Origin of the sequence: Pseudomonas sp. AO-1 (assembly GCF_019775695.1) — a bacterium.
Lineage (GTDB): Bacteria > Pseudomonadota > Gammaproteobacteria > Pseudomonadales > Pseudomonadaceae > Aquipseudomonas > Aquipseudomonas parakoreensis.
Genome location: NZ_CP079947.1, coordinates 1480155 through 1537825, shown reverse-complemented (window position 1 = coordinate 1537825; position 57671 = coordinate 1480155). Strand labels below are relative to the sequence as shown.

Genomic DNA, 57671 nt, shown 5'->3' with positions numbered 1-57671 from the left:
GACCGTCCACTCAATGTTCTCCAGACGCGTCTGGTAGGTGAGCGCCATCGCGGGAAGGCTGGCAAACACACTGAGCAAGGCTAAATATCGCTGGCGCACGGGAGGCTCCATTGGCTTCTGTAACACAAAGACCGATTCACACTATGTTTACGGCATACCTACGGGATATCGGAAGGTTCTCGCAAAACTTGATAGCGAGTGCCTGCAAGAGTCTTTTCCGGTAGCATTCCCCTCAGTTTGACCCGCCTGGAATCCCCTCATGTCCGACCGCCTGACCCTGCTGCGTCCCGACGACTGGCACATTCATCTTCGCGATGGTGCCGTGTTGACCAATACCGTTGCCGATGTGGCGCGCACCTTTGGCCGCGCCATCATCATGCCCAACCTGGTACCACCGGTGCGCAACGCCGCTGAAGCCGATGGCTATCGCCAGCGGATTCTCGCTGCCCGCCCGGCCGGCAGTCGTTTCGAACCGCTGATGGTGCTGTACCTCACCGACCGCACCCAGCCCGAAGAAATTCGTGAGGCCAAGGCCAGCGGTTTCGTGCACGCCGCCAAGCTGTACCCGGCTGGCGCCACCACCAACTCCGACTCTGGTGTGACCAGCATCGACAAGATCTTCCCGGCGCTGGAAGCCATGGCCGAAGTCGGCATGCCGCTGCTGATCCACGGCGAAGTCACCCGTGGCGATGTCGACGTCTTCGATCGCGAAAAGATTTTCATCGATGAGCACATGCGCCGTGTCGTCGAGCGTTTCCCGACGCTCAAAGTGGTGTTCGAACACATCACCACCGGCGACGCCGTGCAGTTTGTCAACGAAGCCTCGGCCAACGTTGGCGCGACCATCACCGCGCATCACCTGCTGTACAACCGCAACCACATGCTGGTGGGCGGGATCCGGCCGCACTTCTACTGCCTGCCGATCCTCAAGCGCAATACCCATCAGGAAGCCCTGCTCGACGCGGCCACCAGCGGCAGCGCGAAGTTCTTCCTCGGCACCGACTCGGCGCCGCACGCCCAGCACGCCAAGGAAGCCGCCTGCGGCTGCGCCGGCTGCTACACCGCGTACGCCGCCATCGAGCTGTATGCCGAAGCGTTCGAACAGCGTAATGCGCTGGACAAGCTTGAAGCGTTTGCCAGCCTGAACGGCCCGCGCTTCTACGGTCTGCCGGCCAACACCGATCGCATCACCCTGGTTCGCGAAGAATGGACCGCCCCGACCAGCCTGCCATTCGGCGAGCTGAACGTTATCCCGCTGCGCGCCGGTGAAAAACTGCGCTGGCGCCTGCTGGAGGAACACGCGTGAGTGAAGACCATTTCGACGACGAACTGGACGGTCAAGGTGGCGGCGGCGGTTCCCGTCATCCAATGGCAGCGCGTTTTCGCGGCTACCTGCCGGTTGTCGTCGACGTAGAGACCGGTGGCTTCAACTCGGCCACCGACGCTCTGCTGGAGATTGCTGCGACCACCATCGCCATGGACGAAAAGGGTTTCGTTTACCCGGACCACACCTACTTCTTCCGCGTCGAGCCGTTCGAAGGCGCGAACATTGAAGCAGCCGCGCTGGAGTTCACCGGGATCAAGCTCGATCACCCGTTGCGCATGGCGGTCAGCGAAGAAACCGCGCTGACCGACATCTTCCGTGGCGTGCGCAAGGCGCTGAAGGCCAATGGCTGCAAACGGGCGATTCTGGTCGGGCATAACAGCAGCTTCGACCTCGGCTTCCTGAATGCCGCGGTTGCGCGTCTGGACATGAAGCGCAATCCGTTCCATCCGTTCTCCAGCTTCGATACCGCGACGCTGGCCGGTCTGGCTTACGGTCAAACCGTGCTGGCGAAAGCCTGTCAGGCAGCGGACATCGACTTCGACGGCCGTGAAGCGCATTCGGCGCGTTACGACACCGAGAAGACCGCCGAGCTGTTCTGCGGCATCGTCAACCGCTGGAAACAGATGGGCGGCTGGGAAGACTTCGACGACTGATCCTCGTCGGGTATTTCCCGTGCATGAAAAAACCGGCCACTTGGGCCGGTTTTTTTGTACCTCGACGTTGCGCCTTACAGGGCAGCAGCGTTCTCGGTCAGGTAAGCCGCGACGCCTTCTGGCGAAGCGTTCATGCCTTTGTCGCCTTTCTTCCAGTTGGCAGGGCAAACTTCGCCGTGCTCTTCGTGGAATTGCAGAGCGTCGACCAGACGGATCAGCTCTTCCATGTTACGACCCAGCGGCAGGTCGTTGATGATCTGCGAACGGACGACGCCCTTGTCGTCGATCAGGAACGCGCCACGGAAAGCCACGCCGCCTTCGGATTCAACGTCGTAGGCCTTGGCGATTTCGTGCTTCATGTCGGCAGCCATGGTGTATTTCACCTGGCCGATGCCGCCATTGTTGACCGGGGTGTTGCGCCAGGCGTTGTGGGTGAAGTGCGAGTCGATCGACACGGCGACCACTTCCACGTTGCGCGCCTTGAAGTCAGCCATGCGGTTGTCCAGAGCGATCAGCTCGGACGGGCAGACGAAGGTGAAGTCCAGCGGGTAGAAGAACACCAGGCCGTATTTGCCTTTGATGGCCGAGGACAGGGTGAAGCTGTCAACGATCTCGCCATTGCCGAGTACGGCCGGGACGGTGAAGTCAGGGGCTTGTTTGCCTACGAGTACGCTCATGGATATCTCCTGGTGAATAACTTTGAAGTTCAGGGTCCGGGCCAGCCTGCCACCCTCAGGCGACAGCCCTGTGACACGAACCCTCTTCGCAAGGGCCGACCATCATACACTGCGTTTTTCGCCTGTCCTTAACGGTTTTTTGCCCAAGGCGGATAACGGACCAGCATTTTCGGGGCCAGGCCATTCGCCATTAATCACCGTTCGTCAGTGACCGGCCTTTCGATCGAAAACCATTCAGAAAGCACTTTGACAATCATTCTCGTTAACATTAAGATCCATCGCAATTGAGTCACAACCAGCGACGGTTCTCACTTATGTATGTTTGCCTCTGCACTGGCGTCACCGACGGACAGATCCGCGAAGCGATCTATGAAGGTTGCTGCAGCTACAAAGAAGTCCGCCAGGCCACTGGCGTCGCCAGCCAATGCGGCAAATGTGCCTGCCTGGCCAAGGAAGTGGTTCGCGAAACCCTGACCAAGCTGCAAACCGCTCAGGCCGCGATCCCCTATCCGGTAGAATTTACGGCTGCGTAATTACCCAGATTTCGAAGAACCGGACTTATGTCCGGTTTTTTTATGTCCGCAAATCAAGTGCTTAGGTGCCAGACGCGGAACACAAACATTCTTATTCAGATTTAATTTCATTTATTATTCAATAACTTAGGTTTGACACTTATAAGTACCCGGCTCAAACTCCGCCTTATATACGGCTATTACAGGGCAGGACTCCCATCATGAAAGGCGACATTACAGTCATCCAGCATCTCAACAAGATCCTTGCCAATGAGCTGGTCGCGATCAATCAGTACTTCCTGCATGCCCGCATGTATGAAGATTGGGGCCTGAACAAGCTGGGCAAGCACGAGTACCACGAATCCATCGACGAGATGAAACACGCGGACAAGCTGATCAAGCGCATCCTGTTCCTGGAAGGCCTGCCGAACGTGCAGGATCTGGGCAAGCTGCACATCGGCGAGCACACCCGGGAAATGCTGGAGTGTGACCTGCGCATCGAGAAGACCGGCCACGCCGACCTGAAAGCCGCCATCGCCCATTGCGAATCGGTTGGCGACTTCGGCAGCCGTGAATTGCTTGAAGACATTCTCGAATCCGAAGAAGAGCATATCGACTGGCTGGAAACCCAACTGGGCCTGATCGATAAAGTCGGTCTCGAGAACTATCTGCAATCGCAGATGGGCGAGGAGTAGGCGCTGCCGCAGGCTGCGATCTTTTCAGATTGCACCGGCAACTCGCGTTAACTTTTCCAGCGCACTAAAAAGCCCCGCCCTCTTCCGAGGTGCGGGGCTTTTTATTGACTGAAGATCAAAAGATCGCAGTCTCGTTTCACTCGACAGCTCCTACAGCAGAAGCATGTGCCGAGTGAAAGCCGGATCAGGCTTCGGACTTGGCCGCAGCCGCCTTGGCCGATGCTTCCTTGACCAGAGTCTGCAGCTCACCGTTGGCGAACATTTCAGCCATGATGTCGCTGCCGCCGACCAGTTCACCACCAACCCACAGTTGCGGGAAAGTCGGCCAGTTGGCGTACTTTGGCAGGTTGGCGCGGATTTCCGGGTTCTGCAGGATGTCGACGTAGGCGAACTTCTCGCCACAGCCCATTACAGCCTGCGCAGCTTTCGCGGAAAAGCCACACTGTGGGGCATTCGGCGAGCCTTTCATGTAAAGCAGAATGGTGTTGTTGGCAATCTGCTCTTTAATCGTTTCGATGATATCCATGGAGCACCTCGGCTGAACTTTCCGACTCATGGGTCGGCACGGTGACGCATTGTAACGGAATCCCGAGCGCGCTGCTCGGTCTCCCCGACAGGCATATTCAAGCCGCCACCACCGTCACCGGCACGCCATTGAGCGCCGCGTTGCCCGACAGCTCGTCGAGCTGGCATTCATCGGTCAGGTCGTTGGCGCTAGACCCCGGCTGACCACTGGCAATCGCCATTTGCACGCCCGGGCGCGCATGCCCCCAGCCATGGGGCAGGCTGACCACGCCTTTCATCATGTCCAGGCTGCCGAGCACCTCCACTTCGATCTGTCCGACCCGCGAACTGACGCGCACCCATTGCCCGTCGTCGAGCCCGCGACTGGCCAGATCGTCCGGGTGCATCAGCAGTTGATGACGCGGTTTGCCCTTCACTAGCCGATGGTAATTGTGCATCCACGAATTGTTGCTGCGCACATGGCGCCGGCCGATCATCAACAACTCATCGGCTGCCGGCGCCTGCAAGGCCGCAAAGCGTGCGAGATCAGCGAGGATCTCCGGCGGCGCAGCCTGCACCCGTTGATTTGGCGTCTTGAGGCGAGCGGCAAGATTCGGTTTCAACGCCCCAAGATCAATCCCGTGCGGATGATCGAACAATGTCGCCAACGACAGCTTCCGATCGGACGCATCGCCATACAGCCCCATGCGCAGGCCCATATCGATCATCTGCGCCGGCGGCAAGGTCGGTTTCAGTTCCTTGCCGGTCTTTTCGGCGAAAGCCTTGGCCAGGCCGACGAAAATTTCCCAATCGTGCAGCGCACCCTCTGGTTTGGCGAGAATCGCCCGGTTGAAGCGAGTGACGTTGCGCACCGCGAACAGGTTGAACGTAGTGTCGTAGTGATCGTTCTCCAGCGCCGAGGTCGACGGCAGGATCAAATCGGCGTAACGCGTGGTTTCGTTGATGTACAGGTCGATGCTGAGCATGAACTCCAGACCGTCCAGCGCCTGCTCCAGTTGCCGGCCGTTGGGCGTCGACAACACCGGATTGCCGGCCACTGTGATCAGCGCGCGAATCTGCCCTTCGCCTTCAGTGAGCATCTCTTCGGCCAGCGCCGAGACCGGCAGCTCGCCGCCGTACTCGGGCCGTCCGGATACCCGGCTCTGCCACTTGTTGAAATGCCCGCCCGAGGTCGACGCCACCAGATCCACCGCCGGCTCGGTGCACAACGCGCCGCCCACCCGGTCAAGGTTGCCGGTGACCAGATTGATCAACTGCACCACCCAGTGACACAAGGTGCCGAACGCCTGAGTCGAAACGCCCATGCGCCCGTAGCACACGGCACTCGGCGCCGCAGCGAAATCCCGCGCCAGTTGGCGGATCTGCTCGGCCGGCACCGCACACAGCGGGCTCATGGCTTCGGCAGTGAACGTGGCGACGGCTGCGCGCACTTCATCAAGGCCATCAACCGGCAAGAGGCTGTCACGGGTCAGGTCTTCGCTGAACAAGGTGTTGAGCACCCCGAACAAAAGCGCCGCGTCGCCACCAGGCCGCACGAACAGGTGCTGATCGGCGATGGCCGCCGTTTCGCTGCGCCGGGGATCGACCACCACCACTTTGCCGCCGCGCGCCTGAATCGCCTTCAGGCGTTTCTCTACATCCGGCACGGTCATGATGCTGCCGTTGGACGCCAGCGGGTTGCCGCCGAGGATCAGCATGAAATCGGTGTGATCGATGTCCGGGATTGGCAGCAGCAAGCCATGGCCGTACATCAGGTAACTGCTCAGGTGATGCGGCAACTGATCGACCGAAGTCGCCGAGAAGCGATTGCGCGTCTTCAGCAGGCCGAGAAAGTAGTTGCTGTGGGTCATCAGCCCATAGTTGTGCACGCTCGGGTTGCCCTGGTAGACCGCCACCGCGTTTTGCCCGTGACGCTCCTGAATCGCCGCCAGACGCTCGGCCACCAGTGCAAAGGCCTGGTCCCACTCGATCGGCAGCCATTCGCTGCCGACCCGGCGCATCGGCTGACGCAGGCGATCGGGGTCATTCTGGATGTCTTGCAAGGCCACGGCCTTGGGGCAGATATGCCCGCGACTGAAGGTGTCGAGGGCATCGCCCTTGATCGAGGTGATCGCAACGTTGCCATCGGATTCGGTGGTCTCGATGGTCAGGCCGCAGATGGCTTCGCACAGGTGGCAGGCGCGGTGATGGAGAGTCTTGGTCATGGCCAGTCTCTGTCTTGTTCTGGGCAGGCAACGGGCATGCCTGCGGGAACAAAACTATGGCCCGTGCAAGGGAGCGATGCCAGCGATGTTCGTCTTGTGAATCGACGGCTATCAGGCGAGCCGATAGCCTGTCAGGTTCAGTTGGACGGCAGCTGCGGCGGCGCCTGCAACTGGATTTCCTGAATGGTCTCGATCTGCTCGTGAGCGATGTGCACACCGGTGAGTTCGCCGATCAGCCGCCAGTGCTCGTCGAGCCCGGCACTGATGGTCGCCATGCGATCGATCATGTGACGGCCGGCGGTCTTGACCACTTCGTCGTCGCTGCGCAGCAGTTCGAAGGACATTGAGGTCACCGACGCGGTGAGATGGGTCAAAGAGCGAGCCGTGTGACCCAGCAGTTCCATTAACAGTTTTTCTTTCGATTCCATGCGGAGGCTTCCTGCGTCGCTCGAAACTTATTTATAACCCAGCACTTTGCTTTAGCAAATGTTTCAGTCCGAGCATCCGACCAAGTGATGGCATGGCGCCACGGTCGTAAACCGACCCAGGCGACTCGATCCCCGCCATGCTGAATTGCCAAGCCCTGCAAGGCCAGTGTACAAAGAGGCTCGTGGCGGCTCTGAACCCGGCTTCATCAAATGTGCGACAGCAACATCCGACGCCCCACCGAATCCCGCAAAATCCGTAGCCTATTGGCGTAACGCGACATTTAGTGTCAATATCGCGCCTTCCCCTATTTCGTCGCCCCGTGCGGCTTACGCCGCAGGTCTCGCCCGTTGTTCCGTTAAACAAGGCTTTGAGCATCTGCGGTTTGTAACAAAAAGGTAGTCAATGATGAGCGCAAGGCACTTTCTCTCCCTGATGGATTGCACGCCCGAAGAGCTGGTCAGCGTGATCCGTCGAGGCGTTGAGCTCAAGGACCTGCGTAACCGCGGCGTACTGTTCGAGCCGCTGAAAAACCGCGTCCTGGGGATGATTTTCGAGAAATCCTCGACCCGTACCCGGATCTCCTTCGAGGCCGGCATGATCCAGCTCGGTGGCCAGGCGATCTTCCTCTCGCCACGCGACACCCAGCTGGGCCGTGGCGAGCCGATTGGCGACTGCGCCATCGTCATGTCGAGCATGCTCGACGCGGTGATGATCCGTACCTTTGCCCACAGCACCCTGACCGAATTCGCCGCCAACTCGCGCGTGCCAGTGATCAACGGCCTGTCCGATGACTTGCACCCGTGCCAGTTGCTGGCCGACATGCAGACCTTCCTCGAACACCGTGGCTCGATTCAGGGCAAGACCGTGGCGTGGATCGGCGACGGCAACAACATGTGCAACAGCTATATAGAAGCGGCGATCCAGTTCGACTTCCAGTTGCGCGTTGCCTGCCCGCAAGGCTACGAGCCCAATCCTGAGTTCGTCGCCCGCGCCGGCGATCGCGTGACCATCGTCCGCGATCCGCAAGACGCCGTGCGCGGTGCGCACCTGGTGAGCACTGACGTCTGGACTTCGATGGGTCAGGAAGAGGAAACTGCCAAGCGCCTGAAGCTGTTTGCACCGTTCCAGGTGACCCGCGCCCTGCTCGATCTGGCGGCTGAAGATGTGCTGTTCATGCACTGCCTGCCGGCGCACCGCGGTGAAGAAATCAGCCTCGACCTGCTCGATGACCCGCGCTCCGTTGCCTGGGATCAGGCAGAAAACCGTCTCCACGCACAGAAGGCCCTGCTTGAGTTCCTCGTCGAACCGGCATATCACCACGCATGAGTCATGAATTACTGCTGAACCTGCGCAACCTCGCTTGCGGCTACCAAGATCAACGCGTGGTGCAGAACCTCAATCTGCACCTCAACGCTGGCGACATCGGCTGCCTGCTCGGCTCGTCCGGCTGCGGCAAGACCACCACCCTGCGCGCGATTGCCGGTTTTGAACCGGTGCACGAAGGGGAAATCACTTTGGGCGGCGAAACCATTTCCAGCGCCGGTTTCACTCTGGCCCCGGAGAAACGCCGGATCGGCATGGTGTTCCAGGACTACGCACTGTTCCCGCACCTCAGCGTCGCGGACAACATCGCCTTCGGGATCCGCAAGCACCCGAACAAGGCGCGCGTCACCGAAGAGCTGCTGGAACTGGTCAACCTGAAGAACCTCGGCAAACGCTTCCCGCACGAGCTCTCCGGCGGCCAGCAACAACGCGTCGCCCTCGCCCGCGCCCTGGCGCCAGAACCGCAACTGCTGCTGCTCGACGAACCGTTCTCCAACCTCGATGGCGAACTGCGCCGCAAGCTCAGCCACGAAGTGCGCGACATCCTCAAGGCCCGTGGCACCAGTGCGATTCTGGTGACCCACGACCAGGAAGAAGCCTTCGCCGTGAGCGATCACGTTGGCGTATTCAAGGAAGGCCGGCTGGAACAGTGGGACACACCCTACAATCTCTACCACGAGCCGGCGACGCCGTTTGTGGCCAGTTTCATTGGTCAGGGTTATTTCATTCGCGGTCAGCTCGGCAGCCCGGAATCGGTGCAGACCGAACTCGGCGAACTGCGCGGCAACCGGGCCTATACCTGGCCGGTGGGCGGCGCGGTGGATGTGTTGCTGCGTCCGGATGACATCGTTTATGCGCCGGACAGCGCGTTGAAAGCACGCATCGTCGGCAAGACCTTCCTCGGTGCCTCGACCCTGTATCGCCTGCAACTGCCGACCGGCGCGCAGCTGGAATCGATCTTCCCCAGCCATGCGGACCATCAGGTGGGTACGGATGTCGGGATTCGGGTTGCTGCAGAACACCTGGTCCTGTTCCAGGCATCGGGCAGCACCGCCGCACAAATCCCGGCAGTGGAAAACGGCGTCCGCCGCTACAGCACCGCCCTCTGATCAAACAGAACATCGGAGTGTGGAGGTTTTTTGTGGTGAGGGGATTTATCCCCGATGGGGCGCGAAGCGGCCCTTTAACCTGCACCGCGGAGTGCCTGGCACTGTGCAAGTAATGGTTTGGGGCTGCTGCTCAGCCCATCGGGGATAAATCCCCTCACTACAAAGGCTCACTCCAACAAAGTTTTGCGTTAACCGAGGATCAGTGTACCGCTGGCCACCAGCGTCGCATTCCCGCCGATCTTCACCCGCTCCCCCTCCAGCCGACAGAACAACTCCCCGCCCCGCGCCGAACGCTGGCACGCGGTCAGGCTCGACTTGCCCAGACGTTTCGACCAGTAGGGAATCAAGCTGCAATGCGTCGAACCGGTGACCGGGTCTTCGTTGATACCGATGGCCGGCGCAAAATAACGCGAGACAAAATCATGCTGATTGCCGCGCGCCGTCACGATGGCGCCGAGCCACGGCAGTTTCGCCAGCGCGACCATGTCCGGTGTGCAGTCGAGCACTGCCTGCTCCGACTCCAGCACCACGAACAACTCGTTGGAACCGAGCACATCCACCGCCTCGACACCCAGCGCACGCTCGACATCCAGCGTCACGCCAATCGCCGATGGCACGATCGACGGAAAGTCCAGCCACAGGCGATCACCTTCGCGGCTGACGCTCAACGGCCCGGACTTGCAGGTGAAGTCCAGACGCTCGACGTTTTCCTTGTAGACCTCGAACAACACGTGGGCACTGGCCAGCGTCGCATGCCCGCACAACGGCACTTCGGTGGTCGGAGTGAACCAGCGGATGTGCCACGCGGCGCCTTCGCGCACCACGAACGCGGTTTCCGCCAGATTGTGTTCGGCGGCGATCTTCTGCATCAACTCATCCGCAAGCCATGCGTCGAGCCGATACACCATCGCCGGATTGCCACTGAACGGTCGGTCGCTGAACGCGTCGACCTGATGAAACTCAAGCTGCATAACCTTCTCCCTAAGTCCGTGGGCAGAGCATGCGGCGCGGGCCGGTTCAGCGCCAGTGACAGAACCGGCCAATTTTCTTCATACAGAATTCAGCGTTACACCCGACCGATGTCGGCAAATTTGGCCTGTGTATGCTCGGCGAGCACGGCGGGCGCCAACTCGACCTCCAGGCCGCGTCGGCCAGCACTGACATAAATAGTCGCAAAACCCTGAGCCGAGTTATCGATGAAGGTGCGCAGACGCTTCTTCTGCCCCAGCGGACTGATCCCGCCCAGCAGGTAACCGGTGGAACGCTGCGCCGCCGCCGGGTCAGCCATTTCGACTTTCTTCACGCCCGCCGCGTGTGCCAGCCCCTTGAGATCAAGGCTTCCGACGACCGGTACCACCGCCACCAGCAATTCACCTTTTTCGCTGGCAGCGAGCAGCGTCTTGAACACCTGCGCCGGCTCCAGCGCCAGTTTCTCTGCGGCCTCCAGCCCATAGGACGCGGCCTTCGGGTCATGTTCGTAACTGTGCACGCGATGTTCGGCACGAACTTTTTTCAACAAGTCCAACGCAGGGGTCATGGCAGCTCCAGGCTCGGCATCAACAGAAAAATCCTGCGCCGGATTCTAGGTCATCACAGCGCAAAAGGCTCTAGCGCAAGCCCCGTTTCCCGGGCTTTGCGCGTGAGCCGCCAGGCTATCGCCGCCGCCATCGGCAGGACCATTCAGCAGGTTGATAGTTGAATTGTGACCGACGGTTCACTTTCGACCTTTGACAGGTTTGTTTCTTGTCTATATTTTTTCGAATCTGAATAATGTAAGAATTATCGTCACCGCAGCACCCAGCAGTAAACCGGGAACAGGATGGGGATCCTGCCCCGGGGAAAATCGCGCCTTGCCCTGACGGCAAACGCGCCAGACAACAACAAAAACCGAGGTTTTCAATGACAACTGCTTTACAGCAACCATCGCTTTCCGGCCAATGCCTGGCCGAGTTTCTGGGGACTGCACTTCTGATCTTTTTCGGCACTGGCTGTGTCGCCGCGCTCAAAGTCGCGGGCGCCAGCTTCGGTCTGTGGGAAATCAGTATCATCTGGGGCGTCGGCGTGAGCATGGCGATCTACCTGACCGCCGGCGTTTCCGGCGCGCACCTGAACCCTGCCGTGAGCATTGCCCTGAGCATTTTCGCCGACTTCGAAAAGCGCAAACTGCCGTTCTATATCCTGTCGCAGATCGCTGGCGCCTTCTGCGGCGCGCTGTTGTTTTACACGCTGTACAGCAACCTGTTCTTCGATTACGAACAAACCCATCATATGGTGCGTGGCACGGCCGCCAGCCTCGAACTGGCCTCGGTGTTCTCGACGTTCCCCAATCCAGTGCTGTCCACCGCCCAGGCGTTCTTGGTCGAGATGATCATCACCGCGATCCTGATGGGCGTGATCATGGCCCTGACCGACGACAACAACGGTCTGCCGAAAGGCCCGATTGCCCCGCTGCTGATCGGTTTGCTGATTGCCGTGATCGGCAGTTCGATGGGCCCGCTGACCGGTTTTGCGATGAACCCGGCACGGGACTTCGGTCCGAAACTGATGACTTTCTTCGCCGGCTGGGGTGAAATTTCCTTCACTGGCGGCCGCGATATTCCGTACTTCCTGATACCGATTTTTGCACCGATTGTCGGTGCCTGCCTCGGCGCCGCCGGGTATCGCGGGCTCATTGCCCGTCACCTGACCGGCGCCACACCTGCTACAAAGGATGCAGAACCGGCCATTGACGGCAAACCAAGAACTTCTTGAAACAGTCGGCGCGGGCTCCTGCCCATTTAGAACCCGCGCCACGGCCCACTCTCCCTTATTTCGTCCAAGGCAATCGACATGACCGACATTCAGAATAAGAACTACATCATTGCCCTCGATCAGGGTACGACCAGCTCCCGCGCGATCATCTTCGACCGCGACGCGAACGTGGTCTGCACCGCCCAGCGCGAATTCGCCCAGCATTACCCGCAAGCCGGTTGGGTCGAGCACGATCCGATGGAAATCTTTGCCACCCAGAGCGCAGTGATGGTCGAAGCGCTGGCCCAGGCCGGTCTGCATCACGATCAGGTCGCCGCCATCGGTATCACCAACCAGCGTGAAACCACTGTGGTCTGGGACAAGACCACCGGTCGTCCGGTGTACAACGCCATCGTCTGGCAGTGCCGCCGCAGCACCGAGATCTGCCAGCAGCTCAAGCGCGATGGCCATGAAGAGTACATCCGCGACAACACCGGTCTGGTCACCGACCCGTACTTCTCCGGCACCAAGCTGAAGTGGATCCTCGACAACGTCGAAGGCAGCCGCGAACGTGCGCGCAACGGCGAACTGCTGTTCGGCACCGTCGACAGCTGGCTGATCTGGAAATTCACCGGCGGCAAGGTGCACGTCACCGACTACACCAACGCCTCGCGCACCATGCTCTTCAACATCCACTCGCTGGAGTGGGACTCGAAGATGCTGGAAATCCTCGACATCCCGCGCGAGATGCTCCCGGAAGTGAAAGCGTCTTCGGAAATCTACGGTCGCACCAAGAGCGGCATCGCCATCGGCGGTATCGCCGGTGATCAGCAAGCGGCACTGTTCGGCCAGATGTGCGTCGAGCCGGGCCAGGCAAAAAACACCTACGGCACTGGCTGCTTCCTGCTGATGAACACCGGCGACAAAGCGGTGAAATCGCAGCACGGCATGCTCACCACCATCGCTTGCGGCCCGCGTGGCGAAGTGGCTTACGCCCTGGAAGGCGCAGTCTTCAACGGTGGCTCGACCGTGCAGTGGCTGCGCGATGAACTGAAGATCGTCAACGACGCTCACGACACCGAATACTTCGCCAACAAAGTGAAGGACAGCAACGGCGTGTACCTGGTACCGGCGTTCACCGGTCTGGGCGCTCCGTACTGGGACCCGTATGCCCGTGGCGCACTGTTCGGCCTGACGCGCGGCGTGCGCGTGGATCACATCATCCGTGCCGCGCTGGAATCGATCGCCTACCAGACCCGCGACGTGCTCGACGCCATGCAACAGGACTCCGGCGAACGCCTCAAGGCCCTGCGCGTGGACGGCGGCGCGGTCGCCAACAACTTCCTCATGCAGTTCCAGGCCGACATCCTCGGCACCCAGGTCGAGCGCCCGCAAATGCGCGAAACCACGGCACTGGGCGCGGCGTATCTGGCCGGTCTGGCGTGCGGTTTCTGGGGCAGCCTGGAAGAACTGCGCGGCAAAGCGGTAATCGAGCGCGAGTTCGAACCGAGCCTGGACGAAGTCGAGAAAGAGAAACTGTACAAAGGCTGGAAAAAAGCCGTCAGCCGCACCCGTGACTGGGCGCGTGAAGACGCTGAATAAGCCAGTCTGTGGACTGACTTAAGCTGTCCAAACAGCGTGAAAGCGTAGCGAGCGAAGGCAAGACAAGGCAAAAACAGGCGAGGACGCGGAGTTTACGGGTTTGTAAATGAGCAGTCCGAGCCTGTTTTTAACGCAGGATTGCCGAGCGCAGTAGCTTTCACGTTGTTTGGAAACTGGTCGGGAGGAGATTCCTGCGTCATCATGGGCAAATTTTGCACGGCAGCCCAAAGGAAGCCCCATGAATCTGCCTCCCCGTCAGCAGCAAATCCTCGAGCTGGTCCGCGAACGCGGCTATGTGAGCATCGAGGAAATGGCCACGCTGTTCGTTGTGACCCCGCAAACCATCCGCCGCGACATCAATCAGCTCGCGGAAGCCAATCTGTTGCGTCGCTACCATGGCGGCGCGGCCTACGATTCCAGCGTCGAAAACACCGCCTATGCGATGCGCGCCGATCAGATGCGCGACGAAAAACAACGCATCGGTGAAGCCATCGCCGCGCAGATCCCCGATCACGCCTCGCTGTTCATCAACATCGGCACCACCACCGAATCGATTGCCCGCGCCCTGCTCAATCACAACCATTTGAAGATCATCACCAACAACCTGCACGTCGCCTCGATGCTCAGTGCCAAGGATGATTTCGATGTGCTGCTGACCGGCGGCAACGTGCGCCGTGACGGCGGCGTGGTGGGTCAGGCGAGTGTGGATTTCATCAATCAGTTCAAGGTCGATTTTGCGCTGGTGGGCATCAGCGGCATCGACGAAGACGGCAGCCTGCTCGACTTCGATTATCAGGAAGTACGCGTGTCGCAGGCGATCATCGCCAACGCGCGACAGGTGATTCTGGCGGCGGACTCGAGCAAATTCGGGCGTAACGCGATGATTCGCCTCGGTCCAATCAGCCTGATCGACTGCCTGGTGACCGATCAGCAACCGGTGCCGGCGCTGGCGCAATTGCTGAGCCAGCACAAGATTCGCCTGGAAGTCGTTTAATCCCGTCGACATTCCCCTGTGGCGAGGGGATTTATCCCCGATGGGCTGCGAAGCAGTCCCAAAACCACCCAATGCGGTGTGCCTGATATCCAACATTGAGGGGCCGCTACGCGGCCCATCGGGGATAAATCCCCTCGCTACAGAGAGCATCCCTGCCTCAATAATGTTCGAATATTTTCCTTTAGCCGCCCTTCGATGAGTTTTTTCAATCGAAGGCGACTGGCTGCGCGCGTCTTTATGGGCTACCATTTTCGCAAATGAACATTTATGTTCGATTTCCAAGACAGAAAATCAAAAGAGCCTGAGGCCAGCCGATGTCCACCTCTACCTTGCGTACGCCCCCGATTGCCGAGATCTATGATGTTGCCGTGATTGGCGGCGGGATCAATGGCGTGGGGATTGCAGCGGATGCCGCCGGTCGCGGTCTTTCGGTGTTCCTTTGCGAAAAGGATGACCTGGCCAGCCACACTTCGTCGGCCAGCAGCAAGCTGATCCACGGTGGCCTGCGCTACCTCGAACATTACGAATTTCGTCTGGTACGTGAAGCGCTGGCCGAGCGCGAAGTGCTGCTGGCCAAGGCGCCGCACATCGTCAAGCCGATGCGATTTGTGCTGCCGCATCGCCCGCACCTGCGTCCGGCGTGGATGATCCGCGCGGGCCTGTTCCTTTATGACAACCTCGGCAAGCGCGAAAAGCTGCCAGGTTCGAAAAGCCTGAAGTTCGGCGCCGACAGCGCACTGAAAAGCGAAATCAAGAAAGGCTTCGAATACTCCGACTGCTGGGTCGATGACGCCCGCCTCGTTGTGTTGAATGCGATGGCTGCCCGTGAACACGGCGCGCACATTCACACCCAGACCCGTTGCGTCAGCGCCCGCCGCGCCAAGGGCCTGTGGTACCTGAACCTGGAACGCGCCGATGGCAGCCTGTTTTCGATCACCGCCAAAGCGCTAGTGAACGCCGCCGGTCCATGGGTCGCCAAGTTCATCCGTGACGACCTGAAGATGGAATCGCCGTACGGCATTCGCCTGATTCAGGGCAGCCACATCATTGTGCCGAAGCTGTACGAAGGCGATCACGCGCATATCCTGCAAAACGAAGATCAGCGCATCGTTTTCACTATTCCGTACCTGAACCACTTCACTCTGATCGGCACCACCGACCGTGAGTACACCGGCGATCCGGCGAAAGTGGCAATCACCGACGGCGAAACCGATTACCTGCTGAAAGTGGTCAACGCCCACTTCAAGAAGCAGATCAGCCGCGACGACATCCAGCACAGCTACTCGGGCGTGCGCCCGCTGTGCAATGACGAATCCGACAATCCGTCGGCCGTAACCCGCGACTACACCCTGGCCCTGTCTGGCGGCGGCGAAGAGGCACCGCTGCTGTCGGTGTTCGGCGGCAAGCTGACCACCTACCGCAAGCTCGCAGAGTCGGCGATGGCCCAGTTGATGCCGTACTTCCCCCAGATGCGCCCGAGCTGGACCGCCACCGCGACCCTGCCCGGCGGCGAAGACATGACCACCCCACAAGCCTTGAGCGCACAGATCCGCGACAAGTTCGACTTCGTCCCGAGCGAAATCGCTCGCCGCTGGGCCACCACCTACGGCAGCCGCACCTGGCGCATGCTCGAAGGCGTGGAAACGCTGGCCGACATGGGCGAACACCTCGGCGGCGGGCTCTATACCCGTGAGGTTGACTACCTGTGCAGCGAAGAATGGGCGACCACGGCGCACGACATTTTGTGGCGTCGCAGCAAACTGGGCCTGTTCACCACCCCGGCCGAGCAGGAGAAACTGGCGGCCTACCTGGGCAAGGTCGAGCAGAACCGCAAGATTGAAGCGGCTTGATTTGAACATCGCTTAAAAGGAAGCCCCTGAATTGAGAAATTCAGGGGCTTTTTGCTGCGTGACTTACTTTGCCTGCCACTAACCCTGTGGCGAGGGGATTTATCCCCGATGGACTGCGAAGCGGTCCTCGCCTTTGCGCTGAAAGAAGGCCGCTTCGCGACCTATCGGGGATAAATCCCCTCGCTACAAGGTTATGCGGGTTCGAGCGATCATCAATACGAGGGCAGCGATTAAAGATCGTTCGGTTTTCCGAACGCGACCTCCCGGTCGATTCGGATAACCGGATCAATTTCAGTCAAAAACATTAACTAAAAACTTTAATTTCCTTATTAATCAATCAGTTGACCCACTACAACTGCTCTGGCACGACTCATGCTCTACACTCTCTCGACGAATGCCTGCCGTGCCAACACTTCAGGACCCGTCAGGCATTCGAAGCACAAAAGGGCCGACGAACTGGCTCCATAAAAAAAACAATTCGAGGAAAATTTGATGCGCATCGTTCCCCCTATCCTGGGCGCAGCCATTGCGGCCGCTCTGATCAGCACACCAGTTTTCGCCGCCGAACTCACCGGCACCCTGAAGAAAATCAACGATTCCGGCACCATCACCCTCGCTCACCGCGACAGCTCCATCCCGTTTTCCTACATCGCGGATGCTTCCGGCAAGCCAGTGGGCTACTCCCACGACATTCAAGTGGCCATCGTTGAAGCCCTGAAAAAAGACCTGAACAAGCCAGACCTGCAGGTCAAGTACAACCTGGTGACCTCGCAAACCCGTATCCCGCTGATCCAGAACGGCACCGCGGATATCGAGTGCGGCTCGACCACCAACAACGCCGAACGCGCCCAACAGGTCGACTTCACCGTCAACATCTTCGAAATCGGCACCCGTCTGCTGGTCAAGAAAGACAAGGATGGCAACCCGTCCTACAAAGACTTCGCCGACCTCAAGGGCAAAAACGTCGTGACCACCGCCGGCACCACGTCCGAGCGCATCATCAAAGCGATGAACGCCGACAAGCAGATGGGCATGAACATCATCTCCGCCAAGGACCACGGCGAATCCTTCAACATGCTGGAAAGCGGCCGCGCCGTTGCCTTCATGATGGACGACGCCTTGCTGGCCGGTGAAGAAGCCAAGGCCAAGAAGCCGACTGACTGGGTCATCACCGGTACGCCACAGTCCTTCGAAGCCTACGCGTGCATGGTGCGTAAAGACGACCCGGCGTTCAAGAAAGCGGTGGATGACGCCATCGTCGGCCTGTACAAGTCCGGCGAGATCAACAAGATCTACAGCAAGTGGTTCGAAAGCCCGATCCCACCGAAAGGCCTGAACCTTAACTTCCCGATGAGCGACAAGGTGAAAGAGCTGATCGCCAATCCGAGCGACAAGCCTGCGCCTGACGTAAAAATCTGATTCCTGACTAACCTGTCGTCTGAGGGAGCAACCTCCCTCAGACGTCTGTTACTACCTGCTGGCTTTACTGTGGAACACTCGACCAGGCGGTTTCCGAGCCGATCGCGTGTGCCCGACGTTCAACGTCGGACGGGAAAGGATCTTCCCCAAGCGGGTGCTTGTACATCGATCGATTTCGAGGGGAGACCCTAATGAATTACAACTGGGACTGGGGCGTGTTCTTCAAGTCCACCGGCGTGGGCAGCGAGACGTATCTCGACTGGTTCATTTCCGGTCTGGGCTGGACCATTGCCATCGCCGTCGTGGCCTGGATCATCGCTTTGCTGCTGGGCTCCATTCTGGGGGTCATGCGCACCGTGCCGAGCCGCCTCGTGTCGGGCATCGCGACGTGCTATGTCGAGCTGTTTCGCAACGTGCCGCTGCTGGTTCAGCTGTTCATCTGGTACTTCCTGGTGCCCGACCTGCTGCCGCAAAACCTGCAGGACTGGTACAAACAGGATCTGAACCCGACCACCTCGGCCTACCTGAGTGTCGTCGTGTGCCTGGGCCTGTTCACCGCCGCCCGGGTCTGCGAGCAAGTGCGCACCGGTATCCAGGCGCTGCCACGCGGCCAGGAATCCGCCGCCCGCGCCATGGGTTTCAAGCTGCCGCAGATCTACTGGAACGTGCTGCTGCCCCAGGCCTACCGCATCATCATTCCGCCGCTGACCTCGGAATTCCTCAACGTCTTCAAGAACTCCTCCGTGGCGTCCCTGATCGGCCTGATGGAACTGCTGGCGCAAACCAAACAGACCGCCGAATTCTCGGCCAACCTGTTTGAAGCGTTCACCCTGGCCACGCTGATCTACTTCACCCTGAACATGAGCCTGATGCTGCTGATGCGCATGGTCGAGAAGAAAGTCGCGGTGCCCGGCCTGATCTCCGTGGGGGGTAAATAATGGACTTCGATTTCAGCGGCATCATCCCCGCGATCCCGGGCCTGTGGAACGGCATGCTCATGACCTTGAAGCTGATGGTCATGGGCGTGGTCGGCGGCATCGTGCTCGGTACGATCCTCGCGCTGATGCGCCTGTCGTCCAGCAAACTGCTGTCCCGCGTGGCCGGCGCCTATGTGAACTATTTCCGCTCGATCCCGCTGCTGCTGGTGATCACCTGGTTCTACCTCGCGGTACCGTTCGTGCTGCGCTGGATCACCGGCGAAGACACCCCGATCGGCGCGTTCACGTCCTGCGTCGTGGCCTTCATGATGTTCGAAGCCGCGTACTTCTGTGAAATCGTCCGTGCCGGCGTGCAGTCGATCCCCAAAGGCCAGATGGCCGCCGCGCAGGCGATGGGCATGACCTATGGCCAGACCATGCGTCTGATCATCCTGCCCCAGGCGTTCCGCAAGATGACCCCGTTGCTGCTGCAACAGTCGATCATCCTGTTCCAGGACACCTCGCTGGTCTATACCGTGGGCCTGGTGGACTTCCTCAACTCCGCCCGCTCCAGCGGCGACATCATCGGTCGTTCCAACGAGTTCCTGATCTTTGCCGGTGTCGTTTACTTCATCATCAGCTTTTCCGCCTCGCTGCTGGTCAAGCGTCTGCAAAAAAGGTTTGCCGTATGATCTCCATCAAGAACATCAACAAGTGGTATGGCGACTTCCAGGTGCTGACTGATTGCAGCACCGAGGTCAAGAAAGGCGAAGTGATCGTGGTCTGCGGCCCGTCGGGCTCGGGCAAGTCGACCCTGATCAAATGCGTCAACGCGCTGGAGCCGTTCCAGAAAGGCGACATCGTCGTCGATGGCACCTCGATTGCCGACCCGAAGACCAACCTGCCGAAACTGCGCTCGCGCGTCGGCATGGTGTTCCAGCATTTCGAGCTGTTCCCGCACCTGACCATTACCGAAAACCTGACCATTGCGCAGATCAAGGTATTGGGCCGCAGCAAGGAAGAAGCGACCAAAAAAGGTCTGCAACTGCTGGAACGCGTTGGCCTGTCGGCGCATGCCCACAAGCACCCGGGGCAACTGTCCGGCGGTCAGCAGCAGCGTGTGGCGATTGCCCGTGCGCTGGCGATGGACCCGATCGTCATGCTGTTCGACGAACCGACCTCGGCGCTCGACCCGGAAATGGTCAACGAAGTGCTCGACGTGATGGTGCAACTGGCCCAGGAAGGCATGACCATGATGTGCGTAACCCACGAAATGGGCTTCGCCCGCAAAGTGGCTGACCGCGTGATTTTCATGGATGCCGGCAAGATCATCGAAGACTGCAAGAAAGAAGAGTTCTTTGGCGACATCAGCCAACGCTCCGAACGCGCGCAGCATTTCCTCGAGAAAATCCTGCAGCACTAAAAGCAACACACTGAACGCTGTGGCGAGGGAGCTTTGTGGCGAGGGGATTTATCCCCGATGGGCCGCGAAGCGACCCCAGCATTTCAAAATCAAACCGCATCTGCCGGTTTGACGACTGCTTTGCAGCCGATCGGGGATAAATCCCCTCGCCACAGGTTCCGCGCTCGAACAAACCAGGATGCTGTTAGCCATGCTGGTTGACCCAAGGCAACTGTGATGAAATGCGACCCCAATCTCTATCGCGCAGCGCCGCCATCACTTGCCGTGAAGCCTCGTCTGATTCGCCATCTGTTTCTGCCGCCGCTGATCATCGTGCTGATGATCGGACTGGGTTACGCCGGTTTCTGGACCAGTGAACATTTCGGCATCCGCAGCCTCAGCGAAAACGGCCAGCGTCAGCTTGAACTGCACGCGCGCACCGTCGAAAGCGAGATCAGCAAATACACCTACCTGCCCAGCCTGCTGGAACTGGAAACCAGCGTCCCGCAATTGCTGGCCGATCCAACCCCGGAACACCGGCAAACGGTCAATGCTTACCTTGAAGGCCTGAACCGGCGCAGCCGCAGTCGGGCCATCTATGTCATGGACACCACCGGCCGCGTGATGGCCACCAGCAACTGGCGCGACGTCGACAGTTACCTCGGCGAAGACCTGTCCTTTCGCGCCTATTTCCAGAACGCCGTGCGCGGCGAGCCCGGACGTTTCTACGGGATCGGCAGCACCAGCGGCGAACCCGGTTATTACCTCGCCCACGGTCTGGAAGAACACGGCAAGATCATCGGCGTCGCCGTGGTCAAAGTGCGTCTCGAAGCCCTGGAAGAGCGCTGGCAACGCGCCCGCCTGGAAGCCTTCGTCAGCGACGAGAACGGCATCATCATTCTTTCCAGCGATCCGGCGCGGCGCCTGAAATCGGTGGTTCCGCTGAGCGATGAAACCAAAGAGAAGCTCGCCCGCAGCCTGCAGTATTACTGGTTTCCGCTCAACGAACTGCAACCACTGGCCCGCGAAACCCTGGCCGAAGGCGTGGAGAAACTGACCTTCCCCGCCAACAGCGAAGTGAGCGCCGATGACGACAGCATCAGCTATCTGGCTCAGACCCGGCCACTGAGCGACACACCGTGGAATTTCACCTTGCTCACGCCGTTGCAGGACCTGCGCCGTGAAGCGATCAACCAAGGCATTCTGGTGGCGGTGGCGTTCGCTCTGGTGGCGTTTTTGCTGATTGCCTGGAACGAGCGGCGCAAGGTCATCGCCACCCGCCTCGCCGCTCGCGAAGCCTTGCAGGAGGCCAACAGTCAACTCGAGCGACGGATCACCGAACGCACCGGCGACCTGCGCGCCAGCAACGAACGCCTCAAGAGCCAGATCCGCGAACGACGGCAGGCCGAAGAAACCCTGCGCCGCGCTCAGGACGAACTGGTGCAGGCCGGCAAACTCGCAGCCATCGGCCAGATGTCGACCAGCATTGCCCACGAATTGAACCAGCCCCTGGCGGCGATGCGCACCCTGTCCGGCAACACCATTCGGTTCCTCGAACGCGGCCAGCTCGACGTCGCCAGCACCAACCTCAAGACCATCAATGACCTGATCGACCGCATGGGCCGGATCACGGCCAGCCTGCGCTCGTTCGCCCGACGCGGGGACGACAAGGGCCAGGCCAGTCTCGGCAAAGCGGTGGACGCCGCGCTGCAGGTGCTGGGTGCCAGGGTCGAGAGCGCGTCACTGCAACTGCATCGGCAATTCATCGACGTGCAAGTGCAGATCGACCAGACCCGCCTCGAACAGATTCTGGTCAACCTGATCGGCAATGCCCTCGACGCCATGCAGGCGCAGCCGCAGCCGGAACTGTGGCTGGAGGGCGAAGAGTTCAACGGCAAATATCGTCTGCGGGTGCGCGACAACGGCCACGGCGTCGATGCCGAGGCGCGCAAGCATCTGTTCGAGCCGTTCTTCACCACCAAACCCGGCGAACAGGGCCTGGGCCTCGGCCTGACCCTCTCCGCCAGCCTCGCTGCCGCCACCGGCGGGCACCTGGGTGTCGAACATCCGGCCAGCGGTGGCACCACCTTCGTCCTCAGTTTACCGTTGGTAAGCCCTACTCCTGCCGAGCCAATATGAACCACGACCTTAGTGTGCTGATCGTCGAAGACGACCCCCATGTGCTGCTCGGCTGCCAGCAGGCACTGACCCTGGAAGACATTCCCTGCATCGGTGTCGGCAGTGCCGAAGAAGCGCTGGAGCAGGTTGGCGACAACTTCGCCGGCATCGTCATCAGCGACATCCGCCTGCCGGGCATCGATGGCCTGGAACTGCTGACCCGCCTCAAGCAACGCGACCGCAGTCTGCCGGTGGTGCTGATCACCGGTCATGGTGACATCTCAATGGCGGTCGGTGCGATGCAGAAAGGCGCCTACGATTTCATGGAGAAACCGTTCTCGCCGGAGCGTCTGGTCGACGTCGCCCGCCGCGCACTGGAGCAACGCAGCCTCGCCCGGGAAGTGTCTTCGCTGCGTCGGCAACTGGCTGAACGCGATTCCCTCGAAGGCCGGATCATCGGTCGCTCGCCAGCCATGCAGAACCTGCGTGAACTGATCGCCAACGTCGCCGACACCTCGGCCAACGTATTGATCGAAGGCGAGACCGGCACCGGTAAGGAACTGGTCGCGCGCTGCCTGCACGATTTCAGCCGCCGCCACACCAAGCAATTCGTCGCGCTGAACTGTGGCGGCCTGCCGGAGAACCTGTTCGAAAGCGAGATTTTCGGCCACGAAGCCAACGCCTTCACCGGTGCCGGCAAACGGCGTATCGGCAAGATCGAACACGCCGACGGCGGCACGCTGTTCCTCGATGAAGTGGAAAGCATGCCGCTGCCGTTGCAGATCAAACTGCTGCGCGTGTTGCAGGAACGCACCCTCGAACGCCTCGGCTCGAACCAGAGCGTGGCGGTGGATTGCCGGGTGATTGCGGCGACCAAATCCGACCTCGACGAAGCGAGCAAGGCCGGCGAGTTTCGCAGCGACCTGTACTACCGCCTCAACGTGGTGACGCTGGAACTGCCGCCGCTGCGCGAGCGCCGCGAGGACATCCTGCAACTGTTCGAACACTTCACCCAGCAGTCGGCGCTGCGTTTCGACCGCGCGTTGCCCGAGCTGGACAACCAGACCCTGTCAAACCTGATGAGCCACGACTGGCCGGGCAACGTGCGCGAACTGCGTAACGTCGCCGAGCGCTTTGCCCTCGGCCTGCCGGCGTTCAAGAAGTCCGGCGCCAGCAGCGGCGGTCAGGGGCTGGCGTTCGCCGAAGCGGTGGAAGCCTTCGAGCGCAATCTGCTCAACGATGCCTTGCAACGCAGCGGCGGCAACCTGACTCAAGCCAGTCTGGAGCTGGGCATGGCCAAGACCACGCTGTTCGACAAAGTGAAAAAGTACGGGTTGAGCCACTGATGGATCTGGTACTCAAAGCGGCACTCGGCGCGGCGGTGGTGCTGATCCTCGCCGCGCTGTCGAAGACCAAAAACTATTACATCGCCGGACTGGTGCCGCTGTTTCCGACCTTCGCCCTGATCGCCCACTACATCGTCGGCAAAGGTCGTTCGATCGACGATCTGAAGGCGACGATTGTGTTCGGCATGTGGTCGATCATTCCGTACTTCATCTATCTGGCGACGCTGTACGTGATGGTTGACCGCATGCGCCTGGAGGCTTCACTGGCCGTGGCGGTGGTCGCGTGGCTGATCGCGGCGACCGTGCTGGTCTCGGTGTGGGTACGCCTGCACAGCTGATCACAGTCCGCGCCCACAAGGGAACCGCATTGCAAACGTAGGAGCGGGCTTGCTCGCGAAGAGGCCCGAGTCAACACCGTCAAAACCTCAGCTAAAGCAGGTTGCCGCTTGCCACCGGCTCGATCTGCGCCCAGTGCGACGTGTCTTCACGATGCGCTTGCAAATACGGCAACACCGCCGCCAGCAACGGCGCCTTGAACGCCTCTTGAAAACGATGGGCCAGCCCCGGAATCAGCTTCAACTGACTGCCACGAATATGCGCCGCCAGATGCACGCCGTGCATCACCGGCAACAGCGGATCGGCCGTGCCGTGCACCACCAGGGTCGGCACCCGCAGTTGATTGAGCAACGTCACCCGGCTCGGCTCGGCGAGGATCGCCATGATCTGGCGCTTCACGCCTTCCGGGTTGAACGCCCGGTCGTAGGCCACCGCCGCCTGATGCAGCAACGCCTGCCGGTCATCCGTGACAGCCGGGCTGCCGAGCGCTGCCAGCAGATCGGCCTGCTGCTCCAGCGCCACTTCGCGATTCGGCGCGCCACGCCGCGCCAGCAGTTGCACCAGCGCCGCACTCGGTGCCGGCAAGCCTTCGGCGCCGGAACTGGTCATGATCAGTGTCAGGCTTTCCACCCGTTGTGGCGCCATCGCCGCCAAGTGCTGGGCGATCATCCCGCCCATGCTGGCACCCAGCACGTGAAACTGCTCGATGTGCAGCGCGTCCATCAACCCCAGCGCGTCATCGGCCATGTCGCTCAGCGAGTACGGTGCCGACACCGGCAATCCGAGCTTGTAACGCAGCACTTCAAAGGTCAGGTTGGCGTCGGCCGGGGCCTGACGCCAGGTCGACAGACCGACATCGCGGTTGTCATAGCGGATCACCCGAAAACCCTGCTGACAGAGCGCAACCACCACCTCGTCCGGCCAGTGAATCAACTGGCCGCCCAAACCCATGACCAGCAACAGCGCCGGATCCGAAGCACGGCCGATGCTCTGGTACGCCAGGCTCACCTGGGCCAGATCGACCCGTTCAGTCGGTACATTGACGTCGCAACGCGAAGCCGCCATCGACGGCAGGCCGAACAACAGCGCGGCCAACAGAAAAAATAAACGCATGAAGAAACACCGAAACGCAGAACCCCAGTAGAGCGCGAGTCTGATGAAGTTTGTTCAAGCGCGCTGCCACAGTTGCGTGACAGTTTGATGAAGTTTGCCGAGCGGTCATTCTCCGACAACGAATCAGGCCGGAACAGTCTGTACATCCTCTGCAACAAAACCACTCCCCCAGCGATAACCATGTACCGCATGGGCTTGTGACAGCGCGCCTCTAATAGGCATGAAAACCGGAATTACCCGGTCTGCATGCCCTCTGGAGCCCTGTCGCATGACCCATTCGCCTCCCCTTGTAACAGCCGACTTCGGCCTTGATCAGCGGCTACAGCCCAACGTCGATCAACATCTGCACCTGTTGGCCACGGCTCGTCTGAACGACTGTCACCAGCAATGGCTGGACCTCATGGCCCGGCATCCCGGGCAACCCGAAAGCGCCTGGTGGGATGCCCGCGCGCCCGGCACTGCGCTGTCACGGCGCGAGCATGCCTTGAGTCTCTATCAACTGCACTTTGAGGCCGCGCTTCAATGGGCGGCTGCCGAAGGCAAGCTCGACACCTCACAACGCCACAGGCTTGAGCAACTTCTCACCCCGTCGAGCCAGGTCGCGGCGGATCTGCGGGTCGCGCAACCGGTACTCAATCGTGTCGATAACAGCCGGGTGCGTCTGTACGGCACGTTGCTGCTTCAGTTGGAGGAAACGCTGCTGCTTTACCTGCCCGCACACCCACAACCGTTGCTCCGCTTCGAAAAACAGGCCGACCTTGAGCGCTGGCTGATGGATCAGCAACCGGAGCGACTGCAAGTCTCCTCGCTGGACTTCATCGAATTCGGTAGTGATCCGCTCAAGCGCGGCGTTGAACCGCTGCTGTCGAGTTCGCCCGTCACTGGCGACAACGGGATCGCACTCGACAAGTTTTTCCCGATCACGCCCGCTCTGCCGCAAAGTGCCGGGCCAAGCGTCGATGAGGTCGCGCCCTTCGGTTTGCTGATGGCCGACATTCCCCTGGATCTGCGCCGGCAGACGCTGGCGCTTGAACAGCGTGCGCTTGACCGCTTGTTTGGCGACGCCGAGCCGAACAGTCCGCAACGTCAACAACTGGCACAACGACTCGTCGCCTTGCGCGAGGCTCAGCAGGCCAGCCATGACGCGGCATCGGCCCTGCTCGACAGCCACACTCCGCTGACCCTGCTCGAATTACGCCGCCGCTCAAACGAGCATTACCAGGCCTTGCTGCAGGCGCGTATCGCAGGGCTGCGCGCGGAGGTCGAACTGCAACGGACGCTGGAGCAACTGTCCGTCGCGGAACATCGGCGAGTCATCGCAATGCTGGACGCACCGGGACACCACCTGCCGCCAACGGACGGGGTCATCGCCCGCATATCGTTGGCTACGGCAGACGACAACATCAGCGCCGTCGAGGAGCTGCCAGGTGTACTGATCATCGCCCCTCTTGCAGCGCTGGCCCCCGGTTCCACCGACAGCCTGCTGCTTTACTGGCCCGGCGAGTTTGGCGGCCTGCAACGTTTTGCTTCGCGTGCGGCACTGGAGCAGAACGTGTTCAAACGCTCGCCCCAGGACGGCGGGCTGACCCTGCACCTGACACCACTGACCGATGACCCGCTCGCCTGGTCACTCGATCAGCAGCTCTATCAATGCGAACAACAGGCCGCACAGATCCTACGCGACAACCCGCTGCCCGGCCGTGCCGGCGAGCGCCAGGCCGAGATGGAAAAGTTGCGCGAACAACACTTGCCACGCCTGACCGTGCCGATCGCGCAGGCCCGCGAACGGGCATTTGCCGAACGTCAGGCGCAAGACCGCAGCGCCGCGCTGGCCGGCAGCCTGCCCGAGTGGTTCGACAACCTCGACGCGGCGCACCGGAACACGCTCAAAGCGCTGATCAGCCACTACCTCGGCGCCATGCATCGCGCCCATGCGCTGCTCGAACGGGAGCTGCCGTCGCGTCAGGCCTTCGCCGAAAAACGCATCGACGCCCGCTTGCGCGCGGACTTCGCGCTCAAACAAAGCGTGAGCGTGAGCCTCGATCTGCCCGATTCGACGGTCTGGCAAAAAACCGTGATGGAAGGGGCTGCGCCTGGCACGCCGCAACGCAATGTCCTGACCGCGAGCGACAAGCGCAGCGATCTCGCCCTCGAACAACTGGCACAGCACAACATCGATCAAGCCATGTGGTGGCGACTGTCGTTCATGCAGGCCAGGATCCGTGCCGAGGACGAAACCGATCGGCAGCGCGTCGAAGCCGGACTCAACCTGGTCTACTTGCGCAAACTGGTGACCGAGCTCGATCTGCCCGGACGTTACGAAGAACAGATTCGCCAAGTGTTTTTCGGCGCGCCGGCAGAACCTGCGTTTCAGCAGGCCTGGCGCCGCGAATGCCTGAGCGAACCATGGCGGCTGATGCTCAGGTTGCAAGGTGAATTCGCCCTGCTGCAACGGCACATCGACAGTGCCGGCCATGCCGTACTGAAGGTCGCCATCGATGCGACTTCACCCCAGGCGTATGCCGTTGATGGGAAGCGCATCGCGCTGCTGCCGGTGCACCTGACGGTTGGTGGAGAGGACACCGCGCATGAGGGACCGAGCACGCTCGCCGGGCTGACGTTCATTGTCGAACAGAACAGTGGCCTGACCCTGCTCTACCTGCCCGACAGCACCGACGCCCTCTTCCTGCGGCAGTACACGACGCTGGAACAGGCGCGAATGGATCTGTTCAGGCGTTGTATGGACAGCAAAATGGTCAATTACCTGGCCGGACGCGCCGTGAGCGGCGATTTTGCCAGCCATGTCAGCCGTATCAATCAGGCGCAATTGCGCAATTTCGATGCCCTGATCGGCGTCGGAATGGCTTGGCCGGCGACCACATCGCTGGCCATTCATCTATTGAACGTGCACATGGGTCGGTTGCTGGAAGCCCATCACAGCAGTTCGCGTTCCAACGATGCGCTGTATCTGGAACGCTGTGCACTGAAATCCGGGGCATTGTTCAACTATCTGAAAATGGCCATCGGCATGGTGCCGTTCGTGGGGGCGGCAGTGGCCCTGTATGACGCCTGGAACAGCGCCAATCTGGCCGTCGCGGCGTTCTTGCGCGGCGAGCTCGGGCATGGTCTGGCGGAGGTGGAAGCGGTGCTGCTGTCACTGATCGACGCGGCAATGGATGTGCTGCCCGGAACCGTCTCGGCCCCCGCAGCAGCACGTCTGGCCACACGTCAGCGGCAAGGCGCGGCCCTGGGCGGATTCGCCACCATGTCGGCGTCCTGGCAACGGGCCCGGCAGTCGCTCGACCGCTTCAAGGGTTACGAGTACGAATTCGACATTTCCCTGGCCGGCCTGCACCCGGCCACCCACGGTGTCTATCGCAACGTCTACCGTCACGCCGATGGCGATTTCATCGTTCGTCAGGGCCGCATTTATCGGGTTCAGCTAAGCGATGCACCGCGTGGCTGGAGGCTTTACGGCACATGGATGCGCGGCTACAAACAACCGATCGCCCTCGACGACAGCGGTCAGTGGAACACCCACTATGCGGTGCACGGCACGGTAATGGACGGTGGCGGTCCTGGCGGCGGCGCAGTGCTCGGACATCTGGTCGACGGCCTGGATCCGCTTTGGCCTGCGCCGATCCGCCAGTGGCTACCGCGCTGGTGGACCGATCGGCAACTGCGCCGGCAAATGACCCTGACCAACACCGCCGACAACTACACCCGGCGCCTCGATGCTCAGACCCGCGCCACCAACCAGTTGCTGGAGAACTATCAGAACCTCGATATTGCCCAGCGCAAGCCCCTGCAGACAGCCGTTGACACAGCCTGCCTGAATGACATCGACGTCGCGATCGCCCAATACGACAACCTTGTCGAATTAATACCTTTGAGCCACGGCCGCAAACGTCTGCAGATTGAAGCCATCCAGAGCCGCTGCGCCTGGATCGTGGTCGACCGCGCCGTGCAGCGCGTCACCGTCGCCCGCGACCGCTTGCTGGAACACCTGAACCGGATCGACGCACTGGTCGCCGAGTCCGATGCCGTGCCCTTCGACCACACCAGCGTCCATATCACACTCATGGCCCGGCGCAAGCAGGCGCGCGAGGATTTCCTCAAGGAGTTCGATCAACTGCATGCGATCACCGAGCAGGCCAGACTGTGGAACAACCGCATCAGCAACCGCGCGCAGAAAGCCCGGATGGCGAAAGACATGGCCGCTATCAACCGCAATCTGGGAGACAACACGCATCACTACCTGAGAACTGCGCATCTGCTGGAAATCATTGCCCGCTACGATGCGGTCACTGACCTGTCCTGGGCGTATTTCCATACCCAGCTCAAAGACGCCCGGACCAAGGTCGGGCGCGCATTGCTGACCCAGCATCACCTGCCAGAGGTCAGCGCCAGCCTGGTTCAGCGCAATCGGATCCTTGAGGACTGCCTGCAGATCTATGCCGATTTCCGTCGTCAATTGAACGCCTGGACACTGGGTTATGCACAGCATCTGGATCTGGAACAGGTCGGGCTGTTCCTCGAGGGGCTGACTCAGGTCGAAGCGCAGGCGCGGCATGCGATCAGGCAACGTGCGCCAATCAAGCCGAAAGAGCCTGGCGGCAAGCAACTGTTCGAGACCGAGGACAACCAGTTGCTGATCGGCACGGAAAGCATCGACGCCGGCACCCGGGAAAAACGCATCACCATCGAAGGCATCGACGGATTCCGCGAAACCTGGCTGCCGCGCTCCAGTGGCAAATACCATCTGCAAGTGCGCACCGCCCCGACGGCAGCAACGTTGCCAACTGACGTTCAGCCACTGCTGGTCGAAGCGCGCAAACGTCTGGCAGCGGTTCCGGCTTACAGCAACAAGGTGCAGGGCTATGCCCGCCAGGACATGCTGCCGGTGGATCTGGAACACATGTTCAGCAGCGAAGCGACCGAACTGAGCACCCGTGCCCAGGCCATCGAGCGACTGTCGCCGACCGAACCGGTGGTGCTGCAACTGCACGACAAGGCCCGCGAACTGCGCCGTACCGGTCGTACGCTGCGCATTGATCAGTCACTGCGCAGCAAGACGCCCACTGAAGGCTATCTGGATTATCTGCTGCAACAGCAAGTGGTGGATATCCGCCGCGAAGGTCCGCTGCGGGCACTGGGCAAAAGGGCTGATGGACGCAAGGATTTCCTTCAGGAATACGCCGTGCGCGACCTCACCTCCACGCCGCCGCGCACGCTGTGGTACGCGCATTTTCACTACACCTCGGACAAGGTGCCCTTTGCTGACTTCGTCAAGGCGCACCTGAAATTGCCGGAGCAACGCAACCTCGGCCTGCAATGGCAGCAGGTTCAGGCCGCCAGCGGGGCACAGGTCGAGGCGATCTGGCGCGGCGATATCGGTAAACCGCTGGGTATCCGGCATTTCGCAGACCTCTAGGGCGAAAAGCAGCGGGGCATGGCGATGCCCCGCTTCTGCTCGAGTGGTCGACAGCACTGTCAACATGAGACAAACTCACCGCCTTCGAATTTGTCACAAGTTTTCCTCATGGGGCCAGCCGTGCTTGAAATCCGTCATTTGAAAACCCTGCATGCCCTGCGCGAGGCCGACAGTCTGGTCGATGCCGCCGACCGTCTGCACCTGACCCAATCGGCGCTGTCGCACCAGTTCAAGGAACTGGAGGAGCGCATGGGCATGCCGTTGTTCGTGCGCAAGACCAAACCGGTGCGCTTCACCAGCGCCGGCCTGCGCCTGTTGCAACTGGCCGACGCGACCCTGCCGCTGTTGCGCGCCGCCGAGCGCGACATCAGTCGTCTGGCCGGCGGTACCGCTGGACGCCTGCACATGGCGATCGAATGTCACAGCTGTTTCCAGTGGCTGATGCCGACCATCGACCAGTTCCGTGACGCCTGGCCGGAAGTCGAACTCGACCTCGCCTCGGGTTTCGCCTTTGCCCCGCTGCCGGCGCTGGCCCGCGGTGACCTGGATCTGGTGGTGACTTCCGATCCGCTGGACATCGCCGGCATCACCTACGTGCCGCTGTTCACTTACGAAGCGATGCTCGCAGTGGCGAACCAGCATCCACTGGCGAACAAACCGTACATCGTCCCCGAGGACCTGCTGACTGAAACGCTGATCACCTACCCGGTGGAGCGCGACCGGCTGGACATCTTCACCCGCTTCCTCGAACCGGCCGACATCGAACCGGCGCAGGTTCGCACCTCTGAGCTGTCGGTGATGATGATGCAACTGGTCGCCAGCGGCCGTGGCGTGTGCGGCATGCCGCACTGGGCACTGCACGAATACAGCTCGCGCGGCTATGTAAAAGCCAAGCGCCTGGGCGAAAAAGGTCTGTTTGCCACGCTGTACGCGGCGATCCGCGCCGACATGCTCGATGCGCCGTACATGCGCGATTTCCTGCTGACCGCCAAGGACACCTCGTTCTCGACACTGGATGGGGTTAGCGCGGTTCGCTGACACCAAGGTGCCTCATGACTGACGGTAAACCGAGAGCATTTGCGAGACAAAAAGATTCATTGTGGTGAGGGGATTTATCCCCGATGGGCTGCGCAGCAGCCCTGAGACCTGTGCACTCGGTGTTTCAGATAGCCCGCGTTTGTAGGATTTGGGGCTGCTTCGCCGCCCATCGGGGATAAATCCCCTCGCCACAAAAACCTCTCATTTAGGGGGACGATCAGAGTTGTCGCCACATGTGAATCTTGTCGAAGTAGTCTTCACCCACCCGCACCGCCAATGGCTCAAGGCCGAACTGGATGAAGCCGCAACGCTGGTACAGGTTGAACGCGGCGTCGTTGCCGGCGGTGACGGTGAGCTGGATGACTTTCAGTTCGGGGTGGGTTTGGGCTTCAGCGATGGCAGCCTCGACCAACTGATGGCCCAGGCCGTGCTGGCGAAAATCGGCTGAGACGTACAGGCCGAACAAGGTCGACTTGTGGCGGGCCTTCTCTCGCGGTTCGAACGCCAGGCCGACGATGCCGGCCAGTGTGCCTGCCTCGAACGCACCGAGCACCACATCCAGCTTGCTGGTCAGCCGCGCTTCCCACCAGCTCAGCGGCATCACCGCGCGCTCGCGCACGCTGGAGGTGAACGCCTGCGGATGGCGGTCGTAGGCTTCGAGCATCAGCTCGCGGTAAGCCAGCGCATGGCTGGCGTCGAGGCGTTCGATCCACATGCTCAGGCGGTCCTGCGTTGTTCAAGCATCAGGCGCACCGCCAGACCAGCGAGTACAAACCCCATGAAGTAACGCTGCAGCGCCAGCCATGTCGGGTTGCGCACGAACCAGGAAGCAATGCCTGCCGCGAACAGCGCGATCAGCAGATTGACGCTGAAACTGACGCTGATCTGAGTCAGGCCGAGGAGGATGCTCTGGGTGAATACCGAGCCGTGTTCGGGGCTGATGAATTGTGGAAACACCGAGAGGTAGAACACCGCAATCTTCGGGTTCAACGCACTGGTGAGAAAGCCCATGGTGATCAATTTGCGCGACGAGTCCGGGGGCAATTGCTGTGCCTCGAACGGTGAACGCGCACCGGGTTTGAGCGCTTGCCAGGCCAGCCACAGCAAATACAGCGCACCGGCCCACTTCAGTACCTCGTAGGCCATCGGCACCGCCAGAAACACCGCGCTCAAACCGGCAGCCGCAGCAAACATGTGCACGAAGAAACCACCCACCACACCGAGCAACGACGTAACCCCGGCCTTGCGTCCCTGACAGATCGAACGCGAGATCAGGTAAATCATGTTCGGCCCCGGCGTCAGTACCATCAACAACGCGGCGGCGGCGAAGATCAACAGGTCTTGAAGCGGGATCATGGTGGACATCCTGTGCGTGGGGGATCAGGCGATCGCGGTCAGCGAGTGGCGATAAAACGGCAGGATCAGGTCGCGTGTCAATGGCGCCAGAACGACAGCAGGATCACTGACCGGATCGATCCAGATTACTTCCTCGATTTCGGCAGCGGGCGTCACATCGGCATCGATGGTCAGTTGAAAAATCTCCGCCTGCACCACAAACCCCGGCTCGTTGGCGGCGGGCGCCGAGAACTGGCCGAGAAAAGACGCCTGCGCCGGATCGATCGTCAGCCCCAGCTCTTCTTCCAGCTCGCGGGCCAGCGCGTGCACTGGCAACTCATGCGCCTCGATCTTGCCGCCCGGTTGCATGAACGCCGTGGTGCCACGCTTGCGCACCAGCAGGGTCTGGCCTTGAGGGTTGAGCAACAGCGCAGCGGCAATACGAATGAGGTTTGGAGCGACAACGGATGCAGAGGTCATGGGTCAGCCACCGGCCTGGAAAAAGCGCAAGGATCCCATGCCCGGGCTGATCACGTCACCTCACAGGTCACTCTCCCAACGCCTTGAGCGCAGTTTCATCCGCCTCCGGCAGCTTGACGAAAATCTGGTACTTGCCGCCCTCCATGGCTTCAAAGGCAATCAGCTTTTCCACCAACAGCGCGCTGAGCACTTTGCCGGCGTTGAGCAGCAACATGCCGTTATCGGCATTGAGATTGCGCGCCAGAATCATCCCCGCCGCCAGGTCCCGGGTGGTCAGGACCTTGACCGTCGGGTCGGCCAGGGTGATGTCGCCCAGAAATGCCGCGCACACCTGAATGAAATCCTCCACCAGATCAGGATCGTACAAGCGACCGGCGTACTGCCGCAGGTACAGCAGCGCTTCGTCGCTGTTCAAATGCCGTTCGAGGATCAGGCCGCGCTGCAACTCGACGAAATCCACGGCCAGTTTCAGCAGGCGCGAACCGAACGGAATGGCCTCGCCCTTGAGCCGGTCGGGAAAGCCGCTGCCGTCCCAGCGTTCCTGGTGATGCAGGATCAGGCGGGCCGCGTCCTTCATCGGGTCCAGCGTCATCAGCAGCGATTCGCTCTGCTTCGGATAGCTGCGATAACGCTCGCGATCGGTGTGACGCAGCAGATCCGAAGGCGTGGTCATCATGCCGTCGGTCCAGCTCAGTTTGCCGATGTTGTACAGCGCGGCGGCCATGGTCAGATCGCGGCTGGTGGCCTCGTCCAGAGCATGCTGTTTGCAGTAGCTGCGCACCAGTTCGATGATCTGCCGATTGGTCTGCTTGGCAGGCGGCAGACGCAGATTGGCCAGCAGCGAAAACACTTCGGTGCCGGTGACGTAACTGTGTTTGAGTTCTTCGTACGCCAGATCGAGCATGTCGGCGGTCTGCTGCAGTTCGGCGGTACGCGCCGCGACATGCTTTTCCAGGGTGCTGTTGAGCAGTTTGAGCTGATCGTTCTGCACCTGGGTCAGGCGCTCCAGACGCTGACGCTCCTGCTCGGAATGCTGATGGTCGAGCGCTTGGCGCAGGATCAGCAGCAACTCCTCGTCATTCCACGGTTTGCTGATGTAGCGATGAATCTGCCCGTCGTTGATCGCCTTGATGATGGCCGAAGGGTCGGCATAACCGGTGAGCATGATGCGCACGGTCGCCGGATAGCGTTGGCGGACATGCGCCAGTAACGAGGCGCCATCCATGTTCGGCATGCGCGCATCGCTCATCACCAGATCCACGGGCTGCTGCTCCAGTTTCTCCAGCGCCTGGGCACCGCTGGTCGCCAACAGGACGTCATAAGGTTGCCCCCGCAACAGGCGGCGCAGGCTGTTGAGGATCGATTCCTCATCATCGACCAGCAGCACCGTGGGGCGATGCGACGGCATCGGCGCGGATTGCTCTTGCATGGCATGGCCTCACGCGAAACAGAGTTAACGACACACCGACCGACCGCCCCACTGGCCCGCGCCTGAGTCCAAGGCTAGATGATTTTTCAGTGCATTCACGTAAATCTTCGTCCGGCGCGGCCAGCGCAGTACCGAGGGGCCGACTATGCTGTACACGGCAAAGAACTCCATCGGCTTACAAAACAGGCAATGGCGAGGGAAAAGGATGCCCCGGATGATCACAGCACGCCTTCCCGAGGAGGGCGCGGCATGAACCCGCCCACCGCGCCGATCAATCGCCGCGTGCTCATTGTCGACGACAGTCCGGCGATCCATGACGACTTTGCCAAGATTCTCAGCCCCGTCGTTCCCGGCGACGATGGCCTGGGCGAAACCGAGAACCTGTTGTTCGGCACCCCGTCTATTCGGCACACCCCACACTTCGAGCTGGATTCGGCCTTTCAGGGCCAGGAAGCCCTGGAAAAACTCGAAGCCGCGCTGGCTGAAAACCGCCCCTACGCCATGGCCTTCATCGACATGCGCATGCCGCCAGGCTGGGATGGCCTGGAGACCATCGAACGGCTGTGGCAAGTCGACCCCAAACTGCAAGTCGCACTGTGCACGGCCTATTCCGACTACTCCTGGGAAGACATCGACCAACGCCTGGCACTGAACGACCGGCTCCTGATTCTGAAAAAGCCTTTCGACGCGATCGAGATTCGGCAGATGGCCAGCGCCCTCACGGTCAAATGGCAAATGACCGAAGACGCCGAGCTGAAAATGAGCCTGCTGGAGCACGCAGTGCAGGAGCGGACCCGGGAGCTGTCGGACGCCAACGTGATCGTGCAGAACAGTCCGACCATCCTTTACCGCTTGCGTGGCGAGCCCTCGTTCGCGCTGATGTACATCTCTCACAACATCACCCGCTACGGCCATGTCGCCGCCGACCTGGTGGGTTCACCCGACTGGGCGAAGGTCCTGATTCACCCGGACGATCAGGCCAGCGTCGACGCGGCAATGGCCCGGGTACTGGATCGGCATGCGTCGGGCGCGTCCATCGAATTCCGCATGCGCACCGGCCAGGGCACCTGGCGCTGGGTGGAGAACCGCTACATCCCGGTACGCGATCAGGACGGCCGTCTGCTGGAAGTCGAAGGCATCATCCTCGACATCACTGAACGTCGCCAGGCCGAGGACAAACTGGCCTTGCTCGCCCGCTCCGATGGCCTGACGGGCCTGGCCAATCGCGCCACACTGATCGAACGCCTGCACCAGGCGTTTGCCGCTGCGCGACGCGGCGCGATGCCGTTTGCGGTGTTTTACCTGGATCTGGACCACTTCAAGCGGATCAATGACACCCTCGGTCACCCGGTTGGCGATCTGCTGCTGCAGGAGGTCGCCCGGCGCATCAAGTCCGGTGTCCGCGAAAGCGACGTGGTGGCGCGTCTGGGTGGCGATGAATTCGCGATCCTGCAACTGGACGTCAGTGACCCGACCCAGTCGGCGGCGATGGCCGCCAACATCCGCGACGCGTTGCTGGCGCCGTATAACCTGGCCGGCAATGCACTGCACATTTCGGTGAGCATTGGCATCAGCAGTTACAGCGAGCTCAGTCTCGACGCCGACAGCCTGCTCGGGCAGGCCGACATGGCGCTGTACCGCGCCAAGGAAATGGGCCGCAACCAGTATCACTTCCACTCCGAGGAGATTTCTCGGGAAGTGGCCGAGCGCATGACCCTGGTCAGCGAATTGATGACCGCCCTTGAAGGCAATCAACTGCGGCTGCATTACGCGCCGGAAGTTGATCTGCACAGCGGCAGGATTCTGGGCATGGAGGCACAAGTCCTCTGGCAGCATCCCCGGCGCGGCCTGCTGCCGGCAGCGGACTTTGTGCCGATCGCGGAGAAAACCGGCGCAATCATTCCGCTCGGACGCTGGGTGCTGGATCACGCCTGCCATCAGATGCATCTGTGGCGTAATCAAGGGGTGGCGCCGCCCGTGATGGCGATCAAGATTTCCCTGGCGCAACTCAAAAGCGGCCCGGAACTGATCTACACCGTGCTGCGCACCACCGCCCGCTGGGAGCTCGCCCCTTGGGACCTGCGGTTCGACGTCACCGAGGCCACGCTGGCCCAGACCAAGTGGACGCACAACGACGCGTTGCCGCGCCTGCGTGAACTGGGCGTGACCATCGCCATCGATGATTTCGGCACCGAATATTCCTCGTTCGATTACCTGAAAACCTACCGGGTCAATCAGCTCAAACTGGCCCAGAGCGTCATCGACAATGCCGCTCACGATGTGGCCGGTGCCAACGCCTTGCGCGCCATCGTCAACTTCGCCCGGGACCTGGACATCGGCATCATCGCTGAAGGCCAGCCGTCGCCGGATCAGCCGTGCGCGCCACCTGCCGCAGCCCCGCTGCCCAGCGCGCGCGGGCTGTATTTCAGCGCGGCGGTCAGCGCCGAACAGGCCGGGCGATTGCTCAAGGACAGTGCTCACCCGGCACCGAAGGAGGACGAGTGATGAAAACGCCGTTCCCCCAGACCAACCGGCGCATCCTGATCATCGACGACACGCCGGCGATTCATGACGACTTTCGCAAGATCCTTGCCCCACAGGTTCAGGACGCCGTCGATCTGAATCAACTGGAACAGACGCTGTTCGGCACCCAGCAGACGCCGCACCTGAGCTTCCAGCTCGACTCCGCTTATCAGGGCCAGGAAGCTCTGGCTCTGGTCAAACAATCGCTGGTCAGCGGCAACCCGTATGCCCTCGCCTTCATCGACATGCGCATGCCGCCCGGCTGGGATGGCCTGGAAACCATCGAACAATTATGGCGGGTCGATCCGAACCTGCAGATTGCCTTGTGCACCGCGTACAGCGACTACAGCTGGGAGGCGATGGCCGAACGGCTGGAGTTCGGCGACCAGTTGCTGATCCTGAAAAAACCGTTCGACAGCCTGGAAATCCGCCAGATGGCCAACGCGCTGACCTGGAAATGGCAGCTGGCGCAGGACGCGGCCCTGAAAATGCTCAGCCTTGAGCAGACCATCGAGGCGCGGGTGCACGAATTGCTCAAAGTCTCGCATCTGCTGCAATACGACAGCCTCACGGAGCTGCCCAACAGCACCCTGCTGGGCGATCGCCTGAGCCAGGCCGTCGCCGTATGCCGGCGCCATGACAAGCAACTGGTGGTGATGTTCCTCGGTCTGGATCGCTTCAAGCGCATCAACAATGCACTGGGCCATCCGGCGGGCGACGAGATGCTCAAACGGGTCGCCCGGCAACTGCTGTCCTGCGTACGTGATTCCGACTCGGTGTTTCGTTATGGCTCGGACGAGTTCGTGGTGATCCTTGGCGACATCAACCATCCCCAGCAAACCCACGGCCTCGCGGAAAAACTCCTGGCCGCCATTCGCCTGCCGCAAGCGATTGCCGGGCATGACGTCAGCGTCACCGCCAGCGTTGGCATCAGCGTCTATCCCGAAGATGGCCTCGAAGCCATCGAGTTGATCAAGAAAGCCGAGACGGCGATGCGCAACGTCAAGGAGCACGGCCCTGACAGCATTGGCTTCTTCATCGAAGCCATGAACCAGCACGCCCGGGAACAGCACAGCATCGAGTCGGGCATCCGCCGCGCGCTGCATGAGCACGAATTCGTCTTGCACTACCAACCGAAAATCGACCTGCGCACGGCCACAGTGGTCGGTGCCGAAGCCCTGATACGCTGGCAGAAACCGGGACACGGCTGGGTCTATCCGTCGGACTTCATCCCGGTGGCCGAGGACAGCGGTCTGATCGTGCCGCTGAGCAAATGGGTGCTGGCTGAGGCCTGCCGTCAGACCCGCGACTGGCAAGTCGCCGGACTGCCGCCGATCCGCATGTCGGTCAACACTTCGCCGATCGATTTTCGCCAGCGTGACTTCGTCGCCGGCATCGAGCGCGTGCTTGAGCAGACGGGCCTGGCCCCGGACTGCCTGGAGCTGGAAATCACCGAAGGCGTGCTGATGCAAAACGTCGAGGCGACGATGACCGCGCTCAAGCGCCTGACAACGCTGGGCACGCGCCTGGCCATCGATGACTTCGGCACCGGCTATTCCAGCCTGAGTTACCTGCGGCGGTTTCCCATCGATGTGCTGAAGATCGACCAGTCGTTCATTCGCAACCTGTGCAACGACCCCAACGATGCCGCACTGGTGAGCGCCATCATCCATCTGGGCAAGAGTCTGGGGCTGAACGTCATTGCCGAGGGTATTGAAACCGCCGAACAACTGGCCTTTCTCAAGGCGCATCACTGCGAGGAAGGTCAGGGCTACTTTTTCAGCAAGGCCCTGCCGGCAGATGCGTTTGCGCGCTTGCTGGCCGGCACCGAAGCCATGCCGTGGACGATTTGATCAACACGCTGAAAACGGCCCTGAGTCAGGGAGACGATTGCCGATGAGTCTTTTCCACCACGCCATCGTGTTGTTGCTGTGCGGGCTCTGCGCCGGGGCCAGTGCCGAGCCGCTGGACGAGCCGCTCAAACCGTTGCCCGCGGTGCCGCAGCAGGACGTCCGCCGCGTGGAACTGGGTCGGCGCCTGTTCCATGAACCACGGTTATCGATCAACAACACGCTGTCCTGTGCCAGCTGCCACCAACTGGACAAGAACGGTGCCGACAGCCGCGCCCTGTCGCTGGGCTTCGACGGTAAACCGGTGGCGGTCAACACGCCGACCGTGTTCAACGCCGCCCTCAATTTCCGCCAGTTCTGGGACGGCCGTGTCGAAACGCTGGAGGAACAAAGCAACGTCGTCATCACCAGTCCCCATGAAATGGGCAGCGACTGGCGCACCGTTATCGAGCGGATCTCGAACGACCCCGACTACCGTCGCGATTTTGCCGCCACCTACCCGGACGGCGTGACCCAGGCCAATGTCCAGCAGGCGCTGGCCAGTTTCGAACGTACTTTGCTGACGCCCGGTTCGCGCTTCGATCAATACCTGCTGGGCAACACCGACATCCTCACCCTCGAGGAAAAGTACGGTTACCAGCGCTTCAAGGAATACGGCTGCATCGCCTGCCATCAAGGGGTGAACATCGGCGGCAACATGTTCCAGAAGTTTGGCGTGTTCGGCGATTACATTGCCGATCGCGGCAACCCGACCGTGGCTGATCAAGGCCGCTTCAACGTCACCCGGGACGAAGCGGATCGTGAATTTTTCAAAGTGCCGAGCCTGCGCAACGTCGCGCTGACCGCGCCCTACTTTCACGACGGCTCGGCGGACACCCTCGAAAAGGCGGTGGATGTGATGTTCCAGTATCAGTTGGGACGCACGCCGACCGAAGAGGACAAACGGCTGATCATTCTATTTCTCGAGACCCTGACCGGCCAAAGGGAAGGCAAGCCATGATCAACATCTCCCGTCGGCGCAGTCTGCTGTTGCTCACGCTGGTCGCTCTGGTGCTGGCGTCGATTCTGCTGTTTCTGTACTTCAAGTCCAGCTCCGACCAGACCATGACCTATACCGAGTCGCGGGATCTGATCCGGCAGATCAAACAGCAGAATTCGCTGTGGGAAAACGAGATCCTCAAGGCGCGAGTGGCGCTCACCCACAATTACGATCCGCTGGTGTCACCCATGACCGAGATGAACCGACTCTGGGCGCGCTTCGACGCGATCGAGGCCAGGCATGGCCGCAACGACTCGGCGCAATGGAACGACGCCCACGAGGGTTTTCTGCAGGCGATGCAGGAGAAGATCCGCCTGGTCGAACAGTTCAAATCGCACAACGCACTGTTGCGCAATTCCCTGGCCTTTTTGCCCACCGCCGAAGACGACATTCAGGAGCAACTCGCCAACCTGTCGGACCTGGATAAATTACAGCTGCAAAACATCACCACCGACACTTACGACCTGCTGCTCAGTGCCCTGGAGTTCGCCCAGGTCACTTCCGACGACAGGGCCGCCGACATCGAGGTCGGCCTGAACAAACTGAAGGTCAATGCGCAACGGCTGCCGCCGGCGTTTGAAACCCCGATCAAAATCATGAGCAACCACATCAGCCTGATCGCGCGCGAGCAGCCGCTGGTCAATCAGTTGCTCGAAAGCATCGAAAACATTCCCGTGGCCGAGCGCCTGGATACCCTCACCACTCTGCTCGATCGCGATCAACAGCGCGCCGATCGGGTCGACCGCCAATACCACTTCTACCTGCTACTGTTTTCGGTGTTGCTGATGCTCTCGCTGGTGTGGCTGGCGATCCGCCTGATCGGCAGTTTCGCCGAGATCAATCGGGTCAACACGGCCCTGCAAACGGCCAACGATGCCCTGGAGCAACGGGTCGAGGAACGCACCCGCGAACTCAGGGACGCCCAGAGCGAACTGCTCGACGCGGCGCGTCAGGCCGGCATGGCGGAAATCGCCACCAACGTGCTGCACAACGTCGGCAACGTGCTCAACAGCGTGAACATCTCCAGCGACCTGATCACGCGCAAGCTGCGCAACAGCAAGACCCAGGGCCTGGGCAAGGCCATGCAGTTGATCAACGAACACCCGCATGACCTCGGCGCCTTTCTGTGCGAAGACCCCAAGGGCAAATTGCTTCCCGGTTACCTCAATCAGCTGGTGGGTGCGATTGCCCAGGAACAGCAGGAAATGGTCGACGAACTGAACCAGATGAACAAAAGCGTCGATCACATCAAGGACATCGTCGCCACCCAGCAGTCCTATGCCGGCGCCAACAGCATGACTGAACCGCTGTTCATCAATGAATTGCTCGAAGACGCCTTGCGCATGAACGCCGGAGCGCTGACCCGACACCACGTCACGGTGGTCAGGGAGTACGCCGAGGTGCCGCAGGTGATGGGCGATAAACACCGTTTGCTGCTGATCCTGATCAACCTCATCAGCAACGCCAAATACGCCATGTCCGACCTCAGCAACCGCCCTCGCACCATGACGCTGGCGGTAAAAATCGTCGATGACAGCTTCCTCGAAATCAGCGTCAAGGACGATGGCGAAGGCATTGCGCCGGAAAACATGACGCGGATCTTTGCCCACGGTTTCACTACCCGCAAGGAAGGCCACGGCTTCGGCCTGCACAGCTGCGCCCTGGCGGCCATCGAGATGAACGGGCACCTCACCGCGCACAGCGACGGACCGGGCAAAGGTGCGCTGTTCACCTTGCAGATTCCCCTGATCAGCGTCACGGAGAACGCATGAGCGAGCTGTCGAACCGCCGTATTCTGCTGATCGACGACATGCCGTCGATTCATGAAGACTTCCGCAAGATTCTCGCGCCACCGGCGGCGCAGTCAGTGGAACTCGACGAGATGGAGGCGGCGTTGTTTGGTGCACAGGTGCGTGCCGAACGTCCGCCGTTCGAGCTGGACTCGGCCTACGGCGGCGAGGAAGGCCTGGGCAAACTGATGCAGGCCTTGCACGAACAACGCCCCTACGCACTGGCTTTCGTCGACATGCGCATGCCCGACGGCTGGGACGGCGCGAAAACCATCGAACACCTTTGGCAACAGGATCCGCTGTTGCAGGTGGTGGTCTGCACGGCCTACTCGGATTACTCCTGGGATGAACTGCTCGAACGGCTGCAGGCGCATGACCGATTACTGATTCTGAAAAAGCCGTTCGACAACATTGAAGTGCAACAAATGGCCAACACCCTGCTGACCAAATGGCAGATGACCGAACGCGCTTCCTTGCAGATGCATCACCTGGAACATCTGGTCGATCAGCGCACCGCCCAGTTCAAGCAGGCCAGCGAAGCTCTGCAGCGCGAAATCGATGAACGCAAGCAACTGGAAAGTCAGCTGGTGCAGTCGGAAAAGCTCGCTTCACTGGGGCAAATGGCGGCTGGTGTGGCCCATGAAATCAACAACCCGATCGGTTTCATCTCCTCCAACCTCGGCACCCTTGACGGCTACTTCAATCAGTTGCTCAGCGTACTCGATGCCTGGCAAACGCTGGGCGCCACGCCAGACAGCGAATCCGTGGCCCGGCTTGAGCAGTTGCGCAAAGACGCCGATCTGGATTTTCTGCTCGAAGACATTCCGGTACTGATCCGCGAATCCAAGGAAGGCATTGGCCGGGTCGGACAGATCGTCAAGGATCTGAAGGATTTCTCCCGGGTCGATACCCATCAGCAATGGCAGTGGGCGAATCTGCAGCAAGGCATCGAGTCGACCCTGAATATTGTCGCCAGCGAACTCAAGTACAAGGCTGACCTGATCAAGGAGTATCAGCCGCTGCCGGACATCGAGTGCCTGCCGTCACAAATCAATCAGGTGATCATGAACCTGGTGGTCAACGCGGCTCAGGCCATGGGCCCCGAGCGCGGCACCATCACCTTGCGCATCGGGCAACAGCAGGACACGGCCTGGGTGGAAGTCGAGGACACCGGCGCCGGGATTGCGCCGGACATCCTGCAGAAAATCTTCGATCCGTTTTTCACCACCAAACCGGTTGGCCAGGGCACCGGGCTGGGCCTGTCCCTGTCCTACGGCATTGTCAAAAAACACGGTGGTGACATTTCGGTCCGCAGCGAACCGGGCGTGGGCACGACCTTCCGCGTCGAGTTGCCGATGCGTCAGAGGCGGCCCGCGGCCTGAGGCGCCTCAGGTCGCTTCCTGAAAATCCATCTCCGGCGGCTGCCGCCGAAAGCCGCCAGTGAGCACCGCCAGATACACCACGCCAATCGCCAGCCAGCTCAAGCCCAGATACACCGCCAGATGATCAAGGCTGACCATCAGCCACACGTCCGCCAGCAGCCCGATGAACGGGAAGACCAGAAACAGCACCAGCTCACGCGGGCCTTTTTTCTCGCCTCCGATCCAGTAATGAAAAATCACCGACAGGTTGACCAGGCTGAACGCCAGGAACGCACCGAAGTTGATGAACGAGGTTGAGGTGGTCACATCGAGTTTCAGCGCCAGCAATGCCACGACCGCACACAGCAGGATGCTGTTGACCGGCGTGCCGAAGCGCGCATGCAAGGTACCGAAAAACGACTTGGGCAACACGCCATCGCGCCCCATGGCAAACAGCAAGCGCGAACCGCTGGCCTGGGCCGACAGCCCCGAAGCGAACTGGCCGACGATCAGGCCGATGAGGAAGATCGAGACGAACAGGTCGCCGCCGATGTTGCGTGCGATTTCATAGGCCGCCGAGTCGACGCTGTCGAACTGGAACGACGGGTGGGCGATCTGCACGAAGTACGACACGCCGACGAAGATCAGCCCGCCGATCAAGGTGATCAACATGATCGCCCGTGGAATGGTGCGGCGTGGGTCGCGGGTTTCTTCGGTCAGCGTACTGACCGCGTCGAAGCCGAGGAACGAATAACAGGCAATCGCCGCGCCGCTCATGATCAGCGGCATTTGCATGTCACCGTTGAAGAACGGTTTGATCGACCACAACGGCGTGCGCGCATCACCGCCGACGTAGTGCACACACAGCGCGACGAAGGCGATCAGCACCAGAAATTGCACCAGCATCAGCAAGGCGTTGATGCCGTTGGCCAGTTTCAGGCCAACGATGTTGATCGCGCTGGTGATGCCGATGAACGCCAGTACCCAGATCCACTGCGGGATCGACGGGAATGCCGAAGCAAGGTACGCCGCGCCGATCAGCCAGATCGCCATCGGCAGAAACAGGTAATCGAGCAACACCGCCCAACCGGCGATGAAGCCGAGCCTGGGGCTGATCGCCTTGCGCACGTAGCTGTAGGCGGAACCGGCAACCGGGAACGCGGCGGCCATGCGCCCGTAACTCATGGCGGTGAAGAACATCGCCACCAGTGCTGCCAGGTACGCTGCCGGGACCATGCCGGCGGTGGATTGCGCGAGGATGCCAAAGGTGCCGAGGACAATGATCGGCGTCATGTAGGCGATGCCGAACAGCACCACCGACCCTAATGACAGGGTGCGTTGCAAACGAGCCATGGGCGACTTACTCCGAATGTTATTGGATTTATGGCAGAGCCGAGTTCGGCGAATGTTTCGGGTGTGGCTTTGTTTTTTTGGGTGAGTCAGATGAATCGATAAAAGATCGCAGCCTTCGGCAGCTCCTACAGGAGTACGCAGTGCAATGATGTAGGAGCTGCCGAAGGCTGCGATCTTTTGATCTTCAGCACGCAGGAATCAGCAACTCACGCAATCCGCACGCGTGCTCCACCACCTCCCCCGGCAGCTTCAACCGCTGATCATCCAGATAGCGGTAATCCTGGCGCGCGACCTGCAACCGGTCGAAATCCAGCTCGACACTGAACGTCCCTTCTTCGCGCCCCGCCTCGAACAGCAACGTCCCCAGCGGATCGACCAGCGCACTGCCGCCGGCAAACATCAAGCCGTCATCCCCGGCCTCAACGCGATTGACCATCAGCGCAAACGCCTGATTCTCCTGAGCACGGGCCATGATCGCGGTGCGGTGAGTCGGGGCGTACGGGTCCATGTTGCCGTTGGTCACGATCAGCAACTCGGCGCCCAGTTGCGCCAACGCGCGGGCGGACTCCGGGAACTCGATGTCGTAGCAGATCAGCAGGCCGACGCGCACACCGTTCCACTCGCAGGTGGCGTAGCGGTCGCCGGCCTCGAACACGCCGCGATCCGACGCCCAAAGGTGGGTCTTGCGGTATTTGAGGGCGATGCCTTCGGGGGTGATCAGCAACGTGGTGTTGTAGAAGCGACCGTTGTCGTTCTCAGCCATGCCGATCACCACGGCGAGGTTGCGCTCGCGGGCAGCGGCCAGCACCGCGCGGACGGTCGGGCCATCCAGCGGCTCGGCGATCTGCGCCACGGTGTCGGCGGTCGGGAAGCCCATCAGGTGGGTTTCCGGGAATACGATCAGTTGCGTGTCGGCACCGCACGCGGCAATCGCCGCAAGGGCGCGTTCGAGGTTGTATGCGGTGCCATTGTCACGGCCCGCCAGTTGGGCGAGTTCGACTTTCATTGCGAGTCCTTGTGGTCAGGGCCGGGCGCTGAAAGATTGCCCGGTGGCTGTCTGTGGGCCAGTATGCGCAGCAAGCAACCGGCAGGGAATCACGCGGCCGGGGTAACCCGATAGGGGTAGATTCATGACCGTTTCGTTTGATGACATCGCTTGGCACCGCGCCGTCGGGCAGTTGATCGACGCACTGGACAAGCCGAATTTCTGGGCACAACTGGTGCGTCTGCTCGACCAGTACGTGGCGTTCGATAGCTGGGTGGTGTTGCTGTTCAGCGCCGATCAGCACCCGCAAGTGTTCGCCGAATGCCCCGCTGAGGACGGCAGCCCTGACCCGTTGTTTCAGGATTATCTGCGCGGGTTGTACTTGCTCGATCCGTTCTACATCGCCTGCCGCGAGCAGTCGCGCACCGGGCTGTATCGCCTGTCGGAGGTGGCACCGGAGCATTTCGAGCTGACCGAGTATTACCAGCGATACTTTCGTCTGAATGTGGTCGCCGACGAAATCCAGTTCAATTGCCAACTCGAAGGCGAACGCACGTTGTGCCTGTCGCTGGGCAGTGAACAACGTTTCACTGGCGAACAGATTGCCTTGCTGTCATTGATCCAGCCTTGGGTGCTGGGTCTGTTGCGCCAGCGCCTGCCGTACGAAATCAACGAAACCGTGGCCCTCGCTGCCGCGCCTGCACCGGCCGACTGGCGGGTGCAACTGGAAGCGTCGGTGCAGCAACTCAAGGGTGCGCAACTGACTGCCCGGGAGCTGGATGTCGGGCGTTTGATGCTCAGCGGTTGCTCCAGTAAAGAAATCGCCCGTAAGCTGGAAATCTCCGTAGAAACCGTGAAAGTCCATAAGAAACACATGTACAGCAAGCTGGGGATCAAATCCCAGTCGGAGCTGTTTTCGATTTTTCTCCAGGCGCAGAACGCCTGATAACGCGTGGAAATGCTTACCTGTGGGAGTTGATTTGCTGTGGTGAGGGGATTCATCCCCGATGGGCTGCGCAGCAGCCCCAAGACTATGCATGCGGTCTTTCAGTTAAACCGCAGTGAATGGTTTTGGGGCGGCTTCGCCACCCATCGGGGATGAATCCCCTCACCACAATAAATCTCATCAACAGGCCCGCCTGCTGCCACAGGTTTGCAAACCATTGAGTCCGAACCAAGGAAACCGTATGAGCCTGTCACTCCTGAGCCGCTACGCCTTCTTTGCCGTCTGCGTGATCTTCACCCTCGCCAGCCTGCCCTTTCTCGAACACGACTGGCTGTGGCCAATCACCGCCGTCACCGGCGTGCTGAGCCTGCTCGGTCTGTTCGACCTGCTGCAGAGCCCGCACGCGGTGCGCCGCAACTACCCGATCCTGGGCAACATCCGCTATCTGGTCGAAGGCATCCGCCCGGAGATCCGTCAGTACCTGCTTGAATCCGACAGCGACGCCCTGCCCTTCTCCCGCGCCCAGCGCTCGCTGGTCTATTCGCGGGCGAAGAACGAAACCGCCGACAAACCCTTCGGCACGCTGATCGACGTCTATCAATCGGGCTTCGAATTCATCGGCCACTCGATGCGCCCGGCGCCCTTGAGCGACCCGAGCAGTTTCCGCGTCACCGTCGGCGGCCCGCAATGCACGCAGCCGTATTCGGCGTCGGTGTTCAACATTTCGGCCATGAGCTTCGGCTCGCTCAGCGCCAACGCCATCCGCGCGTTGAACCAGGGCGCCAAACTCGGCAACTTCGCCCACGACACCGGCGAAGGCAGCATCAGCCCGTATCACCGCGAACACGGCGGCGACCTGACCTGGGAACTGGGCAGCGGTTATTTCGGCTGCCGTACCAGCGATGGCCGTTTCGACCCGGAACGCTTCGCCGCCCAGGCGCAGAATCCGCAGGTGCGGATGATCGAAATCAAGATGAGCCAAGGCGCCAAACCCGGCCACGGCGGGATCCTGCCCAAGCACAAAGTTACCCAGGAAATCGCCGACACCCGCGGCATCCTGATGGGCGAAGACTGCATCTCGCCGTCTCGCCACAGCGCGTTTTCCACGCCGATCGAAATGATGCAGTTCATCCAGCAACTGCGTGAGCTGTCCGGCGGCAAACCGGTGGGTTTCAAGTTCTGCCTCGGTCATCCGTGGGAGTTCATGGGCATCGCCAAGGCCATGCTGGAAACCGGCATCCTGCCGGACTTCATCGTGGTCGACGGCAAGGAAGGCGGCACCGGCGCCGCACCGGTGGAGTTCACCGACCACATCGGCGTGCCGATGCGCGAAGGCCTGCTGTTTGTGCATAACACGCTGGTCGGCCTGAACCTGCGCGACAAGATCAAGCTCGGCGCCAGCGGCAAGATCGTCAGCGCGTTCGACATCGCCAGCGTGCTGGCCATCGGCGCCGACTGGGCCAACTCCGCGCGCGGCTTCATGTTCGCCATCGGCTGCATCCAGTCGCAAAGCTGCCACACCAACAAATGCCCGACCGGCGTCGCCACCCAGGACGCCCTGCGTCAACGCGCCCTCGTCGTCCCGGACAAGGCCCAGCGCGTCTACAACTTCCATCGCAATACCCTCAAGGCCCTGGCGGAAATGCTCGCGGCCGCCGGCCTCGACCACCCCTCGCAGCTCTCGGCCAAGCACCTGGTGCGACGCATGTCGGCGACCGAGATCAAGCTGTTCTCGCAGCTGCATGTGTTTCTGAAACCGGGGGAATTGCTCACCGGAGAAGTGAATGGCGAGTTTTATTCGCGGATGTGGCAGATGGCGCGGGCGGACAGTTTTGAGGCGCAGGAGATAGCGGCGGCATAACTTGTTGCAGACGTGCTGGCCGGCACGATGGCTGGCGCGTCTGGCGTGAACAAGTAAAGCGAAAAACTTACACCATCAAACACGAGAGAGGGGGTTCGCCTCTGCGTAAAAAGAGGCCAGCCATCGGGCAGGCTTGAATAGGTAATCCACCAAACTCTTCGGCTATGAAAATCGGCGTTCGTTACGCCATCGATAAAGACTCGCGCAGCCGGATCGTCTATCAGACTCAATGCGCCACGACTCGTAAGTTTTAGAAAGCTGTCGATCGATAACTTGGTAGCAATTTTGGGCTTAATGCCTGTCGTGTTGTAGTAATCGACCGATATGACCCAGAACGCCGTGCTGACAATAATTTCGTCCCCCGGACGGGCGTTATGATTCAATTGAGTCATCAAGGTACTGAACTCACTCTCTCTTCGAGCACCCGTCCCCTCAAGGCCATCGGTTTGTCGGTAAACCATGGCCAGCCCATGTAATTGCGCAACAACACAAATTAATAAAACCGTACTGGACGACAAAGCGCGCCGCGAACCCCATCTATCCAGCGCGAACGCCGTAATCATTGCCAAGGCTGGCGCCGAAAACTGCAGGTATCGAGTTACAAATAGTGCATGATTCAAGGCAATCAGATAAAGGGCTGTTAATGGCACAAAAAAATAATTGACCAGAAGCCAGCCAGTAGGCTGCTCACTGTTCTTGCTTGAAGTGATTATTGCCGCGAACAGCAGCATTAACACCAGTGGAACCAACTTCCACACCGGCGACTGGAGGGTGCCATCGCCCATCACTGTGAACTGCCAAACAAGCGCCAAAGCTTTCTGCAAAGTCACGGGTTCTATCCAATTAGAGACTTGCGTATCAGCTAATTGGTAAAGGAGATGAGGAATCCAGGGCAAGTACCAGAACACGATGGCAATATTGGCCAGAAACCAATACTCGATTGCGATTGCCGTCCCGGCGTGGATACCGCGGCTCTGCCACCAGAACAACCAATGAACCAGCACACACAATCCTGCGAAGTAGTGGGTATAAAACGCGGCAATCATCAGAAAAACGTAGATCAACGCAAAGCGTTTCTGATCAGGATGTCGCGCCCAACACACCAGAGCGACCGTCGCTCCCATCAGCCAAAACCCGAGCAGTGCATACATCCGTGCTTCCTGGCTGTAACGCACCGAAATCGGCAGTAACGCCAATAGCAATGCTGCGATCCAAGTTGCCTGACGCGTAGAAACAAGACTCATCAGTTTGATGCAAAGCAACAACGTGCCGACATCGGCCAGCACACTGAATGCACGAGCCGCCAAAGGAGACTCTCCCCACACCGCCACCCAATAATGCAGCAGCACATAATAGAGCGGCGGATGCACATCCAGTGCGGTCAACGCCCAGATGCGCGCCGGCGCTTCTCGAGCCAGCAGCAGACTGTAAGCCTCGTCATACCAGATCACGGGGACAGTAATGGAGTAGAACCGCACGCACAGCGCAATAATCAGAACTGCCGCCAGAGCCAGCCGATCGGCCCGCACTGAAACATTCGCGTCCTTGAAAAAAGGTGCGGCTACCCAAGGTTTCATGTCCGTTGCCCACGAAACAGCACAAACCGGAAAAAGCAGTACCCCAACATCAGGTTCAGCACGCTAAACACCGTCACCGTCAGCAATCCATGCCAACCATGCGTATCGGCAATCGCGCCTGTACCGAAGCTCGCTCCCGCCATCAGCCCCATAAACAGCAAATAGCCCAATACCGAGGTTTTGCTGTCAAAGGTGTAGAGCATATTCACGTAAAACGAGAACGCCGCCGCCACGCAGAATGCGGCGAAGTTACTGGCTGCCTGGGTCAACCCGATGGCGCTGCACAGGACGAAAAAAATCTGCCAGTGGATAAGTGCATCAGCGATGCCAATCACTGTCAGCGCAGGAAATCCTTTCATTACGGTTCCTTGCCATGGCTTGGTCCGGCTGACTTTCGAGGCTAGGGCAAGGCGCTTGAGTGGTCTACTGTCAGAAATTACAGGTGCGGGGTGGATTGCGACGGACGGTCAGGGTTACCACTGCAGCAACCTGCCGTGAGGCGGTTCCTTCATGACGATGAAACCGTAATCGCCAATCAGGTAAATCCGGTAATACAGGCTGTCCACCAGCGCTGGAAAACCCTGATAACCGACGTGGGTGGCGTTGCGCCGCTCGCGTTCGGCGACCACGTTGGTGATGCCCGCCGACGGCAGATTTTCCGCGAGGATGAAGTAGTCGACGTTGAGCAGATAGTGCAACACCGGCAGCTGTTCGAATGAACCGGCCGTACTGGCCAGCCAGCGATCGGAGTAGCTGACCGAGAGGTAAATCCGTTTCGCTTCACGTAGTTCACGATGGGCGGCGATGTCGTGGCTCAAGCTGTACAGCGCGCTGTTGGCAAAGGTTTTCTGCAGGCTCAGCACCCGGCCATAGGCGAAGGACAGCGAGAGTGTCGCCAGCAGCGCAATGATCAGCAGCAAGGGCAATCGGCGGTGCCCGGACGCCAGCGCAACGTGCGCCAGATAGAACAGCCCCAGCAGTAACACGCCGAACCCCATCAGGGTCCGCGCGCCTTCATTGAAATCCCGAAACAGCAGGGTGATTCCGGGCACCAGCAAGACCAGAACGGGCAGCGTGAGCAAACACAGCAGCAGGCTTGGCCAACGGCGTTGGCGGCCCCGAACCAGACGCAGACAGCCCGCGAATGCACACAACACCAGTGCAGCGAAAACCCACGAGTAGCCGCCGTGAAACAGCAGCGCAACATTCTGTAGCACCCGGGAGAAATTGATGCCGATCTGCAACAGCGGGTGGGTGTCCGGGTTCAACAGATCCGTTCTTCGCAACGTCTCCATGAACGGATAAGCCGTGATGCTATAGATCAGGATGCCGAGGCCCGCTTGTGCGAGCTTCCAGCCCAGCATCCGCAAGATCTGCGGCCACTGAGTTTGCCGCTGAACAGCCCTGATCAACTCGACACCACACAGACCGAGAAACACATTGAGGCTGATCTGATACAGCCCGATCGCCAGCGCCAGCAACGCCGCCGGTACCAGCCAGCGCTGTACCCGCGATGAAGCGTCGAACGTGATGGCGTAGATCACCGCGACCATGCTCAAGGCCATGATCGGGCCGTCGTATTGATAGGACAGGTTCTGCAGCAGAAACGGGTTGTACCAGAGCGGCAACGCGACCAGGCAACAGGCCAGCGTCGGTTCGACAAAGTAGTGAACAGTCAGCCGAGTCAGCGCCAGACTCATCGCCACGACCGCGAGCAACAGGGGTAACGGATAGATGTTCGGTGCCGCCCCGGTGAACGTCAGCGCCTGATAAAACCAGTCGGCAAACAATCGGCCCTGCCCGGCCCAGGCATTAGCGGCGGCCAGCGTACGCCAGTTGTCGTCGATGTAAGGAAAGTCAGCGAGGATCAGCGGCAGGACGTACAGCGCGGTGGCAAGCAGGAAGAACAGCACGACTTGCCGCTGACTGAGCTCTCGCTCGAGAAATGCGCTCGCCCTCATGTCTGCGCCTCGGTTACTGCCGCGCGGGAATGCTGAGTGATACAGGTTTGAGCCTTGCTTCTGGGTTTGTATCGCTCTTTCAGACCGGCGGTAAAACGGCAAAAGATCGCAGCCTGCGGCAGCGCTTACATGGGAAATGTATTAACCCTGTAGGAGCTGCCGAAGGCTGCGATCTTTTGCTTTTGCTATCGCCTACATCAAGTGGCCGAACGCACCGCGCCCTGCGTTTCACCGCTCGGCTGCAACTTGAACACGTAGAACAACACCGTCAGCAACACCAGGAACGCCGGCCCCACATACAGTGCCACGCGGGTGTCCGGGAAGTACGCCATCAGGCCGACCACCAGCACCAGGAACGCCAGCGCGAAGTAAGAACTGACCGGGTACAGCCACATCTTGTATTTCAGGCCGGCACGTTCGCTGGCGCTCAAACCTTTGCGGAATTTCAGTTGCGCCAGCAGGATCATGACCCAGGTCCAGATCGCGCCGAAGGTGGCAATCGACGTCACCCAGACGAAGACTTTCTCCGGCACCAGGTAGTTGAGCAGCACACCGATCAGCAGCGCGAAAATCGACAGCAGCAGTGCCCGGCGTGGCACGCCGTTGGAGGTCTTGGCGAAACCGGCCGGGGCCTGACCGTTCTGCGCCAGGCTGTACAGCATGCGCCCGGTGCTGAAGATGCCGCCGTTGCACGACGACAGTGCCGCCGTGATCACCACGAAGTTGATGATGCCGGCAGCGGTCTTGATGCCCAGACGCTCGAAGGTCATCACGAACGGGCTGCCTTGAGTGCCGATTTCGTTCCACGGATAAATCGACAGGATCACGAACAACGCGCCCACGTAGAACAGCAGAATGCGCCAGAACACCGAGCCGATCGCATCGGGAATGGTTTTCTGCGGGTTCTTCGCTTCACCGGCGGTCAGGCCGATCATCTCGACACCGAGGTAGGCGAACATGACCATTTGCAGGGACATCAGCACACCGGTCACGCCGTTGGGCATGAAGCCGCCATGGGCCCACAGGTTGGAAATCCCCAGCGCCACGCCGTCGTTGCCGAAACCGAAGGCAATGATGCCGACGCCGCCGATGACCATGGCGATGATGGTGACGATCTTGATCAGGGCGAACCAGAACTCGAATTCACCGAAGGCCTTTACCGCGATCAGGTTGATCGAACCCATGCTGACCAGCGCCGCCAGGGCCCAGATCCAGCGCGGCACATCGGGGAACCAGATGCCCATGTACACGGCGACCGCCGTGATTTCCGCGACGCAGGTCACCAGCCACAGGAACCAGTAGTTCCAGCCGGTGAGAAAGCCCGCCAACGGGCCGAGGTAGTCCTGGGCGTAGCGGCTGAACGAGCCGGCCACCGGATTGTGCACGGCCATTTCACCGAGGGCGCGCATGATCACCAGGATCGCCAGGCCGCCGAGAATGTAGGAGAGCATGATCGCCGGACCGGCCATTTCAATGGCCTTGGCCGAACCCAGGAACAGGCCGACACCGATACAGGCGCCGAGCGCCATCAGGCGGATATGCCGTTCACCGAGTTCGCGTTTGAGCGGGCCGCCGTGAGCGGTCTCGCCATGGGGCAGGTGATTGCCGACTGGCATAGGGATACAACCTCGTCTTGTTATTGGATATGACCGCCGAGTGGCGAAGCGTCGACCGATAGGCCTGAACTTCCCGAAACCGCGCCGGCCTCGTGGGCAAACGCGTCTCGCAGGTCCCGACCTGCAAGATCAGCGGGGCGTGCAGTATAAAAAGCTTGTGACAGGGCTTTTCACTCTATAAACCGCAACATTCAGCGGGAAATCTCGGCATTCCGCCGGTTTACGGAGAGGCATTACCTGGACTCCGTAGGATTTTTCCCCACTAAAAAGGCCAGCGAGTATTGCACAGCATTGGTGCACCGTCATGCCCTTGTGGTGAGGAGATTCATCTCCGAGGGCCTGCGCAGCAGGCCCAAGCTATTCAAAATCTGGTCCCCCCAGGAAAGGGCCGCTTCGCGACCCATCGGGGATAAATCCCCTCGCCACAGGTGACTTCAATTTTCCCACCCCCACCTGAAAAACGAAAACTCCTACGGCATTTACAGATCTCCCAAGAGCAAGCCGCCGCTAGCCTTCAGACCTTGATTACTGAACGCAGGGGCGAACATGCCAGTCAAACCAAATACCTACCGTCTTCGTTTAGGCCGACATTCCGAAACAGGCCGAGCCTATTTCGTCACTTCAGTTGTGTATGACCGCCAGCCGATATTTTCCGACTGGCGCACAGGCCGTTTATTGGTTGCAGAGTTTCGCCATGCCCATGAACAAGGCTTAATAGAATCCATTGCGTGGGTGATCATGCCTGATCACTTTCATTGGCTGATGCAGTTGAGCAGCGGCAGTCTGGGCGCTGTTGTTGGCGCGGTTAAGGCGCGTTGCACCCAAACCGTTAACAGGAAAACCGGTCGTCGCGGCCGATTGTGGCAAACCGGTTTCCACGACCGGGCGATTCGTGACGGCGAAGACTTGAAACCGTTCGCCCGATACATCATCGCCAATCCGCTACGGGCAGGATTGGTGGAGCGGATTGGCGATTACCCGCTTTGGGACGCCTGCTGGCTCTAGGCCCATTACTGAAACTAAATTATGTCAATTCATCTGTGGCGAGGGGATTTATCCCCGATGGCCTGCGCAGCAGGCCCAAGCTCTTCAAATGCGGTCATCATTGGTGAGGGGCCGCTTCGCGCCCCATCGGGGATGAATCCCCTCACCACAGATAAGTCCCCTCGCCACAGATAACCTCCACAGCCAGCGACTTCAGTTTTATTCAGATGACTTCCCCGCACATTTTTTTCCCCATCACCAACCACCGTCTAAGCTTCAGTCAAGTCCGATCAATCTGCGTGAATGGATCAATCGACTATGGGCGCTTTGTGGCAAACCGATTCGAGTAAAGCCGTGGTTCCGACTGAACGTGTGGATGAAGCGCCTGTCCCCCCCAAAAAACGCCGCAACCGGCATGGCTGGAAGGCGTTCTGGTTATTGCTGCTGATTATTGCCATCGTCGTGGGTCTGGCCGCGAGCAAGGAGATGCGCACCTCGCGTTTTCAGTCCCGGGAGCTGAGCCAGTACGCCGCCTCGCTCAAATATCAGCTGGAACCCGGCCCCAGCGAAGCGATCCGCTACCCGGGCAATGGGCCGTTCGATCTGCGTCTGGGTTACAGCTCTCTCGATGAATTCTTGCCGCGCCTGCTCAAGCGCGACTACGTGATCACCGAGCAGACGCGGTTTTCTCCGGCGCTGCTGAGCTACACCGACAAAGGCCTGTTCGTGCCCTATTCGGAAAAGATCCAGGCCGGGCTGTCGATTACCGATTGCCGCGCTGCGCCGTTGTATCAGTACAAGTACCCGCAGCAGCTGTATTCGAGTTTTGCAGCCATTCCGCCAGTGGTGGTCAGCAGTTTGCTGTTCATCGAAAACCGCTTTCTGCTCGACCCCAAACAACCGCTGGCCAACCCGGCGGTGGACTGGCCGCGCTTCGGCATGGCCGCCTGGTCGCAGGTGGCGAAGCTGCTGCACCTGCCGGGGCAATCGGCGGGCGGCAGCACTTTGGCGACGCAACTGGAGAAGTACCGGCACTCGCCCGATGGCCTGACGGTGTCCGGTGCGGAGAAGATCCGCCAGATGATTTCCGCCAGCGTGCGCGCCTATCAGCCCGGGCCGCAAACCCTCGGCGCGCGGCAGAACATCATCCGCGACTACCTCAACAGCGTGCCGCTTTCCGCTGTACCGGGGCACGGTGAAGTCCATGGCATGGCCGAAGGTTTGCGGGTCTGGTACGGCAGCGACTTCAACCAGGCCAATGCACAGCTGAACAGCCCGGCCACCGACCCGAAAACCATGGCCGACAAAGGCCTGGCCCTGCGCGAAATGCTCTCGCTGATGATCGCCCAGCGCCGTCCTTCGCATTACCTGACCAAGGGCCGTGAAGAACTCGCCGACCTCACCGACAGCCACTTGCGCCTGCTCAAGCAGAACGGCGTGATCGACAGCGCACTGGCCGATGCCGCGCTGGCGAGCAAGGTCACTTACCGCGACTGGCAGACCCAGCCGACCCTCCAGCCGATCGAAACCAACAAGGGCATCAGCGTTGCCCGCAGCCGTCTGGCGACGATGCTCAATCGCCCGCTGTACGACCTCGATCGGCTCGACCTGTCAGCCACCAGCACCTTGCAGGGCGATCTGCAAACCCAGGCCACCGACTACCTGAAAAAGCTCGCCGATCCCGCGTTCGCCGGGCAGATCGGTCTGATTGGCGAACGCTTGCTCACCCCCACCAGCACCACCCAGGTGCGGTACAGCTTCACCCTGTTCGAACTGACCCCGGACGGCTCGCGGGTACGCGTGCAGACTGACAGCACCGATCAGCCGTTCGACATTAACGAGGGCAGCAAGCTGGAGCTCGGCTCGACGGCGAAAATGCGCGTGCTCACCACTTACTTGCAGATCATCTCCGAACTGCACGACAAGTACGGCGCCATGAGCGTGCCGGAACTGAAGAAAGTCGAGGTGCCGGATCAAGATCGCCTCAGCCAGTGGGTGATCGATTACTTGATACAGAACAAGGATCACGACCTGTCGAAAATGCTCGGTGCCGCGCTCGACCGCAAATACTCCGCCAGCCCCGGCGAGGCGTTTTTCACCGGTGGCGGCCTGCATGTGTTCCATAACTTTCGCAAGGAAGACAACGGCCGCCTGCCGACCTTGCGCGACGCCCTGCGCGAATCGATCAACCTGCCGTTCATTCGCCTGATGCGCGATGTGGTGCGCTACGTCACCTACTCCGGCCCCAACAGCAGCGCCGAATTGCTCAAGGACGACCGCGATCCGCGGCGGCAGGAATACCTGGCCAGTTTCGCTGACCGCGAGGGCACCTCGTTCCTGCTCAAGTTCTGGAAGAAGTACAAGAACAAGGACACCCAGGCGCGCCTCGACACCTTCCTCGACAGCATGCGCCCGACGCCGATCCGCATGGCCGCCGTGCATCGTTACCTGCTGCCCAACGCCAGTCAGGAAGACTTCAACAGCTTCGTGCGCGCGCACCTGAAAGGCGCCAAGCTCACCGAAAAACTCACCGACGATCGTCTGATCCGGCTGTACGACGCCTACGGCCCGGGCACCTACGATCTGCCAGATCAGGGCTTCATCGCCAAGGTGCACCCGCTGGACCTGTGGTTGATGGGCTACCTGCTGCACAACCCGGATGCCACCTTCAGTCAGGTCGTCAAGGCCAGCCAGTTCGAGCGTCAGGAGGTCTACAGCTGGCTGTTCAAGAGTAAACACAAGGGCGCCCGTGACAGCCGCATCCGCACCATGCTCGAAATCGAAGCGTTCCTCGAGATTCACCAGCGCTGGCAGAAAGTCGGCTATCC

General features: G+C 60.4%; 46 protein-coding genes (2 of these 46 cut by a window edge). 28 read left to right on the top strand and 18 right to left on the bottom strand.

What is annotated here, in order from left to right; genetic code table 11:
- On the bottom strand, nt 1-99 hold the 5' end (the start) of the coding sequence (locus tag KVQ82_RS07130; protein WP_086791774.1) for an OmpA family protein. 810 nt of this gene lie to the left of the window's left edge; only the first 99 of its 909 coding nucleotides appear in the window; the start codon lies at nt 97-99; its stop codon lies beyond the left edge, outside the window.
- A gap of 160 nt (nt 100-259) precedes the next feature.
- On the opposite strand from KVQ82_RS07130, the gene pyrC reads away from it, so the two are divergent.
- Both pyrC and rnt read left to right on the top strand, forming a co-directional pair.
- Complete coding sequence (pyrC, locus tag KVQ82_RS07125) at nt 260-1306, top strand: dihydroorotase (protein ID WP_047296199.1); 1047 nt, start codon at nt 260-262, stop codon at nt 1304-1306.
- A complete protein-coding gene (rnt, locus tag KVQ82_RS07120) occupies nt 1303-1980 on the top strand; it encodes a ribonuclease T (protein WP_003227721.1) in 678 nt (225 codons plus the stop codon). The genes pyrC and rnt overlap by 4 nt, the downstream gene beginning before the upstream one ends.
- A 74-nt stretch (nt 1981-2054) precedes the next feature.
- Here the strand turns inward: rnt and KVQ82_RS07115 are convergent, their stop codons facing one another.
- On the bottom strand, nt 2055-2657 hold the full coding sequence (locus KVQ82_RS07115; protein ID WP_007963972.1) for a peroxiredoxin: 603 nt from the start codon (nt 2655-2657) through the stop codon (nt 2055-2057).
- A gap of 314 nt (nt 2658-2971) precedes the next feature.
- Here KVQ82_RS07115 and KVQ82_RS07110 point away from each other — a divergent pair, with 314 nt between their 5' ends.
- Together KVQ82_RS07110 and bfr are read left to right on the top strand one after the other, a co-directional pair.
- Nucleotides 2972-3190 carry a bacterioferritin-associated ferredoxin gene (locus KVQ82_RS07110; RefSeq protein WP_003227725.1) on the top strand — a complete coding sequence of 73 codons (219 nt, stop codon included), beginning with the start codon at nt 2972-2974 and terminating at the stop codon, nt 3188-3190.
- A 200-nt stretch (nt 3191-3390) separates the two neighbouring features.
- Entirely contained in the window at nt 3391-3864 is a 474-nt protein-coding gene (gene bfr, locus KVQ82_RS07105) for a bacterioferritin (RefSeq protein WP_007963971.1), read from the top strand.
- 184 nt (nt 3865-4048) lie between these two features.
- On the opposite strand, the gene grxD is transcribed toward bfr, so the two are convergent.
- The 3 genes from grxD to KVQ82_RS07090 form a co-directional block, all read right to left on the bottom strand.
- Nucleotides 4049-4390, bottom strand: a complete 342-nt coding sequence (gene grxD, locus KVQ82_RS07100; protein WP_003227729.1) for a Grx4 family monothiol glutaredoxin — start codon at nt 4388-4390, stop codon at nt 4049-4051.
- Nucleotides 4391-4487: 97 nt separating this feature from the next.
- The gene (locus KVQ82_RS07095) at nt 4488-6593 is read right to left on the bottom strand and encodes a molybdopterin oxidoreductase family protein (RefSeq protein WP_222018505.1); all 2106 of its coding nucleotides are present in this window, start codon (nt 6591-6593) and stop codon (nt 4488-4490) included.
- 137 nt (nt 6594-6730) lie between these two features.
- The gene (locus KVQ82_RS07090; RefSeq protein WP_041068361.1) at nt 6731-7021 is read right to left on the bottom strand and encodes a hypothetical protein; all 291 of its coding nucleotides are present in this window, start codon (nt 7019-7021) and stop codon (nt 6731-6733) included.
- Nucleotides 7022-7427: 406 nt separating this feature from the next.
- Between KVQ82_RS07090 and argF the strand changes: the two genes are divergently transcribed.
- On the top strand, nt 7428-8348 hold the full coding sequence (gene argF, locus KVQ82_RS07085; protein WP_047296204.1) for an ornithine carbamoyltransferase: 921 nt from the start codon (nt 7428-7430) through the stop codon (nt 8346-8348).
- The gene (locus tag KVQ82_RS07080; protein ID WP_222018504.1) at nt 8345-9454 is read left to right on the top strand and encodes an ABC transporter ATP-binding protein; all 1110 of its coding nucleotides are present in this window, start codon (nt 8345-8347) and stop codon (nt 9452-9454) included. Before argF ends, KVQ82_RS07080 begins: the two co-directional genes overlap by 4 nt.
- 188 nt (nt 9455-9642) lie before the next feature.
- On the opposite strand, the gene KVQ82_RS07075 is transcribed toward KVQ82_RS07080, so the two are convergent.
- Nucleotides 9643-10425: a PhzF family phenazine biosynthesis protein gene (locus KVQ82_RS07075; protein WP_041068354.1), complete on the bottom strand. Its 783-nt coding sequence runs from the start codon at nt 10423-10425 to the stop codon at nt 9643-9645.
- Nucleotides 10426-10520: 95 nt separating this feature from the next.
- Nucleotides 10521-10991 carry a Cys-tRNA(Pro) deacylase gene (ybaK, locus tag KVQ82_RS07070; protein WP_041068352.1) on the bottom strand — a complete coding sequence of 157 codons (471 nt, stop codon included), beginning with the start codon at nt 10989-10991 and terminating at the stop codon, nt 10521-10523.
- 362 nt (nt 10992-11353) lie between these two features.
- Here ybaK and KVQ82_RS07065 point away from each other — a divergent pair, with 362 nt between their 5' ends.
- From KVQ82_RS07065 to KVQ82_RS07015, 11 genes are all read left to right on the top strand, one after another.
- Entirely contained in the window at nt 11354-12205 is an 852-nt protein-coding gene (locus KVQ82_RS07065) for an MIP/aquaporin family protein (RefSeq protein ID WP_222018503.1), read from the top strand.
- 78 nt (nt 12206-12283) lie between these two features.
- Nucleotides 12284-13786, top strand: a complete 1503-nt coding sequence (glpK, locus tag KVQ82_RS07060) for a glycerol kinase GlpK (RefSeq protein ID WP_041068348.1) — start codon at nt 12284-12286, stop codon at nt 13784-13786.
- A gap of 238 nt (nt 13787-14024) precedes the next feature.
- Nucleotides 14025-14780, top strand: coding sequence for a DeoR/GlpR family transcriptional regulator (locus tag KVQ82_RS07055; RefSeq protein ID WP_007916700.1), 756 nt, complete (start codon nt 14025-14027; stop codon nt 14778-14780).
- A gap of 314 nt (nt 14781-15094) precedes the next feature.
- The gene (glpD, locus tag KVQ82_RS07050; RefSeq protein WP_222018502.1) at nt 15095-16630 is read left to right on the top strand and encodes a glycerol-3-phosphate dehydrogenase; all 1536 of its coding nucleotides are present in this window, start codon (nt 15095-15097) and stop codon (nt 16628-16630) included.
- A 492-nt stretch (nt 16631-17122) separates the two neighbouring features.
- Nucleotides 17123-18049 carry a glutamate/aspartate ABC transporter substrate-binding protein gene (locus tag KVQ82_RS07045; RefSeq protein ID WP_222018501.1) on the top strand — a complete coding sequence of 309 codons (927 nt, stop codon included), beginning with the start codon at nt 17123-17125 and terminating at the stop codon, nt 18047-18049.
- A 191-nt stretch (nt 18050-18240) separates the two neighbouring features.
- The gene (locus KVQ82_RS07040) at nt 18241-18987 is read left to right on the top strand and encodes an amino acid ABC transporter permease (protein ID WP_041068336.1); all 747 of its coding nucleotides are present in this window, start codon (nt 18241-18243) and stop codon (nt 18985-18987) included.
- Nucleotides 18987-19658: an amino acid ABC transporter permease gene (locus KVQ82_RS07035; protein ID WP_041068335.1), complete on the top strand. Its 672-nt coding sequence runs from the start codon at nt 18987-18989 to the stop codon at nt 19656-19658. Before KVQ82_RS07040 ends, KVQ82_RS07035 begins: the two co-directional genes overlap by 1 nt.
- A complete protein-coding gene (locus tag KVQ82_RS07030; protein ID WP_041068333.1) occupies nt 19655-20389 on the top strand; it encodes an amino acid ABC transporter ATP-binding protein in 735 nt (244 codons plus the stop codon). The genes KVQ82_RS07035 and KVQ82_RS07030 overlap by 4 nt, the downstream gene beginning before the upstream one ends.
- Before the next feature lie 216 nt (nt 20390-20605).
- On the top strand, nt 20606-22507 hold the full coding sequence (locus KVQ82_RS07025) for a sensor histidine kinase (protein ID WP_222018500.1): 1902 nt from the start codon (nt 20606-20608) through the stop codon (nt 22505-22507).
- A gap of 44 nt (nt 22508-22551) precedes the next feature.
- Entirely contained in the window at nt 22552-23832 is a 1281-nt protein-coding gene (locus KVQ82_RS07020) for a sigma-54 dependent transcriptional regulator (RefSeq protein ID WP_232966756.1), read from the top strand.
- A complete protein-coding gene (locus KVQ82_RS07015) occupies nt 23832-24170 on the top strand; it encodes a GlpM family protein (RefSeq protein WP_222018499.1) in 339 nt (112 codons plus the stop codon). Before KVQ82_RS07020 ends, KVQ82_RS07015 begins: the two co-directional genes overlap by 1 nt.
- A gap of 91 nt (nt 24171-24261) precedes the next feature.
- On the opposite strand, the gene KVQ82_RS07010 is transcribed toward KVQ82_RS07015, so the two are convergent.
- Entirely contained in the window at nt 24262-25281 is a 1020-nt protein-coding gene (locus KVQ82_RS07010; RefSeq protein ID WP_222018498.1) for an alpha/beta fold hydrolase, read from the bottom strand.
- 268 nt (nt 25282-25549) lie between these two features.
- On the opposite strand from KVQ82_RS07010, the gene KVQ82_RS07005 reads away from it, so the two are divergent.
- On the top strand, nt 25550-30715 hold the full coding sequence (locus tag KVQ82_RS07005; protein WP_222018497.1) for a DUF6543 domain-containing protein: 5166 nt from the start codon (nt 25550-25552) through the stop codon (nt 30713-30715).
- Nucleotides 30716-30835: 120 nt separating this feature from the next.
- The gene (gene metR / locus KVQ82_RS07000; RefSeq protein WP_222018496.1) at nt 30836-31753 is read left to right on the top strand and encodes a transcriptional regulator MetR; all 918 of its coding nucleotides are present in this window, start codon (nt 30836-30838) and stop codon (nt 31751-31753) included.
- A gap of 217 nt (nt 31754-31970) precedes the next feature.
- Here the strand turns inward: metR and KVQ82_RS06995 are convergent, their stop codons facing one another.
- From KVQ82_RS06995 to KVQ82_RS06980, 4 genes are all read right to left on the bottom strand, one after another.
- Nucleotides 31971-32468, bottom strand: a complete 498-nt coding sequence (locus tag KVQ82_RS06995; protein ID WP_222018495.1) for a GNAT family N-acetyltransferase — start codon at nt 32466-32468, stop codon at nt 31971-31973.
- A 2-nt stretch (nt 32469-32470) separates the two neighbouring features.
- Entirely contained in the window at nt 32471-33109 is a 639-nt protein-coding gene (locus KVQ82_RS06990) for a LysE family translocator (protein ID WP_041068320.1), read from the bottom strand.
- A gap of 24 nt (nt 33110-33133) precedes the next feature.
- On the bottom strand, nt 33134-33568 hold the full coding sequence (locus KVQ82_RS06985) for an NUDIX domain-containing protein (RefSeq protein WP_041068318.1): 435 nt from the start codon (nt 33566-33568) through the stop codon (nt 33134-33136).
- Between the two features lie 67 nt (nt 33569-33635).
- Nucleotides 33636-34997, bottom strand: a complete 1362-nt coding sequence (locus KVQ82_RS06980) for an HD domain-containing phosphohydrolase (RefSeq protein WP_222018494.1) — start codon at nt 34995-34997, stop codon at nt 33636-33638.
- A gap of 249 nt (nt 34998-35246) precedes the next feature.
- On the opposite strand from KVQ82_RS06980, the gene KVQ82_RS06975 reads away from it, so the two are divergent.
- Genes KVQ82_RS06975 through KVQ82_RS06955 form a run of 5 tightly spaced genes read left to right on the top strand, consistent with a single transcriptional unit; the run spans nt 35247 to nt 43581 of the window.
- Nucleotides 35247-37502: an EAL domain-containing protein gene (locus tag KVQ82_RS06975; protein WP_222018493.1), complete on the top strand. Its 2256-nt coding sequence runs from the start codon at nt 35247-35249 to the stop codon at nt 37500-37502.
- Complete coding sequence (locus KVQ82_RS06970; protein WP_222018492.1) at nt 37502-39373, top strand: bifunctional diguanylate cyclase/phosphodiesterase; 1872 nt, start codon at nt 37502-37504, stop codon at nt 39371-39373. Before KVQ82_RS06975 ends, KVQ82_RS06970 begins: the two co-directional genes overlap by 1 nt.
- A gap of 43 nt (nt 39374-39416) precedes the next feature.
- Nucleotides 39417-40370 carry a cytochrome-c peroxidase gene (locus tag KVQ82_RS06965; RefSeq protein ID WP_041068310.1) on the top strand — a complete coding sequence of 318 codons (954 nt, stop codon included), beginning with the start codon at nt 39417-39419 and terminating at the stop codon, nt 40368-40370.
- On the top strand, nt 40367-42181 hold the full coding sequence (locus KVQ82_RS06960) for a DAHL domain-containing protein (protein WP_041068308.1): 1815 nt from the start codon (nt 40367-40369) through the stop codon (nt 42179-42181). Before KVQ82_RS06965 ends, KVQ82_RS06960 begins: the two co-directional genes overlap by 4 nt.
- Complete coding sequence (locus KVQ82_RS06955; protein ID WP_222018491.1) at nt 42178-43581, top strand: ATP-binding protein; 1404 nt, start codon at nt 42178-42180, stop codon at nt 43579-43581. Before KVQ82_RS06960 ends, KVQ82_RS06955 begins: the two co-directional genes overlap by 4 nt.
- A 6-nt stretch (nt 43582-43587) precedes the next feature.
- Here KVQ82_RS06955 and KVQ82_RS06950 read toward each other — a convergent pair whose 3' ends face one another.
- Complete coding sequence (locus tag KVQ82_RS06950) at nt 43588-44913, bottom strand: APC family permease (protein ID WP_108183689.1); 1326 nt, start codon at nt 44911-44913, stop codon at nt 43588-43590.
- A gap of 184 nt (nt 44914-45097) precedes the next feature.
- Nucleotides 45098-45919, bottom strand: a complete 822-nt coding sequence (locus tag KVQ82_RS06945; protein ID WP_222018490.1) for a carbon-nitrogen hydrolase family protein — start codon at nt 45917-45919, stop codon at nt 45098-45100.
- Between the two features lie 124 nt (nt 45920-46043).
- Between KVQ82_RS06945 and KVQ82_RS06940 the strand changes: the two genes are divergently transcribed.
- Together KVQ82_RS06940 and KVQ82_RS06935 are read left to right on the top strand one after the other, a co-directional pair.
- Nucleotides 46044-46844, top strand: a complete 801-nt coding sequence (locus tag KVQ82_RS06940; protein WP_222018489.1) for a LuxR C-terminal-related transcriptional regulator — start codon at nt 46044-46046, stop codon at nt 46842-46844.
- Between the two features lie 241 nt (nt 46845-47085).
- The gene (locus tag KVQ82_RS06935; RefSeq protein ID WP_222018488.1) at nt 47086-48705 is read left to right on the top strand and encodes an FMN-binding glutamate synthase family protein; all 1620 of its coding nucleotides are present in this window, start codon (nt 47086-47088) and stop codon (nt 48703-48705) included.
- Here KVQ82_RS06935 and KVQ82_RS06930 read toward each other — a convergent pair.
- The 4 genes from KVQ82_RS06930 to KVQ82_RS06915 all read right to left on the bottom strand — a co-directional run bounded on the left by KVQ82_RS06930 (nt 48639) and on the right by KVQ82_RS06915 (nt 53859).
- On the bottom strand, nt 48639-50282 hold the full coding sequence (locus KVQ82_RS06930) for a glycosyltransferase family 39 protein (protein WP_222018487.1): 1644 nt from the start codon (nt 50280-50282) through the stop codon (nt 48639-48641). The genes KVQ82_RS06935 and KVQ82_RS06930 overlap by 67 nt on opposite strands.
- Nucleotides 50279-50641: a GtrA family protein gene (locus tag KVQ82_RS06925; RefSeq protein WP_222018486.1), complete on the bottom strand. Its 363-nt coding sequence runs from the start codon at nt 50639-50641 to the stop codon at nt 50279-50281. The genes KVQ82_RS06930 and KVQ82_RS06925 overlap by 4 nt, the downstream gene beginning before the upstream one ends.
- Nucleotides 50642-50755: 114 nt before the next feature.
- A complete protein-coding gene (locus KVQ82_RS06920) occupies nt 50756-52243 on the bottom strand; it encodes a glucosyltransferase domain-containing protein (protein ID WP_222018485.1) in 1488 nt (495 codons plus the stop codon).
- A gap of 197 nt (nt 52244-52440) precedes the next feature.
- Nucleotides 52441-53859, bottom strand: coding sequence for an amino acid permease (locus KVQ82_RS06915; RefSeq protein ID WP_095668395.1), 1419 nt, complete (start codon nt 53857-53859; stop codon nt 52441-52443).
- 546 nt (nt 53860-54405) lie between these two features.
- Here KVQ82_RS06915 and KVQ82_RS06910 point away from each other — a divergent pair.
- Nucleotides 54406-54864, top strand: a complete 459-nt coding sequence (locus KVQ82_RS06910; protein ID WP_222018484.1) for a transposase — start codon at nt 54406-54408, stop codon at nt 54862-54864.
- 297 nt (nt 54865-55161) lie between these two features.
- A protein-coding gene (locus tag KVQ82_RS06905) for a transglycosylase domain-containing protein (protein WP_222018483.1) crosses the window boundary here: on the top strand, nt 55162-57671 show its 5' portion. 604 nt of this gene lie beyond the right edge of the window; the window shows 2510 of its 3114 coding nt (coding positions 1-2510); the start codon lies at nt 55162-55164; its stop codon lies off the right edge, out of view.

What these genes read in the sequence shown, in the direction of transcription:
- KVQ82_RS07040 (WP_041068336.1), top strand. Translation starts at nt 18,241, where the DNA reads ATGAATTACAACTGGGACTGGGGCGTGTTCTTCAAGTCCACCGGCGTG.
- pyrC (WP_047296199.1), top strand. Translation starts at nt 260, where the DNA reads ATGTCCGACCGCCTGACCCTGCTGCGTCCCGACGACTGGCACATTCAT.
- glpD (WP_222018502.1), top strand. Translation starts at nt 15,095, where the DNA reads ATGTCCACCTCTACCTTGCGTACGCCCCCGATTGCCGAGATCTATGAT.
- KVQ82_RS06925 (WP_222018486.1), bottom strand. Translation starts at nt 50,641, where the DNA reads ATGAAAGGATTTCCTGCGCTGACAGTGATTGGCATCGCTGATGCACTT.
- KVQ82_RS06965 (WP_041068310.1), top strand. Translation starts at nt 39,417, where the DNA reads ATGAGTCTTTTCCACCACGCCATCGTGTTGTTGCTGTGCGGGCTCTGC.
- KVQ82_RS06930 (WP_222018487.1), bottom strand. Translation starts at nt 50,282, where the DNA reads ATGAAACCTTGGGTAGCCGCACCTTTTTTCAAGGACGCGAATGTTTCA.
- KVQ82_RS07115 (WP_007963972.1), bottom strand. Translation starts at nt 2,657, where the DNA reads ATGAGCGTACTCGTAGGCAAACAAGCCCCTGACTTCACCGTCCCGGCC.
- KVQ82_RS07055 (WP_007916700.1), top strand. Translation starts at nt 14,025, where the DNA reads ATGAATCTGCCTCCCCGTCAGCAGCAAATCCTCGAGCTGGTCCGCGAA.
- KVQ82_RS06950 (WP_108183689.1), bottom strand. Translation starts at nt 44,913, where the DNA reads ATGGCTCGTTTGCAACGCACCCTGTCATTAGGGTCGGTGGTGCTGTTC.
- KVQ82_RS06915 (WP_095668395.1), bottom strand. Translation starts at nt 53,859, where the DNA reads ATGCCAGTCGGCAATCACCTGCCCCATGGCGAGACCGCTCACGGCGGC.
- KVQ82_RS07080 (WP_222018504.1), top strand. Translation starts at nt 8,345, where the DNA reads ATGAGTCATGAATTACTGCTGAACCTGCGCAACCTCGCTTGCGGCTAC.
- grxD (WP_003227729.1), bottom strand. Translation starts at nt 4,390, where the DNA reads ATGGATATCATCGAAACGATTAAAGAGCAGATTGCCAACAACACCATT.
- KVQ82_RS06975 (WP_222018493.1), top strand. Translation starts at nt 35,247, where the DNA reads ATGAACCCGCCCACCGCGCCGATCAATCGCCGCGTGCTCATTGTCGAC.
- KVQ82_RS06985 (WP_041068318.1), bottom strand. Translation starts at nt 33,568, where the DNA reads ATGACCTCTGCATCCGTTGTCGCTCCAAACCTCATTCGTATTGCCGCT.
- bfr (WP_007963971.1), top strand. Translation starts at nt 3,391, where the DNA reads ATGAAAGGCGACATTACAGTCATCCAGCATCTCAACAAGATCCTTGCC.
- KVQ82_RS06960 (WP_041068308.1), top strand. Translation starts at nt 40,367, where the DNA reads ATGATCAACATCTCCCGTCGGCGCAGTCTGCTGTTGCTCACGCTGGTC.
- glpK (WP_041068348.1), top strand. Translation starts at nt 12,284, where the DNA reads ATGACCGACATTCAGAATAAGAACTACATCATTGCCCTCGATCAGGGT.
- KVQ82_RS06970 (WP_222018492.1), top strand. Translation starts at nt 37,502, where the DNA reads ATGAAAACGCCGTTCCCCCAGACCAACCGGCGCATCCTGATCATCGAC.
- KVQ82_RS07025 (WP_222018500.1), top strand. Translation starts at nt 20,606, where the DNA reads ATGAAATGCGACCCCAATCTCTATCGCGCAGCGCCGCCATCACTTGCC.
- KVQ82_RS07010 (WP_222018498.1), bottom strand. Translation starts at nt 25,281, where the DNA reads ATGCGTTTATTTTTTCTGTTGGCCGCGCTGTTGTTCGGCCTGCCGTCG.
- KVQ82_RS06995 (WP_222018495.1), bottom strand. Translation starts at nt 32,468, where the DNA reads ATGTGGATCGAACGCCTCGACGCCAGCCATGCGCTGGCTTACCGCGAG.
- KVQ82_RS07045 (WP_222018501.1), top strand. Translation starts at nt 17,123, where the DNA reads ATGCGCATCGTTCCCCCTATCCTGGGCGCAGCCATTGCGGCCGCTCTG.
- argF (WP_047296204.1), top strand. Translation starts at nt 7,428, where the DNA reads ATGAGCGCAAGGCACTTTCTCTCCCTGATGGATTGCACGCCCGAAGAG.
- KVQ82_RS07015 (WP_222018499.1), top strand. Translation starts at nt 23,832, where the DNA reads ATGGATCTGGTACTCAAAGCGGCACTCGGCGCGGCGGTGGTGCTGATC.
- KVQ82_RS06980 (WP_222018494.1), bottom strand. Translation starts at nt 34,997, where the DNA reads ATGCAAGAGCAATCCGCGCCGATGCCGTCGCATCGCCCCACGGTGCTG.
- KVQ82_RS07005 (WP_222018497.1), top strand. Translation starts at nt 25,550, where the DNA reads ATGACCCATTCGCCTCCCCTTGTAACAGCCGACTTCGGCCTTGATCAG.
- KVQ82_RS07095 (WP_222018505.1), bottom strand. Translation starts at nt 6,593, where the DNA reads ATGACCAAGACTCTCCATCACCGCGCCTGCCACCTGTGCGAAGCCATC.
- ybaK (WP_041068352.1), bottom strand. Translation starts at nt 10,991, where the DNA reads ATGACCCCTGCGTTGGACTTGTTGAAAAAAGTTCGTGCCGAACATCGC.
- KVQ82_RS07065 (WP_222018503.1), top strand. Translation starts at nt 11,354, where the DNA reads ATGACAACTGCTTTACAGCAACCATCGCTTTCCGGCCAATGCCTGGCC.
- KVQ82_RS07075 (WP_041068354.1), bottom strand. Translation starts at nt 10,425, where the DNA reads ATGCAGCTTGAGTTTCATCAGGTCGACGCGTTCAGCGACCGACCGTTC.
- KVQ82_RS06935 (WP_222018488.1), top strand. Translation starts at nt 47,086, where the DNA reads ATGAGCCTGTCACTCCTGAGCCGCTACGCCTTCTTTGCCGTCTGCGTG.
- KVQ82_RS07110 (WP_003227725.1), top strand. Translation starts at nt 2,972, where the DNA reads ATGTATGTTTGCCTCTGCACTGGCGTCACCGACGGACAGATCCGCGAA.
- KVQ82_RS06945 (WP_222018490.1), bottom strand. Translation starts at nt 45,919, where the DNA reads ATGAAAGTCGAACTCGCCCAACTGGCGGGCCGTGACAATGGCACCGCA.
- KVQ82_RS06990 (WP_041068320.1), bottom strand. Translation starts at nt 33,109, where the DNA reads ATGATCCCGCTTCAAGACCTGTTGATCTTCGCCGCCGCCGCGTTGTTG.
- KVQ82_RS06940 (WP_222018489.1), top strand. Translation starts at nt 46,044, where the DNA reads ATGACCGTTTCGTTTGATGACATCGCTTGGCACCGCGCCGTCGGGCAG.
- KVQ82_RS06920 (WP_222018485.1), bottom strand. Translation starts at nt 52,243, where the DNA reads ATGAGGGCGAGCGCATTTCTCGAGCGAGAGCTCAGTCAGCGGCAAGTC.
- KVQ82_RS07030 (WP_041068333.1), top strand. Translation starts at nt 19,655, where the DNA reads ATGATCTCCATCAAGAACATCAACAAGTGGTATGGCGACTTCCAGGTG.
- KVQ82_RS06910 (WP_222018484.1), top strand. Translation starts at nt 54,406, where the DNA reads ATGCCAGTCAAACCAAATACCTACCGTCTTCGTTTAGGCCGACATTCC.
- KVQ82_RS06955 (WP_222018491.1), top strand. Translation starts at nt 42,178, where the DNA reads ATGAGCGAGCTGTCGAACCGCCGTATTCTGCTGATCGACGACATGCCG.
- KVQ82_RS07090 (WP_041068361.1), bottom strand. Translation starts at nt 7,021, where the DNA reads ATGGAATCGAAAGAAAAACTGTTAATGGAACTGCTGGGTCACACGGCT.
- KVQ82_RS07035 (WP_041068335.1), top strand. Translation starts at nt 18,987, where the DNA reads ATGGACTTCGATTTCAGCGGCATCATCCCCGCGATCCCGGGCCTGTGG.